Source organism: Streptomyces sp. NPDC005866, assembly GCF_040629895.1.
Classification (GTDB): Bacteria; Actinomycetota; Actinomycetes; order Streptomycetales; family Streptomycetaceae; genus Streptomyces.
The window spans coordinates 167,496-223,019 of record NZ_JBEXWP010000008.1 but is presented as its reverse complement, the minus strand read 5'-3'; the positions used below and the strand labels follow the sequence as shown (position 1 = coordinate 223,019).

Annotated in this window: 50 protein-coding genes and 5 pseudogenes (2 of these 55 running past the window's edge); 20 read left to right on the top strand and 35 right to left on the bottom strand. The window is 71.3% G+C overall.

Annotated features, from left to right (window positions below; translation table 11 throughout):
* From ABZ396_RS15000 to ABZ396_RS14990, 3 genes and pseudogenes are all read left to right on the top strand, one after another.
* Positions 1 to 248: the 3' end of a zinc-binding alcohol dehydrogenase family protein gene (locus ABZ396_RS15000; protein WP_358926622.1), read on the top strand. The gene continues 760 nt to the left of window position 1, outside the view; the window shows 248 of its 1,008 coding nt (coding positions 761-1,008); its start codon lies off the left edge, out of view; its stop codon occupies positions 246 to 248.
* A 64-nt stretch (positions 249 to 312) separates the two neighbouring features.
* Positions 313 to 672, top strand: a pseudogene (locus ABZ396_RS14995) (cyclase); the annotation flags it as partial.
* A gap of 48 nt (positions 673 to 720) precedes the next feature.
* Positions 721 to 1,606 (top strand): annotated as a pseudogene (locus tag ABZ396_RS14990) (geranyl diphosphate 2-C-methyltransferase).
* Positions 1,607 to 1,666: 60 nt separating this feature from the next.
* Here the strand turns inward: ABZ396_RS14990 and ABZ396_RS14985 are convergent.
* Positions 1,667 to 2,149: a VOC family protein gene (locus ABZ396_RS14985; RefSeq protein WP_358926603.1), complete on the bottom strand. Its 483-nt coding sequence runs from the start codon at positions 2,147 to 2,149 to the stop codon at positions 1,667 to 1,669.
* A 343-nt stretch (positions 2,150 to 2,492) separates the two neighbouring features.
* Here ABZ396_RS14985 and ABZ396_RS14980 point away from each other — a divergent pair, with 343 nt between their 5' ends.
* Positions 2,493 to 3,695 carry an epoxide hydrolase family protein gene (locus ABZ396_RS14980; RefSeq protein ID WP_358926604.1) on the top strand — a complete coding sequence of 401 codons (1,203 nt, stop codon included), beginning with the start codon at positions 2,493 to 2,495 and terminating at the stop codon, positions 3,693 to 3,695.
* A gap of 7 nt (positions 3,696 to 3,702) precedes the next feature.
* Here ABZ396_RS14980 and ABZ396_RS14975 read toward each other — a convergent pair whose 3' ends face one another.
* Positions 3,703 to 4,062: a helix-turn-helix transcriptional regulator gene (locus ABZ396_RS14975; RefSeq protein ID WP_358926605.1), complete on the bottom strand. Its 360-nt coding sequence runs from the start codon at positions 4,060 to 4,062 to the stop codon at positions 3,703 to 3,705.
* A gap of 44 nt (positions 4,063 to 4,106) precedes the next feature.
* On the opposite strand from ABZ396_RS14975, the gene ABZ396_RS14970 reads away from it, so the two are divergent.
* Together ABZ396_RS14970 and ABZ396_RS14965 are read left to right on the top strand one after the other, a co-directional pair.
* Positions 4,107 to 4,931 (top strand): class I SAM-dependent methyltransferase, encoded by an 825-nt coding sequence (locus tag ABZ396_RS14970; RefSeq protein WP_358926606.1) that lies wholly within the window; start codon positions 4,107 to 4,109, stop codon positions 4,929 to 4,931.
* Between the two features lie 200 nt (positions 4,932 to 5,131).
* A complete protein-coding gene (locus tag ABZ396_RS14965; protein ID WP_358926607.1) occupies positions 5,132 to 6,019 on the top strand; it encodes an RNA polymerase sigma factor SigF in 888 nt (295 codons plus the stop codon).
* 87 nt (positions 6,020 to 6,106) lie between these two features.
* Here the strand turns inward: ABZ396_RS14965 and ABZ396_RS14960 are convergent, their stop codons facing one another.
* Together ABZ396_RS14960 and ABZ396_RS14955 are read right to left on the bottom strand one after the other, a co-directional pair.
* Positions 6,107 to 6,559, bottom strand: coding sequence for an ATP-binding protein (locus ABZ396_RS14960; protein WP_358926608.1), 453 nt, complete (start codon positions 6,557 to 6,559; stop codon positions 6,107 to 6,109).
* 120 nt (positions 6,560 to 6,679) lie between these two features.
* A complete protein-coding gene (locus tag ABZ396_RS14955; protein WP_358926609.1) occupies positions 6,680 to 8,023 on the bottom strand; it encodes a DUF6777 domain-containing protein in 1,344 nt (447 codons plus the stop codon).
* A 169-nt stretch (positions 8,024 to 8,192) separates the two neighbouring features.
* Between ABZ396_RS14955 and ABZ396_RS14950 the strand changes: the two genes are divergently transcribed.
* Positions 8,193 to 9,527, top strand: coding sequence for a streptophobe family protein (locus ABZ396_RS14950; RefSeq protein ID WP_358926610.1), 1,335 nt, complete (start codon positions 8,193 to 8,195; stop codon positions 9,525 to 9,527).
* On the opposite strand, the gene ABZ396_RS14945 is transcribed toward ABZ396_RS14950, so the two are convergent.
* The 3 genes from ABZ396_RS14945 to ABZ396_RS14935 all read right to left on the bottom strand — a co-directional run bounded on the left by ABZ396_RS14945 (position 9,499) and on the right by ABZ396_RS14935 (position 13,225).
* Positions 9,499 to 10,128 (bottom strand): hypothetical protein, encoded by a 630-nt coding sequence (locus ABZ396_RS14945; protein ID WP_358926611.1) that lies wholly within the window; start codon positions 10,126 to 10,128, stop codon positions 9,499 to 9,501. The genes ABZ396_RS14950 and ABZ396_RS14945 overlap by 29 nt on opposite strands.
* A gap of 8 nt (positions 10,129 to 10,136) precedes the next feature.
* On the bottom strand, positions 10,137 to 12,476 hold the full coding sequence (locus tag ABZ396_RS14940) for an FHA domain-containing protein (protein ID WP_358926612.1): 2,340 nt from the start codon (positions 12,474 to 12,476) through the stop codon (positions 10,137 to 10,139).
* A gap of 338 nt (positions 12,477 to 12,814) precedes the next feature.
* Positions 12,815 to 13,225: a hypothetical protein gene (locus tag ABZ396_RS14935; RefSeq protein WP_358926613.1), complete on the bottom strand. Its 411-nt coding sequence runs from the start codon at positions 13,223 to 13,225 to the stop codon at positions 12,815 to 12,817.
* A gap of 164 nt (positions 13,226 to 13,389) precedes the next feature.
* Here ABZ396_RS14935 and ABZ396_RS14930 point away from each other — a divergent pair.
* The 3 genes and pseudogenes from ABZ396_RS14930 to ABZ396_RS14920 form a co-directional block, all read left to right on the top strand.
* Positions 13,390 to 13,509: pseudogene (locus tag ABZ396_RS14930) on the top strand (hypothetical protein); the annotation flags it as partial.
* A 25-nt stretch (positions 13,510 to 13,534) separates the two neighbouring features.
* Positions 13,535 to 13,936 (top strand): nuclear transport factor 2 family protein, encoded by a 402-nt coding sequence (locus ABZ396_RS14925; protein WP_358926614.1) that lies wholly within the window; start codon positions 13,535 to 13,537, stop codon positions 13,934 to 13,936.
* Positions 13,937 to 14,013: 77 nt separating this feature from the next.
* Positions 14,014 to 14,301, top strand: coding sequence for a DUF1905 domain-containing protein (locus ABZ396_RS14920; RefSeq protein ID WP_358926615.1), 288 nt, complete (start codon positions 14,014 to 14,016; stop codon positions 14,299 to 14,301).
* A gap of 12 nt (positions 14,302 to 14,313) precedes the next feature.
* On the opposite strand, the gene mgrA is transcribed toward ABZ396_RS14920, so the two are convergent.
* Positions 14,314 to 15,306 (bottom strand): L-glyceraldehyde 3-phosphate reductase, encoded by a 993-nt coding sequence (gene mgrA / locus ABZ396_RS14915; RefSeq protein WP_358926616.1) that lies wholly within the window; start codon positions 15,304 to 15,306, stop codon positions 14,314 to 14,316.
* A gap of 111 nt (positions 15,307 to 15,417) precedes the next feature.
* On the opposite strand from mgrA, the gene ABZ396_RS14910 reads away from it, so the two are divergent.
* The 4 genes and pseudogenes from ABZ396_RS14910 to ABZ396_RS14895 all read left to right on the top strand — a co-directional run bounded on the left by ABZ396_RS14910 (position 15,418) and on the right by ABZ396_RS14895 (position 17,683).
* Complete coding sequence (locus ABZ396_RS14910; RefSeq protein ID WP_358926617.1) at positions 15,418 to 16,332, top strand: LysR substrate-binding domain-containing protein; 915 nt, start codon at positions 15,418 to 15,420, stop codon at positions 16,330 to 16,332.
* Between the two features lie 135 nt (positions 16,333 to 16,467).
* Positions 16,468 to 16,857, top strand: a pseudogene (locus ABZ396_RS14905) (carotenoid oxygenase family protein); the annotation flags it as partial.
* Positions 16,858 to 16,939: 82 nt separating this feature from the next.
* Positions 16,940 to 17,140 carry a carotenoid oxygenase family protein gene (locus tag ABZ396_RS14900; protein WP_358926618.1) on the top strand — a complete coding sequence of 67 codons (201 nt, stop codon included), beginning with the start codon at positions 16,940 to 16,942 and terminating at the stop codon, positions 17,138 to 17,140.
* 27 nt (positions 17,141 to 17,167) lie between these two features.
* Positions 17,168 to 17,683, top strand: coding sequence for a DinB family protein (locus ABZ396_RS14895; RefSeq protein ID WP_358926619.1), 516 nt, complete (start codon positions 17,168 to 17,170; stop codon positions 17,681 to 17,683).
* Here the strand turns inward: ABZ396_RS14895 and ABZ396_RS14890 are convergent.
* The 8 genes from ABZ396_RS14890 to ABZ396_RS14855 all read right to left on the bottom strand — a co-directional run bounded on the left by ABZ396_RS14890 (position 17,665) and on the right by ABZ396_RS14855 (position 24,993).
* Entirely contained in the window at positions 17,665 to 18,735 is a 1,071-nt protein-coding gene (locus ABZ396_RS14890) for an adenosine deaminase (RefSeq protein WP_358926620.1), read from the bottom strand. The two genes, ABZ396_RS14895 and ABZ396_RS14890, sit on opposite strands and share 19 nt — an antisense overlap.
* 37 nt (positions 18,736 to 18,772) lie before the next feature.
* Positions 18,773 to 19,165 carry a VOC family protein gene (locus ABZ396_RS14885; protein WP_358926621.1) on the bottom strand — a complete coding sequence of 131 codons (393 nt, stop codon included), beginning with the start codon at positions 19,163 to 19,165 and terminating at the stop codon, positions 18,773 to 18,775.
* A gap of 177 nt (positions 19,166 to 19,342) precedes the next feature.
* Positions 19,343 to 20,272, bottom strand: coding sequence for a M48 family metalloprotease (locus tag ABZ396_RS14880; protein ID WP_359184736.1), 930 nt, complete (start codon positions 20,270 to 20,272; stop codon positions 19,343 to 19,345).
* The gene (locus tag ABZ396_RS14875) at positions 20,272 to 20,652 is read right to left on the bottom strand and encodes a BlaI/MecI/CopY family transcriptional regulator (RefSeq protein WP_358919294.1); all 381 of its coding nucleotides are present in this window, start codon (positions 20,650 to 20,652) and stop codon (positions 20,272 to 20,274) included. The genes ABZ396_RS14880 and ABZ396_RS14875 overlap by 1 nt, the downstream gene beginning before the upstream one ends.
* Positions 20,653 to 21,041: 389 nt before the next feature.
* Positions 21,042 to 21,947 carry an oxidoreductase gene (locus ABZ396_RS14870; RefSeq protein ID WP_358919295.1) on the bottom strand — a complete coding sequence of 302 codons (906 nt, stop codon included), beginning with the start codon at positions 21,945 to 21,947 and terminating at the stop codon, positions 21,042 to 21,044.
* A 223-nt stretch (positions 21,948 to 22,170) separates the two neighbouring features.
* Complete coding sequence (locus ABZ396_RS14865; protein ID WP_358919297.1) at positions 22,171 to 22,881, bottom strand: chitinase; 711 nt, start codon at positions 22,879 to 22,881, stop codon at positions 22,171 to 22,173.
* Between the two features lie 568 nt (positions 22,882 to 23,449).
* The gene (locus tag ABZ396_RS14860) at positions 23,450 to 24,643 is read right to left on the bottom strand and encodes a sigma-70 family RNA polymerase sigma factor (RefSeq protein WP_358919299.1); all 1,194 of its coding nucleotides are present in this window, start codon (positions 24,641 to 24,643) and stop codon (positions 23,450 to 23,452) included.
* Positions 24,643 to 24,993, bottom strand: a complete 351-nt coding sequence (locus ABZ396_RS14855) for a YciI family protein (RefSeq protein WP_358919301.1) — start codon at positions 24,991 to 24,993, stop codon at positions 24,643 to 24,645. The genes ABZ396_RS14860 and ABZ396_RS14855 overlap by 1 nt, the downstream gene beginning before the upstream one ends.
* Positions 24,994 to 25,092: 99 nt before the next feature.
* On the opposite strand from ABZ396_RS14855, the gene ABZ396_RS14850 reads away from it, so the two are divergent.
* Together ABZ396_RS14850 and purU are read left to right on the top strand one after the other, a co-directional pair.
* On the top strand, positions 25,093 to 26,133 hold the full coding sequence (locus ABZ396_RS14850; RefSeq protein ID WP_358919302.1) for an acyl-CoA dehydrogenase family protein: 1,041 nt from the start codon (positions 25,093 to 25,095) through the stop codon (positions 26,131 to 26,133).
* 145 nt (positions 26,134 to 26,278) lie between these two features.
* Positions 26,279 to 27,151 carry a formyltetrahydrofolate deformylase gene (gene purU / locus ABZ396_RS14845; RefSeq protein WP_358919304.1) on the top strand — a complete coding sequence of 291 codons (873 nt, stop codon included), beginning with the start codon at positions 26,279 to 26,281 and terminating at the stop codon, positions 27,149 to 27,151.
* 99 nt (positions 27,152 to 27,250) lie between these two features.
* Here purU and ABZ396_RS14840 read toward each other — a convergent pair whose 3' ends face one another.
* The 12 genes from ABZ396_RS14840 to betA all read right to left on the bottom strand — a co-directional run bounded on the left by ABZ396_RS14840 (position 27,251) and on the right by betA (position 44,660).
* Positions 27,251 to 27,853: a sarcosine oxidase subunit gamma family protein gene (locus tag ABZ396_RS14840; RefSeq protein ID WP_358919305.1), complete on the bottom strand. Its 603-nt coding sequence runs from the start codon at positions 27,851 to 27,853 to the stop codon at positions 27,251 to 27,253.
* The gene (locus tag ABZ396_RS14835; RefSeq protein ID WP_358919307.1) at positions 27,846 to 31,073 is read right to left on the bottom strand and encodes a sarcosine oxidase subunit delta family protein; all 3,228 of its coding nucleotides are present in this window, start codon (positions 31,071 to 31,073) and stop codon (positions 27,846 to 27,848) included. The genes ABZ396_RS14840 and ABZ396_RS14835 overlap by 8 nt, the downstream gene beginning before the upstream one ends.
* Positions 31,074 to 31,085: 12 nt before the next feature.
* A complete protein-coding gene (locus ABZ396_RS14830; protein ID WP_358919309.1) occupies positions 31,086 to 32,318 on the bottom strand; it encodes a sarcosine oxidase subunit beta family protein in 1,233 nt (410 codons plus the stop codon).
* A complete protein-coding gene (glyA, locus tag ABZ396_RS14825) occupies positions 32,315 to 33,598 on the bottom strand; it encodes a serine hydroxymethyltransferase (protein ID WP_358919311.1) in 1,284 nt (427 codons plus the stop codon). The genes ABZ396_RS14830 and glyA overlap by 4 nt, the downstream gene beginning before the upstream one ends.
* Positions 33,595 to 33,783, bottom strand: coding sequence for a hypothetical protein (locus ABZ396_RS14820; RefSeq protein WP_358919312.1), 189 nt, complete (start codon positions 33,781 to 33,783; stop codon positions 33,595 to 33,597). The genes glyA and ABZ396_RS14820 overlap by 4 nt, the downstream gene beginning before the upstream one ends.
* A 22-nt stretch (positions 33,784 to 33,805) precedes the next feature.
* On the bottom strand, positions 33,806 to 36,244 hold the full coding sequence (locus tag ABZ396_RS14815) for an FAD-dependent oxidoreductase (RefSeq protein ID WP_358919313.1): 2,439 nt from the start codon (positions 36,242 to 36,244) through the stop codon (positions 33,806 to 33,808).
* A 232-nt stretch (positions 36,245 to 36,476) separates the two neighbouring features.
* On the bottom strand, positions 36,477 to 37,442 hold the full coding sequence (locus ABZ396_RS14810) for an ABC transporter substrate-binding protein (protein ID WP_358919315.1): 966 nt from the start codon (positions 37,440 to 37,442) through the stop codon (positions 36,477 to 36,479).
* Positions 37,443 to 37,455: 13 nt separating this feature from the next.
* Positions 37,456 to 39,429, bottom strand: a complete 1,974-nt coding sequence (locus ABZ396_RS14805) for an ABC transporter permease subunit (RefSeq protein ID WP_358919317.1) — start codon at positions 39,427 to 39,429, stop codon at positions 37,456 to 37,458.
* A complete protein-coding gene (locus ABZ396_RS14800; protein WP_358919318.1) occupies positions 39,429 to 40,520 on the bottom strand; it encodes a glycine betaine/L-proline ABC transporter ATP-binding protein in 1,092 nt (363 codons plus the stop codon). The genes ABZ396_RS14805 and ABZ396_RS14800 overlap by 1 nt, the downstream gene beginning before the upstream one ends.
* 19 nt (positions 40,521 to 40,539) lie before the next feature.
* Complete coding sequence (locus tag ABZ396_RS14795) at positions 40,540 to 42,009, bottom strand: aldehyde dehydrogenase family protein (RefSeq protein ID WP_358919320.1); 1,470 nt, start codon at positions 42,007 to 42,009, stop codon at positions 40,540 to 40,542.
* A gap of 140 nt (positions 42,010 to 42,149) precedes the next feature.
* Positions 42,150 to 42,986 (bottom strand): 5,10-methylenetetrahydrofolate reductase, encoded by an 837-nt coding sequence (locus ABZ396_RS14790; protein WP_358919321.1) that lies wholly within the window; start codon positions 42,984 to 42,986, stop codon positions 42,150 to 42,152.
* A gap of 3 nt (positions 42,987 to 42,989) precedes the next feature.
* Positions 42,990 to 44,660, bottom strand: coding sequence for a choline dehydrogenase (gene betA, locus ABZ396_RS14785; RefSeq protein WP_358919323.1), 1,671 nt, complete (start codon positions 44,658 to 44,660; stop codon positions 42,990 to 42,992).
* Between the two features lie 150 nt (positions 44,661 to 44,810).
* Between betA and ABZ396_RS14780 the strand changes: the two genes are divergently transcribed.
* Entirely contained in the window at positions 44,811 to 45,608 is a 798-nt protein-coding gene (locus ABZ396_RS14780) for an IclR family transcriptional regulator (protein ID WP_358919324.1), read from the top strand.
* 71 nt (positions 45,609 to 45,679) lie between these two features.
* Here ABZ396_RS14780 and ABZ396_RS14775 read toward each other — a convergent pair whose 3' ends face one another.
* The 5 genes and pseudogenes from ABZ396_RS14775 to ABZ396_RS14755 form a co-directional block, all read right to left on the bottom strand.
* The gene (locus ABZ396_RS14775; RefSeq protein ID WP_358919326.1) at positions 45,680 to 46,813 is read right to left on the bottom strand and encodes an aromatic ring-hydroxylating dioxygenase subunit alpha; all 1,134 of its coding nucleotides are present in this window, start codon (positions 46,811 to 46,813) and stop codon (positions 45,680 to 45,682) included.
* 53 nt (positions 46,814 to 46,866) lie between these two features.
* Positions 46,867 to 48,030, bottom strand: a complete 1,164-nt coding sequence (locus ABZ396_RS14770; protein ID WP_358919328.1) for an FAD-dependent oxidoreductase — start codon at positions 48,028 to 48,030, stop codon at positions 46,867 to 46,869.
* Complete coding sequence (locus ABZ396_RS14765; protein ID WP_358919331.1) at positions 48,027 to 48,389, bottom strand: bifunctional 3-phenylpropionate/cinnamic acid dioxygenase ferredoxin subunit; 363 nt, start codon at positions 48,387 to 48,389, stop codon at positions 48,027 to 48,029. Before ABZ396_RS14765 ends, ABZ396_RS14770 begins: the two co-directional genes overlap by 4 nt.
* 361 nt (positions 48,390 to 48,750) lie before the next feature.
* Positions 48,751 to 49,835: pseudogene (locus ABZ396_RS14760) on the bottom strand (S-(hydroxymethyl)mycothiol dehydrogenase).
* A 270-nt stretch (positions 49,836 to 50,105) separates the two neighbouring features.
* Entirely contained in the window at positions 50,106 to 50,273 is a 168-nt protein-coding gene (locus tag ABZ396_RS14755) for a hypothetical protein (protein ID WP_358919332.1), read from the bottom strand.
* Between the two features lie 288 nt (positions 50,274 to 50,561).
* On the opposite strand from ABZ396_RS14755, the gene ABZ396_RS14750 reads away from it, so the two are divergent.
* The 3 genes from ABZ396_RS14750 to ABZ396_RS14740 all read left to right on the top strand — a co-directional run bounded on the left by ABZ396_RS14750 (position 50,562) and on the right by ABZ396_RS14740 (position 54,224).
* Entirely contained in the window at positions 50,562 to 52,091 is a 1,530-nt protein-coding gene (locus ABZ396_RS14750; RefSeq protein ID WP_358919334.1) for an SDR family oxidoreductase, read from the top strand.
* A gap of 75 nt (positions 52,092 to 52,166) precedes the next feature.
* On the top strand, positions 52,167 to 53,540 hold the full coding sequence (locus ABZ396_RS14745) for a deoxyribodipyrimidine photo-lyase (protein ID WP_358919336.1): 1,374 nt from the start codon (positions 52,167 to 52,169) through the stop codon (positions 53,538 to 53,540).
* 243 nt (positions 53,541 to 53,783) lie between these two features.
* The gene (locus ABZ396_RS14740) at positions 53,784 to 54,224 is read left to right on the top strand and encodes an SPW repeat protein (protein WP_358919338.1); all 441 of its coding nucleotides are present in this window, start codon (positions 53,784 to 53,786) and stop codon (positions 54,222 to 54,224) included.
* A 70-nt stretch (positions 54,225 to 54,294) separates the two neighbouring features.
* Here the strand turns inward: ABZ396_RS14740 and ABZ396_RS14735 are convergent, their stop codons facing one another.
* Both ABZ396_RS14735 and ABZ396_RS14730 read right to left on the bottom strand, forming a co-directional pair.
* On the bottom strand, positions 54,295 to 55,062 hold the full coding sequence (locus ABZ396_RS14735; protein ID WP_358919450.1) for a metalloregulator ArsR/SmtB family transcription factor: 768 nt from the start codon (positions 55,060 to 55,062) through the stop codon (positions 54,295 to 54,297).
* An 81-nt stretch (positions 55,063 to 55,143) separates the two neighbouring features.
* On the bottom strand, positions 55,144 to 55,524 hold the 3' portion of the coding sequence (locus ABZ396_RS14730; protein WP_358919452.1) for a GNAT family N-acetyltransferase. 51 nt of this gene lie beyond the right edge of the window; the window shows 381 of its 432 coding nt (coding positions 52-432); its start codon lies off the right edge, out of view; it ends in the stop codon at positions 55,144 to 55,146.

Genomic DNA, 55,524 nt, shown 5'->3' with positions numbered 1-55,524 from the left:
TCGCGGGTATCCACCTCAGTGACGTACCGACGCTGAACTACGAGCGGGAGCTGTTCTACGAGCGTGAGCTGCGCAGCGTCACCTCGAACACCCGTGGCGACGGGCGGGAGTTCCTGGCCCTGGCCGAGCGGCACCACGTCCACGCGACCACCCACACATACCCGCTGTCCAAGGCCCCCCAGGCCCTGCGGGACCTGAAGGCCGGGCACTTCGACGGGGCCGCGGTGCTGGTGAACGACCTTTCCTGAGCCCAACCCTCGCCGGACCCGGACACCGGAGCGGGCCGGCGGCGCGCGATCAGGGAACGCGACCTTGCCCGAGCAGCTCTACGCCAGGCCGGAGATCCAGCGGATCACGGCGCTGGCCTGCAACGCGACCACGATCGTCAACGACCTGTCCTCCTTCGCCAAGGAGCTGGCGAGCGACCCGGACCACCTCAACCTGCCCCGGGTGGTGGCTGCCAACGACCGGCGCGGACTCAAGGCGGCCTATCTGAAGTCCGTCGGCATCCACAACCGGATCATGGAGGCCTTCGAGGACGAGTCGGCAGCCCTGGCCGCCACCTCGCCGCTGGTCGCACGCTACGCGGAGGGCCTGGCCGCCTGGGTCTCGGGCAACCACGAGTGGCACTCCACCAACACCAACCGCTACCACCTGCCCGACTACTGGTAGCACCGAGCCAATCCGAAACGCCGTCAGAAACACTTCGAGGAGCAACTGTTGGCCACCACCCCTGTCGCCCGGAAGACGTCCACGTCAGCCCCGGTGCCGACCCAGTCCAGGTACCAGAACCGCGTCGCGGACTACTGGAACGCCGAGGAGAACCCGGTCAACCTCGAACTCGGAAAGATCGACGACCCGTACCACCACCACTACGGCATCGGCGAGTGCCGACTGGTCGGTGCTCGACGAGACCGACCCCGAGCTGCGCAAGGAACGCGTCACCAGCGAGCTGCACCGCCTGGAGCACGCCCAGGCCGAGCTGCTGGCCGGCCGCCTCGGCCCGCTCACGCCGGCCGACCGGGTCTTCGACGCCGGCTGCGGCCGGGGCGGCGGCAGCATCGTGGCGAACCTGCGCTACGGCTGCCACGCCGACGGGGTCACCATCTCCGCCAAGCAGGCCGACTTCGCCAACGACGTGGCCCGTAAGCGGGTGGTCGGCGACAAGGTCCGCTACCACCACCGGAACATGCTGGACACCGGCTTCGAGACGGGCGCGTACGCGGCCTCCTGGAACAACGAGTCCACGATGTACGTCGAGCTGGAACTGCTCTTCGCCGAGCACGCCCGGCTGCTGCGCCGCGGCGGACGCTATGTAACGATCAGCGGCTGCAACAACGACACCTACGGCCGGGCCTCGCGCGAGGTGTCCCTGATCAACGCGCACTACATCTGCGACATCCACCCGAGGTCGGAGTACTTCCGGGCGCTGGCCAAGAACCGCCTCGTGCCGGTCCGTGTCGAGGACCTCACCGAGGCGACGATCCCTTACTGGGAGCTGCGCAAGCAGGCCGAGCACCTGGTGACGGGGATCGAGGACGCGTTCCTCACCGCGTACAAGAACGGCAGCTTCCAGTACCTGCTGATCGTGGCCGACCGGGTCTGACCCGGCACGGCGCGTGCGCGGGGCGGTGTCGGGAGACACCGCCCCGCGTCGCCATGCGGGTCACTCGCCCGCGTACGCCTTCTTCAGGGCGGCGATGTCGAGCTTGCCCATCGCGTACATCGCCCGCGTGGTGCGTGCCGCCTTCTCCGGGTCGGCGTCGCCGATCATCTCGATCAGCCCGTCCGGGATGACCTGCCAGGACACGCCGTACTTGTCCTTGAGCCAGCCGCAGGGGCCGGGCTCGCCGCCGTTCTCGGTGAGCTTGCTCCAGTAGTAGTCGACCTCCTCCTGGCCGTCGCAGTAGATCTGGAAGGAGATCGCCTCGGTGAACTTGAACTGCGGGCCGCCGTTGAGGGCGACGAACTTGTGTCCGTTGGCCGTGAAGTCGACGGCGATCACCGAGCCGGCGGGGCCCGGTCCGGCCTCGGTGTAGCGGCCGATCCGGCCGACGCTGGAGTTCTTGAAGATCGACACGTAGTAGTGGGCGGCCTCCTCGGCCTGGCCGTCGAACCAGAGACACGTGGTGAATCCGTCGGTGGTCATGGGCACCTCCTGGGGCGTGGAACGGGGCATCTGTACCGACCCGCGCCCGACCGGAAACTAATCGGCATTGCGCCTAGGGGGTGTCGTCTGGATCAGGTCGGCAGTGAGGAACAGTTCCTCTTGACCGAGCCGAGCGGGGTCTGGTGCGTGCAGCTGCAAGGCGGAGGAGGCCTGGACAATCAGCCGCTGCCGCGGCGGGCTACGCGGTGGGGGCACCCCCGGCCGAAGGCTGGGGAACGTCGGCGAGTGACGACAACGCCGCCGGGGGCACCCCTCTGGGCGAGTGTGTGCCAGGGCCCGCGACGCCGGCATGATCCAGACGACACCCCCTAGCATCCCCACCATGACCTCATCCGCGGGTGTTGATCCCTTCCGCATCTCGATCTCCCAGAGCGACCTCGACGATCTGCACGATCGCCTCGACCGCACCCGCTGGCCGGCCGAGCTGCCCGGGGCCGGCTGGGCATACGGCGTCCCGGTGTCGTATCTGCGGGAGCTGGTCCGGTACTGGCGGCACGAGTACGACTGGCGGGCGGCCGAAGCGCAGCTCAACGCATGGCCGCAGTTCACGACCACGATCGACGGCGCCGACGTCCACTTCGCTCACATCCGCTCCCCCCAGCCGGAGGCAACCCCGCTGGTCATCACCCACGGCTGGCCGGGGTCGATCGTGGAGTTCCTGGACGTGGTCGGCCCGCTCACGGATCCGGCGGCGCACGGCGGGGATCCGGCCGACGCCTTCCATGTGGTGCTGCCGAGCATCCCTGGTTTCGGTTTCTCCGGTCCCACCACGGAACCCGGCTGGGAGGCCGGCCGGGTCGCGGACGCCTGGGCCGAGCTGATGGGGCGGCTGGGCTACGAGCGGTTCGGCGTGCAAGGCGGTGACTGGGGCGCGGTGATCTCCCGTGAGCTGGGCCGCGCCCACCCCGGGCGGGTGATCGGCGTGCACCTCAATCTGCTCCCCGGCGCCCAGCAGGCCACCGAGCCCACCGCCGAGGAGCTGGCCGCGCTCGACCCCGCGGAGCAGGCGAACACCCTTGACTCCTGGCGCCGTTGGGTCGCCTGGACCCGGGAGAGCACGGGCTACGCCATCCTGCAGAGCACCCGCCCGCACACGCCCGGCTACGCGCTCACGGACTCACCGGTGGGACAACTCGCCTGGATCGTCGAGAAGTTCCGGGAGTGGACGGACTCCGAGGAGCTGCCCGAGGAGGCGGTGGACCGCGACCGGCTGCTGACCAACGTGATGCTGTACTGGCTGACCGGTACGGCCGCCTCGTCCGCCCGTATCTACTACGAGCGGGCGCACGCCACCGGCCCCCGCGCCACCGCGCCCTTGGAACCGTCGACGGCACCGACCGCCCTCGCCCTGTTCCCGGCCGAACCGCAGCGTCCACTGCGGCACAAGGCGGACCGCACGGAGAACGTCGTGCGCTGGACGGAGTTCGACCGGGGCGGGCACTTCGCGGCCATGGAGGAGCCGGACCTGCTGGTGGGCGATGTCCGGGCGTTCTTCCGGCAGTTGCGGGAGCAGAACGAGCGCTGAACCGCCGTCAGGCGACCAGGCACAGGCCGTTGTAAGGCCCAGGCGCGGGCCGGCCCACAGCGGTCTTTCGGGCGAACTCGGACTGGACCAGGGACAGCAGGCCGCCGAGGTCGAGGCCGAGGGCGCGGGCGGCGGCCGCCAGGACCTCGGAGGATGCCTCCTTACGGCCGCGCTCGATCTCCGAGAGATACGGCATGGAGATCCGGGCCTCCTCGGCGACGTCCTTGAGGGTGCGCTCCTGGGCCAGCCGTTCCCGCCGCAGGACGTCTCCGACCAGGTCGCGCCAGAGGGGTTCCCTGGGCTCGGGAGCCGGCTCCCGCGGGCGCAGGGGAATGACAGGGGCGTGGTTCGGCGGTTGGCTGCTCACCCCCACAGCCTAAAAGCACTGGCACGTGGCGGAAGGGGATCGGCATGCTGCCCGGCATGGATGCGCTGGAGTTCATGGGAATGGGGCCGGAGCTGCGGGACACCTTCGACCAGGACGCGGAGCGTTACCAGCGCGCACGGCCCCGGTATCCCCCGACGCTGATCGAGGAGCTGGGCCGGGTCACGGGCGCCGCCCCGGGTGTCCGTGTGCTGGAGATCGCTCCGGGCACCGGCCAGCTCACCGTCGATCTCGCCGGGTCCGGCTGTGCGATCACGGCCGTGGAGCTCGGCCCGTCCCTGGCCGCCGTGGCCCGCCGGCAACTGGCCTCCTTTTCCGCGGTGGACGTCGTGACCGCGGACTTCGAGCGGTGGGAGCTGCCGCCGGAGCCGTTCGACGCGATGGTGTGCGCGACCGCGTTCCACTGGATCGACCCGGCGGTGCGGGTGCCCAAGGCGGCTCGGGCGCTGCGCGCCGGCGGACTGCTGGCCGTGGTCACGACCCACCATGTGGCGGGCGGCACGGAGGACTTCTTCGCCGAGGTCCAGGAGTGCTACGAGCGTTGGGACCCGGCCACACCGCCGGGGCTGCGGCTGACCCACGAGTCGGAGATCGCCACCGACACGGCCGAGTTCACCGGCTCCCCGCACTTCACGGACGTCGCCGTGCACGGCCACGCCCAGGAGATCAGGTACACGACCGACGCGTACCTGGACGCACTCCTCACCTACTCCAACCACCGCGCCCTGCCCGAACCCGCCCGGAACGGGTTGCTGGCCGGTGTCCGGGAGCTCATCGAGTCGCGGTACGGCGGTGTCGTCACCAAGCGGTACTGGCACGAGTTGATCACGGCCGTACGCGCCGGAGAGTGACCTCCATGAAGCTGCACCGTCTGTTTTCCGCCAGCCCGGTGGACGGTACGCATGCGTCGCGTCACCCCGGGTACCCGTCTGTCACGCACGCATGGGATGCCCGCCACCGGGTATGCGGGGCAGGGCGATCACTGGACAGGGCCGGAACGACACAGGCTGAAGAGGCAGGACGCGGAACCGTGACATTCGTGGGAGAGGTAATGAATACCGCCGGGATCCGGTCGGAAGCAGCGACCACCGCGCACTCTGTCGGGGAGCGCTCGGCAGAGGGAGCGCTTCCCGGAATCGAGGACCCGAAGACTGTCGCCCCGCGTGACGCGCGGGAACTGTCCCGCCAGTTCTTCCAGCGGCTCGGCGAGCTGGAGGAAGGCACACCTGAGTTCCAGTACGCCCGCAACACGCTCATCGAGATGAACATGTCGCTGGTGCGGTTCGCGGCCGGACGGTTCCGCAACCGGGGCGACGACATGGAGGACATCGTCCAGACCGGGATGATCGGCCTGATCAAGGCCATCGACCGGTTCGAGCTGTCGCGCGAGGTCGAGTTCACCTCCTTCGCGCTGCCGTACATCGTGGGCGAGATCAAGCGGTTCTTCCGTGACACCACCTGGGCCGTGCACGTCCCGCGCCGGCTCCAGGAGCTGCGGGTGGAGCTGGCCAAGGCGCGCGAGGAACTCTCCAGCCGCCTCGACCGGGATCCCACGGTGGCCGAGCTCGCCACGCTGATGAACCTGTCCGAGGACGAGGTGATCGAGGGCCAGCTGGCCTCCAACGGCTACAACTCCTCCTCCCTGGACGCCGCGCTCACCGGGGACGGCCCCGAGGGCGGCGAGGCCGTGCTCGCGGACTTCATCGGCGTCGAGGAGGAGGGCCTGCGGCTCGTCGAGGACTTCCAGTCGCTGGCCCCGCTCATGGCCGAGCTGAGCGAACGGGACCGGGAGATCATCCATCTGCGGTTCGTGGAGGAGGCCACCCAGGCGGAGATCGGCGAGCGGCTCGGCTGCTCCCAGATGCATGTCTCCCGCCTCATCAAGCGGATCATCACACGCCTGCGCCAGGGGATGCTGGGCGAACTCGGCTGCGCCTGACGACGGGGCTACTGGGCGCTGCCCCGCACCGGCGCGTGGGGCGGCGCCCGTGGTGAGTGCGCGTCCGTGTGTCTGTGTGATGTGTGATCAGTGTGAGAGGGGCACCAGCGCGCGCACCCGCTTGCCGACCGGCACCCGCTCGGCGGTGACCTCGGCGGCCAGGGCGTGGACGATCTCCAGGCCGTGCCGGCCGATCCGCTCGGGGTCCTTCGGGAAGCGCCGGGGCATGGCGGCGCTGCTGTCGTACACGGAGACCAGGACCGCGCTGTCCGTACCCTCCAGTTCGAGGATGTACGGGCCGTTGCTGTGCCGGTCCGCGTTGGTGATCAGCTCGCTCACCACCAGGAGCAGCTCGCCGTCGGCCCGGGGGTCGATCGTGGCGCACCACTCGGTCCTGAGCTGCTCCAGGAAGCCGGCCGCGAAGTCCCGTGCCTCGGCGATACAGCCCGGTTCTCCGGTGTAGTGCGCCGCCCGCCGCAGCGGATCCACGGTTACGTCGAAGCCAGTCGGTATCACTGCCCCGCCCACGTGTTCGATCATGCGTGTCTCTCCAGGAGGCCGGTTCCGGCCGGGTCTGCGTTGCAACCATGCTCGTACCCAGAGTGTGGTCCCACAGTCCCCGGCGTGTTCACCGACCGCGCACAAAAGTCGTCACGCTGGTCACATCGCCGGAGAACCGGGGCCCTCGGACCCCGGGGGCGCGGAGAGAGCCGAGCTGGGCGGGGCCGGCGGCGACACCGGGGCGGCTGAGGACACCGCGGACTGAGGGCCGGGCGACGCCGGGGAGGGCGGCTGCGCGGAGGGCGGGGCCTCGGACTTGGGGGATTCCGGCGCCGACGACTCCGGGGCCGGCGCTTCGGACCTCGGGGATTCGGTCTTCGGGGATTCGGTCTTCGGAGACTCCGACGAGGGCGGCTTCGAGGACGGCGAGTTCGACGACGGGGACTTCGAGCCGGTGCCGGGGCTGGACGGCCTCGACGGGCCGGTGGAGGCTGACGGGCACGGCGTGGCGCCTGGGCTGCCCGTCCTGCCGGGCGTGGGCGGGCAGCCGTGGTGGACCGGCGGGTTCATCGGGTTGGGATTGGCCGGGGGCTTCGCCGGGCGGTCCTCGTGCCCGCTGTGGTCGCCCCGGTGGCGGCCGAACCAGTCGCCGTGCTCGGGGTCGAAGAGGACGAAGACGTTGACGATCTGCGCGGCGGGTGCGACGACGACCACGTTGGAGGGCCGGTAAGCGGACCAGGCGGTGCCCGTGGTCCTCGGGGTGCTCTTCTGCGCGACCGGCGAGGTCAGCGGGTTGCCGCAGGCGCAGCGCACCCGGGGCATCCCGTGCCCGTCGACGAGGACCGCGGTGCCCGTCTGGAGGACGGCCTGATAGGTGGTCGAGTTGCCGTCGCGGTAGCCGTGGGCGCTGACCCGGGTGTCCGCGCGCAGCTGTACGGGGGTGAGGGAGCGCAGGTAGGCGGGGACGCCGGAGGGCCGGACGCCGACCTGTGCGGCGAAGGCCTTGTTGCGCGAGGGCGAGGCCTGGAAGTACCTGATCTGCTTGTCGACGTCGCAGCTGCCGCTGTTCTTCGTACCGCTGTAGAGGCCGGGCGCCCCGCCGTCCACCCCGCGTACCTCGTTGGCCGGCTCCGCCGACGCAGCCGGCGCGGCAGGTGCGGAGGTTGCCGGTGCGACGGAGCTCTTCGTGGCGGTGGACTCGGTGTACGGGTCCTGTCCGGCGCTGTCGGCGGCCTGGAGGAAGACCTCGCCGCCTTTCCCGGAGCCGCCGCCCGGACGGGTGAAGACCACGGCCAGGACCGCGGCGACCACAACGGCGGTGGCGAGTACGGCGATCCGGGGCGCGGACCTCCACCACGGCTGGTGGGGCTGTCCGTCCTGGCTGCCGCCGCCTCCGCCTGTGGGCGGCTGGGAGGGCGGGCCGGGGGGTGGTCCGGAGGGCCCGGACAGCGGGCCGGAGGGAGGTCCTGTGGGGCGGCCGGATGACGGCGGTTCGACGCTCACGCTCATCTCCCCGTTGCGATGGACGGCATTTGCAATAAACAGCTTTTGCAAAAAACGCCTCATTTGATACACAACGAGCCCAATGTGCGCCGGTCCCGTACCGTCCGCAAGCCGACGCGGACGGCCCACCCGGCAGGCGGGGTGTCGGGGTGCTGCTTAGCGTGACAGCGTGAGCCCCCGAATCGCCTCCGCGCATCCGGTGGCCGCGTCGGCCGGCCGGCCCGTCGCCCGGCACGGCTGGCCGCCGGCCCTGGCCGTGGTGCTGGCCGCGCTGGTCGCCATGGCGGTGGTGGCCGCGCTGGGGCTGTGGGCGGCGGGCGCGGCGGACCTGCCCAAAGGGGCCTTTCTCCCGGTGGTTCTCGTGACCGTGGTGACGGCCGTCGGCGGCACCGTCGAGCTGTCGGGCACCGCGGGCGACCTGGCCCGGACGAACGCCGGGCTGACCGTCGTACCGCTGTCGGTCACGCTGGTGGGGGCGCTGGTGGTCGCCAGGGGATTTCTGCGGCCGCTGCGGCACCGGGCGGTGGCCGGCGGCCGGGAGCTGGCCGGGTGGGCGGCCCGGATCGCGGTGCTGTGGCTGCTCGCGCTGGTCGGGCTCGCTCTCGGTGCCCGGCACACGTTCGCCGTGAACGTGGGCAGCGGCACGCTCAGTGACCTCACCGATCTGCTGGACGCCGCGCCGAAGGTGGGCTTCACGGCGGACGTGCCGCTGACTGTCGCGTTCGGCCTCCTGTGGCTGGCCGGGATCCTGCTGCTGGCGCTGCTGGTGGCGCGCGGGGCACCGCTGCCGGGGCGGCTGCTGCGCTTCCAGGCGTCGGTGCGCCCGGCGGCGTTCGCGATGGTCGTGTTCGTGCTGGCGTACGTCGGTCTGGCCCTGGTGATCGCGCTGGTCGCGATGGTGACGCGCGGACACGTCAAGGAGACCCTCGCGGTGATTCTGCTCGGGCTGCCCAACCTGGCGTGGCTGGCGCTCACGCTTGGTCTCGGCGCCACCTGGAAGGGCCGGGTCGACGGCCCGTTCGGGCTGCCGGTGCCGCATGTCCTCGCCGAGGTGCTGCGCACCCCGGACGTCTCGACCCTGAACCTCCGTACGATCGCCGCCCACGACGGCCGGTGGTGGTGGCTGGTGGGGGCGGCCGCGGTGCTGCTGCTGGCGGCCGCGTTCCTGATGGCGGTGCGCTCACCGGCCCGGATCCGCGCCTTGCAGCACGCCCTGCATCTGGCGATCGCGCTCGCGCTGACGATGCTGACGCTCTGCCTGACCGGCCGGATCTCCGCACACTACGGCCTCTCCCTGCTCGGCATCGGCGACCTGGGCGGCAACCTGTCGGGCGACCTGCTGCTGAGGCCACAGCTGTGGTCGGCGGTGGGCCTGGGCGCGCTCTGGGGCCTGATCGCCGGGTTCCTGGGCGCGCTGCTGGCCGGCCCGGTGCGCCGCCGGGGCGAGGTGGCGTACGGCCCGGAGGCCCTGCGGCCTACCGCTCGCGCTCACCGCCGGGGGTGACCACCCGGGTCGGCTCGCGACGGGGGCCGCCGCTGCCCGGCTCCGTCCGGTGGGCGAGGTCCCGGTCGGTGAGGCCCCGGTCCGTAAGGCCCCGGTCCGTGAGGTCCCGGTCCGTGAGGCCCCGGTCGGTGAGGTAGGTCGACAGCCGCCGCCCGTCGCCGTACAGCCAGTGCCCCTCGGCCGGGTCGTACAGCCACATGGACTCGCCGTCGACCACCACGCCGATGCGCAGCCCGTGCGTACGGCTCCGGAAGGACTCCCCGTCGAGGCCGCCGCCTGCCAGTTCCTCGACGGCCTCCCGGTAGTCGGCGAGGGCCTGTGTGGCGCGGGCCAGCAGCGGGCGCGGGTCGGTGGCCTCGGTGGACGGGCCGCCGGTCACGGGCGGGTCCCGGGGCACGGCGACGAGGTAGCGGCCGTCGACCCAGGCCGCCCAGCCGTTGGCGCAGCTGATGAAGGCCCAGTCGCCGCGCCGCTCCATCAGCTGCACCGGCAGCAGCGGGTCGAGGGGCACGGTCGGCCGGGCGGGGTCGGGGGCCTCCCAGGCGGACATGCCGTCGCCCGGGACGACGTGGGTGGGCCGGAATCCTGGGGTCGTGGTCATCGCGTCGCCTACTTCCGCATCACGGCGGGTTCGTGCCGGCGCAGCAGCCGGGAGAGGAGACAGCCGAAGGCGGCGGACAGCACCACCAGCATGGCCATGTTGCGCAGCCAGACACCCGCCGAGTGCCGGAAGAACGGGTCGGCGGTGAGGTTGCCCGGCACGATCCGGTGCAGTTCGACGGTGCCGGCCATGGCGCCGAGCGCCCATCGCGCGGGCACCAGCCAGGCGACCTGTTGCAGACCGGGCACGCCGTCCAGCTTCAGCAGGATGCCGCAGAAGACGACCTGGACAATGGCGAGCAGCACCAGCAGCGGCATCGTCACCTCCTCCTTGCGGACCAGTGCGGAGATCAGCAGGCCGAGCATCATCGCGGTGATGGAGAGCACGGCCACGGCGACGGTGATCTCCAGCAGGGGCGGCATCAACACCCCGTCGCCTCCGGGCGCGTTGAGGTCGACGCCGGCCAGGCCCGCCTGGGTGAGCACGACCGCCTGGAGCACGGTGATGGTGCCGAGGACGACGACCTTCGACATCACGTACGCCGATCTGGGCAGGCCGACGGCTCTCTCGCGCTGGTAGATGACACGTTCCTTGACCAGCTCGCGCACCGCGTTGGCCGCGCCGATCAGCACGCCGCCCACGCACAGGATGAGCAGCGCGTTGGTCGCGGTGTCGAAGGTGAGCTTGCTGCCGGCGACGGCCCGGACCATCGCGCCCATGACGAACGGCAGCCCGATCATGATGGCGAGGAAGGTCCGGTCGGCGAGGAGCGCGACGGTGTAGCGGCGCACCAGTGTCGAGAACTGGGCTCCCCAGCTGCGCGGCCGCGGTGGCGGGGCTGGGGCGACCGAGCCGGTCCGCGGCACGATCGGCTGCGCGCTGGAGTTCACGATGTACTTCCGGTGGCACGAGGAGCCGCGGAACTCCCCCGCCCAGTCCCGTCCGGTGTCCCGTTCGAACGCCTCGAACGCCTCGGGCCACTCATCGAAGTGGAAGAAGCCGAGGGCGTCGCCGGGCGGGCCGAAGTAGGCGGTCCGGCCGCCGGGCGCCAGCACCAGGAGGCGGTCGCAGGCGTCCAGGCTGAGCACGCTGTGGGTGACGACGATGACGGTACGGCCGTCGTCCGCGAGGCCGCGCAGCATGTTCATCACCGAGCGGTCCATGCCCGGGTCGAGTCCGGAGGTCGGCTCGTCGAGGAAGAGCAGGGACGGCTTGGTCAGCAGCTCCAGGGCGACGCTGACCCGCTTGCGCTGCCCGCCGGAGAGGCTGTGCACAGGCTGCTCGGCGCGCTGTTCGAGGCCGAGTTCCCGGATGACCTCCTCCACCCGCCGGCGCCGCTCGGCCTTCGCGGTGTCCTCGGGGAAGCGCAGTTCGGCGGCGTAGGTGAGGGCGCTGCGCACGGTCAGCTGGACGTGCAGGATGTCGTCCTGCGGGACCAGGCCGATGCGCTGGCGCAGTTCGGCGTAGTCGCGGTAGAGGTCGCGGCCGTCGTAGAGGACGGTGCCGTGCTCGGCGGGGCGCTGGCCGGTGAGGGCGCCGAGCAGGGTGGATTTGCCGGCGCCGCTCGGCCCGACCACGGCGAGCAGGCACTTCTCGCCGACCGGGAAGGAGACGTGGTCGAGCAGGATCTTGCGGCCGCGGTCGACGGCGACTGTGAGTTCCTGGACGTCGAGGGAGACCTCGCCGGTGTCGACGTACTCCTGCAACTGGCCGTCTACCAGGCAGAACGCCGAGTGGCCGATGCCGACGACGTCCCGGGGGCCGAGGGGAGCGCGGATGACGGTGTGGCCGTTGAGGTAGGTGCCGTTGTGGCTGTCGAGGTCGACGATCTCGTAGCTGCCGTCGGGGTGGGCGCGTAGTTCCGCGTGGTGGCGGGAGACCACCAGGTCGTCGACGACGACGTCGTTGTCAGTGGCGCGGCCGATGCGGATCGTGCGGGCCTGGAGCCGTCGTACCGAGGACGGCTGCCGGAAGGTGCCGGTACGGCTGGGCATGGAGACGGAGGAGGGGCGGTCCGGGGCGGCCGGCGGGCGGCCGACGAGGACCGCGCTCGGCCCGTCGGCGGGGCTGCCGAAGCGGAGGACCGTACCGGGTCCCACTTCCCATTCCCGGACGCGGCGGCCGTCGGCGTAGGTGCCGTTGGTGCTGTGCTCGTCCTCAAGCGTCCAGTGGCCGTCCGCGGGCCGCAGCACCGCGTGGTGCCAGGAGACCCGGGAATCGTCGATGACGATGTCGCTGTAGGGGTCACGCCCGACGTGGTAATCGCGGCCCGGGCTCATCACCGTGGATCCCGTGTCGGTCTCCATGACGAGTTCGGGCGCCGTCGAGGTGACCGGCCACTCCGCCATGGCCAAATTCTACCGATTTGTCCACTCACATGCCTGACCATGGCCGGGTGTGAAACTGGTAGGCCCGCATGTTCAGGAGTCGCGTTTTCGTCATGGCGCCGGTAGATCGTCACCCGGCGTCCACGGCGGTCATCATGCCGCAGAGAACCGACACGCCCGACGGCGCCGGGGCGGACAACCTGCGGCTGCCGTCCGGGCTGCGACTGCTGCCACTGACCCACGCACACAGGCCGGGCGACTCCCCGGCGTGTGCGCCGGCGACCATGATCAAACTTGGCGGCACTTCCTGTACCGCAACCACTCACGCCCGGTGGCCGCCCGGGGGCCGCTGTCACGTGTCAGGCCACGGGGACGACGAGGGCCGGGATGGTGCGCTGCATACGGAGGGCGTCGACGGACTCGGCGAGCAGTTCGTACTCGGTGGTGTCGTCGTGGACCGCGATCCGCACCAGCCGTCCGCCGGCCAGTTCGTCGGCGACGAGTTCCTGCCGGACCACGTCGGCACACCAGGCACGGAGCAGACCGGGTACGTCCGAGACGGTCGCCCCCACCGGGACGAGCGTCCCCTGCGGATATCTCGGGTTCTCGGGTAAGGGGTCCAGCCGCTCCGCGATCCAGGAGGCCCGGTCCCGTAACCACCACAGCGCCAGGGCCAGGGTCGGCGCGCGGTAGGTGCCGAGCGGAACGCCGATGCGCCGCCCGCCGCACATGCCGTATGCCGTGACATGGCACAGGAATTCGTCGTGCACGATCACTCCCCCGTAGCTCGCCGGTGTGCCGTCGCGGGCGGGTTTCCGTGCGGCTCCTGTGCGGTGAAGTGCTCCTGACATCCGAGTATGTTCACTTTCGAAACACTGTCACCACATCTTTCCGGCCAGTCTCTTGGCATATTCCCCAAGCGAAATGACCGGAATGCGCCAGCTGTACGACCCCCCTTCCTTACCCGAGGGGTAATCGACCCGTCGCACGGATCCGGGCACGGTGGTGTCAGTGGATCGCCACGAGCCGCGATCCGGCCCCTGACCAACAGTGACGACCTCGATGGAGGCTGATTCGCCATGTCCGTGAACACCGACCGTTACCAGACGGCCGCCGCCCGCTACTTCGAGGCCTGGAACGCCACCGAGCCCGAGGCGCTGAGCAAGGCGGTCGCCGAGGCCTGGGCCCCGGAGGGCACCTACACCGACCCGCTCGCGGACGTGGCCGGGCACGCACAGATCACGGCAGTGATCGCCGCGGCGCACGAGCGGTTCCCCGGCTTCGTCTTCCGTCCGCTCGGGGCCGTCGACGGCCACCACGACACCGCTCGCTTCGGCTGGGAGCTGGTGAACGAGGCCGCGGACACCCCCTCTGGGGGAGGCTCCGCACCGGTGGCCGGTTTCGACGTGGTCACGCTCAGTGAGGACGGCAGGATCCGGCAGGTGCTGGGCTTCCTGGACCGGGTGCCGACCGGGGCCTGAGGCCGGCGTCCACGATGAGTTTCCGCGCTCGCGGCGGTCTCCTCCGCAAGAGAGACCACCGCGATCGGAGGACCGTCATGAGTACGACCGCACGGCTGGACGTGGAGTTCACCGCCGTCCTGCGCAAGAGCCCGGACAAGGGAGGCTGGACCTATGTGGTGTGGCCCGGGTCCGCGGAGTTCTTCGGTACCCGCGGGCTCGTCAAGGTCCGCGGGACGGTGGACGGGCATCCGTTCCGGAGTTCGTTCATGGCCCTGGGCGACGGCACCCACAAGCTCCCCGTGAAGTCCGACGTGCGCGAGGCGATCGGCAAGGGTGAGGGGGACGCGGTGTGCGTCCACCTCACCGAGCGCGTCACCGGTTGACGGCGATGCCGGTCACTGGTTGACGATCGCGTCGATCCGGGCCAGTTCCTCCGCGTCGAAGTCCAGGTTGCCGATGGCGCCGACGCAGTCCTCGACCTGCTGCGGGCTGCTCGCGCCGATCAGCGCCGAGGTCACCCGGCCGCCGCGCAGCACCCAGGCCAGGGCGAGCTGGGCGAGGGTCTGGCCACGGCCCTTGGCGACCTCGTCGAGGGCGCGCAGCCTGCCGACCAGGTCCTCGGTGACCGCGTCCGAGTTCAGGAACGGGCTGTCGCTCGCGGCCCGGGAGCCCTCGGGGATGCCGTCGAGGTAGCGGCCGGTGAGCAGGCCCTGCTCCAGCGGGGAGAAGACGATGGAGCCGACCTGGAGCTCGTCGAGCGCGTCCAGGAGACCCTCGCTCTCCGGGCGGCGGTCGAGCATCGAGTAGCGCGGCTGGTGGATGAGGAGCGGAGTGCCCAGCTCGCCGAGGATGCGGGCGGCCTGGCGGGTCTGCTCCGCCGAGTAGTTGGAGATGCCGACGTAGAGCGCCTTACCCTGCTGGACCGCGGAGTGCAGGGCGCCCATCGTCTCCTCCATGGGAGTCTCCGGGTCCGGGCGGTGCGAGTAGAAGATGTCGACGTAGTCCAGGCCCATCCGGCTCAGGGACTGGTCCAGCGACGACAGCAGGTACTTGCGCGAACCCCACTCGCCGTACGGGCCGGGCCACATCAGATAGCCGGCCTTGGTGGAGATGACCAGCTCGTCTCGGTAGGACGCGAAGTCCGCCTTCAGCGCCTCTCCGAACGCCGACTCGGCGGCGCCGGGCGGCGGGCCGTAGTTGTTGGCCAGGTCGAAGTGGGTGACGCCGAGGTCGAAGGCGCGGCGCAGGATGGCGCGCTGGGTCGTCACGGGCCGGTCGGGCCCGAAGTTGTGCCACAGGCCGAGCGACAGCGCGGGGAGCTTCAGGCCGCTGCGGCCGCTGCGGCGGTACGGCATGTCGGCGTAGCGGTCGGGGTGTGCGGTGTACAACGCGACTCCAGAGGGGTTGGCACACGATCTACCGGTGCCACTCTTCCCCGAGCCGCGGGCAGTGGTCCAACAGAAGAATCCGATGGAATTGTGCGGCTAGGCTTCTCAGTCATGGAACTGCGCCATCTCCAGCATTTCGTCGCCGTCGCCGAGGACCAGCACTTCACCCGTGCTGCGGAACGGCTGATGGTGTCCCAGTCGGGCCTGTCCGCCTCGATCCGGGCACTGGAACGGGAACTGCGGGCGCCTCTGTTCGTACGGACGACCCGCCGGGTGACCCTCACCGAGGCCGGCCGCGCCCTGCTCGGTGAGGCGGAGCGGATCCTCGCGCAGGTGCGCTCGGCGCACGAGGCGGTGGCCGCCGTGCAGGGCGTGCTGCGCGGGACGCTGGCGCTGGGCACCGAGCAGTGCATCGCCGGGGTGCATGTGGCGGGACTGCTGGCCGCGTTCCGACGCCGGCACCCGGACGTGGAGATCCGGCTGCGGCAGGCCGGTTCTGGAGCGCTGGCCGAGGAAGTGGCGGCCGGCCGGCTGGACCTGGCCTTCGCCTACCGCACCCAGGACGACACCGACCAGCTGCGCTCGGTGGCCCTGACCAGCGAGCCGATGACCGTGCTCTGCCATCCCAGCCACCGGCTGGCCGGCGCCGGTGCGGCGGTGATGCCGGCGGACCTCGGCGGGGAGGTTTTCGTCGACTTCCACCCGGACTGGGGCCCGCGCCGCACCACCGACTCGGCCTTCACCTCGGCGGGCGTACGGCGCACGGTCGCGCTGGAGGTCAACGACGTGCACAGCCTCCTCGACCTGGTCGACGAGAACCTTGGCATCGCCGTCGTGCCCCAGCACTTCCGCCACAAGCGGCCCGCACTCACCGCACTCGCGCTCAAGGACACGGACGCCGCCGCGTACGAGACGGTCGCCCTGCTGCCGCCCGAGACGGCCACCAGCCCTGCGGCCCGGGCGCTGATCACCCTTCTCGAAACAGGGGGTCTGGCAACACCCCCGGAGGGGGTCCACACCTCCTGACCACTGCTTCCCGCCCGCGCAGACTCGTGCACGTCCACGAACGACGACGGGGAGCACAGGGATGACGGAACACACACGGCGTACGGTGCTGCGCGGCGCGGCGGCCTCGCGGCGGCGAGCGCTCTGTCAGGAGCGGTGACCCGGCCGGCGGCGGCAGCAGCAAACTCAGCAGATCGTCACTACCCCTTTCTGGAGGGCGCGTTCACCCCGGTCACCGAGGAACTCACGGCCTTCGACCTGCCGGTCACCGGCCGCGTCCCGCACGAGCTGAACGGCCGCTTCCTGCGCAACGGCCCGAACGTCCTGGGCCTCGAGGATCCGCGCGCGCACCACTGGATGCAGGGCGAGGGCATGGTGCACGGGGTGCGGCTCCGGGACGGCCGCGCAGAGTGGTACCGCAACCGCTGGGGGGTGCGCTCGGCGGCGGTGGCGCAGAAGCTCGGCGAGCCGTACCCGGGCGCGGCACCCGCCGACGACTTCGCCTGCAACACCCATGTGATCGGCCACCCGGGCCGGATCCTCGCCCTTCAGGAGAGCGGGCCCCTGCCGTACGCACTCGACCGCGATCTGGGGACGTTGGGTGCCTTGCCGAAGGACGCGGCCGCGGGTGAGGCGGTGTTCGTGCCGGGAACACGCGAGGCAGGAGGACGACGGCTACGCGATCGCCTACGTCCACAGTCCCGACCGCGGCGCCGCCGACCTGCTGATCCTCGCCGCGCAGGACTTCACCGGGGAGCCGCTGGCCCGGGTCCACCTGCCGGGGCGGGTGCCGCTGGGGTTCCACGGGAGCCGGGTTCCGGACGCATGACGAGCCGCGATGCGCGATCGTGGTGACATGCATGCAAGGGACATCCTCATCGACGGCTTCGGCCGCATCCAGGAAGAAGTCCACGCCGCCCTCGACGGCCTCGACCCCGACCTGCTCAACAAGGTCCCGGCGCCCGGCGCCAACTCCATCACCTGGCTGGTCTGGCACCTCACCCGGATCCAGGACGACCACATCGCCGACGCCTTCGACCTCGATCAGGTGTGGCTGTCCCAGGGCTGGGAGAAGCGTTTCGGCCTCGACCTGCCGCCCCGTGACCACGGGTACGGCCACACCCCCGCGCAGGTCGCGAAGGTCACGGTGGACTCCGGCGACCTGCTGACCGGCTACTACGACGCGGTCCACGAGCAGACCCTGGGGGTGCTGCGCGAGCTCCCCGCCAAGGATCTCGAACGGGTCGTGGACACGCGCTTCGATCCGCCGGTCACGCTGGGGGTACGGCTGGTGAGCGTCCTGTCCGACGACCTTCAGCACGTCGGACAGGCCGCCTATCTGCGGGGGCTGCTTCAGAGCACGGAGGCGTAACCCGGCAGGACGACGTCCTCGATGAGGGCCCTGCGCTCGTCGAACGGGATGAACGCGCTCTTCACGGCGTTCACCGTGACCGTGCGCAGGTCCTCGGCCGTCCAGCCGGCCTCCTCTGCCAGCAGGGACATCTCCCGGGTCATCGTCGTACCGGACACCAGACGGTTGTCGGTGTTGAGGGTGACCCGGAAGCCCAGCTCCTTCAGCGCGGTGATCGGGTGCTCGGCGACGGAGGTGGCGCAGCCGGTCTGGAGGTTGGAGGTGGGGCACATCTCCAGGGCGATCCGGTGGTCGCGCACCCAGCTCGCGAGGCGGCCGAGCTTGCCGCCGGCGATGTCCTCGGTGATCCGCACGCCGTGGCCGATGCGCTGGGCGCCGCACACCTGGATCGCCTGGTGGATGCTGGGCAGGCCGTGCGCCTCGCCGGCGTGGATGGTGAAGGGCACGCTCGCGCGCCGCAGGTGCTCGAAGGCGGCGAGGTGGTCGGCGGGCGGGAAGCCGTCCTCGGCGCCGGCGATGTCGAAGCCGACGACACCGGCGTCCCGGTAGGCGACGGCCAGCGCGGCGGCCTCGCCGACCCGGTCGAACATCCGCATCCCGCAGAGCAGGGTGCCGACGCGGACGGGCGTTCCGGCGGCAGCTGCCTTCGCCATACCGGCGGCGAGACCCTCCTGCACGCTCTCCACGACCTCGTTGAGGGTGAGCCCGCCCTTGACGTTCAGCTCCGGGGCGTAGCGCACCTCGCCGTACACGACACCGTCGGCGGCGAGGTCGAGGACGTACTCCTCGGCGACGCGCCGCAGCCCCTCCTTGGTCTGCAGCACGGCGAGGGTGTGCTCGAAGGTGGCTATGTACCGGACCAGATCCCCGGAGTTGGCGGCCTCGAAGTACCAGGCGGCCAGCTCGTCCGGGTCGGTGGTGGGCAGCGTGTGACCGACCTCGGCCGCGAGATCGACGAGGGTGGCGGGGCGCAGACCGCCGTCGAGGTGGTCGTGCAGGACGGCCTTGGGAAGACGGCGGATCACATCGATGTCTACGCGCGTAGCATTCATGGCGGAGTTTTCCTCGGCGGGTGTTCGGGTCGATCGGTCAGGCGGCGGGCTGGAGCAGGTCCCAGCGGTTGCCGTACAGGTCCTGGAAGACGGCGACGGTGCCGTACGGCTCGTGCCGCGGCTCCTCCAGGAAGGTCACGCCGACGGCGGTCATCCGGGCGTGGTCGCGGGCGAAGTCGTCGGTGTGCAGGAAGAACCCGACGCGCCGGCCGGTCTGGTCGCCGACCCGGGCGCGCTGCTCGTCGCCCTTGGCGCGGGCGAGCAGCAGTCCGGTGCCGTGGCCCGCCGTCCCGGGCTCCATGACGACCCAGCGGGAGCCGTCCGGGCGCGGCGCGTCCTCGACGACGCGGAACCCGAGGGCCTCGGTGTAGAAGCGGATCGCCTCGTCGTAGTCGCCGACGACGAGGGTGACCAGGGCGACGCGTCGCATGGGGGCCTTTCGGTGGGGCGGTTAGCGGGAGAGGTTATACGTAAAACTTGGCGGACGCCAGTCACCGTTTTCGAAGGCCCCGGAGCGCCCCGTACGCGATGGGGCTGTGTCGATATGCGGCTACCGCCGCGTGGGCGCGACCGGCCACGGACGGCCCGCTGCCCGGCGGCGCAACGGTTACCGCTCCGCTTCCCCCTGCGCGACCTCCACCTGATGATGAAAGTCGATCATCCCGGTCGCGGAGGCGACACACGACAGCGCAGCGCACGCCGCGAGCAGAGCCGCAACCCCGGAACCGGCCCGGCGCCGCCCACCCGGCGCGGCCAGCAACGCCTGCACCCGCCGCGGCACCGGCCCCGATGTCGCCCCCGCCACGAACGCCGGCCGCTCGACGCCCCCGCCCTGTCCCGCCAGCGCGGCGCGGGCGATCGCACGAGCCGTCAGCCGCCGGTCCCCCACCGCGCTCGCCGCGGCCTCATCGGCGGCCCGCTCGACGGCCAGCCGTACGACACCCCGGATCCGGCGCAGCGCCGGATGACAGTGCGCGGCGAGTTCCACGGCGGCGAGGAAGAAGTGGTGGCCGCCGGTGTTGTGCGCCCGCTCGTGTGCGAACAGCGCCTCCCGTTCGGCTCCGTCGAGGCTGCGCAGCATGCCCGTGGTGACGACGATCCGGTGCGGGCGTCCGGGCAGCGCGTAGGCGTCCGGACTCGGCGAGTCGACCACGCACAGATCACCCGCGGCGGGCCGTCGCCCGGCCTCCGTGCGGGCGGCGCGGAAGGCCCGCGTCTGCCGCAGCACCGATCGCGTGCCTGTCCAGACGCAGACGGCGAGACCACCGACCGAGAGGGCGGCGAGCGGCAGGACGTAGTGGTCGGAGGCCGTGTGCAGCGGCCGGGCCAGCTCACCGAGCGCCGCGAAGAACGGCAGCCTGAGCAGCCCGGTGAGGACGAACGCGCCGAGCGCGGTCAGCGAGCAGCCCGCGAGGGCGACGGCCGAGGCGGTGATCCCCCAGAGCGCCACGTTGGGTGCCATCCTGTCGAGGGCCCGCCCGGCGAGCGCCGGCAGCAGGAACGGCACCAGCAGGGGCAGGATCAGCAGGGCGGTCATCATGGGCCGGTGTCCTCGCCGGCTTCGAGCAGACCCCGCAGGATGCGCTCGTCGTCGGCGCTGAGCTGGGCGACGAAGCGGGCGAGCACGGTTTCCCGGTCGCTGTCGCGGTCCAGTTCGCTGTGCATCCGCTTCGCGGTCAGGCCCTGTGCGTCCTGGACCGGGAAGTAGGCGAAACCGCGGCCCTGACGGTACCGGTCCACCACACCCTTGTCGTGCAGCCGGGTCAGGATCGTCGTCACGGTGGTGCGGGCCAGGTCGGCGCCGAGGCTGCGCTGCACCTGTCCGGCGGTCTGGGGCGCACCGGCGGCCCAGAGGGCCGCCATGACGCTCGCCTCGAGTTCACCGGCGGGCCGGCGTTCGTCCTTCGCGTCGGCCATGGAAGTTTCCTCACCCCTACGTCGTCCACGGTCCGGCAGACCGTCTACGCCAGTGTAGTCAGGCGGGTGTCCGGCACCACCTGTGCGCCCATTATGTGCAGGGCCGCGGTGTCGACGGAACGCTCCCGGGCGACCGGTACCGGAGTCCAGGACGCGCGCCCGGGAGTGTGCGACGGACCCGGCCGGTGGTTTCGCGGCCATGACGATCACGAACCCCGCCCGTTCCCCCGAGCAGCGTAAGCGCGACGTACTGTCGCACCGGGAGTGGGAGACGGACATCCGGGTGGCCACCGGAGCTGCCGAGGCACTGCGGCGAAGACGGGCTGGGAGCCGCGCGGGGACAGCCCGTCGTACGCCTGGTTCCGGATCTTCCGGATCCGGCCGTGCCGTCAGGAAACCCCAATGTGCAGGGCGTTCAGCCGGGTCAGCTCCGCCTCGGTGAACCGGATGGCGCCGGCCGCCACGTTCTCGGCCAGGTGGTCCGGGTTGCCGGTGCCGGGGATGGCGAGGACGTGCGGACCCTGGTGCAGGGTCCAGGCGAGGCGGATCTGCGCGGGGCCGGCGCCGTGCGCGCGGGCGATGTCGAGGAGGGCGTCGTCGTGGTTCTCGGTGGCGCCGTGAGCCCCGGCCTCACCGGCGACGGCGAAGAACGGTACGAAGGCGATGCCGCGTTCGCCGCAGAGGCGGACCAGTTCGTCGGTGGCCGCCTCCCGTTTGTCGACTCCCCAGCGGTTCTGCACGCACACCACGGGGGCGATGGCCAGGGCCTCGTCGAGATGGCGCGGTTCGACGTCGGAGACGCCGAGGTGCCGGATCAGACCTGCCTCGCGGAGTTCGGCCAGGGCTCCGAAGTGCTCGGCGATGGAGTCCTGGCGCATCCGGCGCAGATTGACGACGTCGAGGTGGTCGCGGCCGAGCTGGCGCAGGTTCTCCTCGACCTGCCCGCGCAGCTGGTCGGGCCGGGCGGCAGCGGCCCACTCGCCGGAGTAGTCGCGGTGCGGGCCGACCTTGGTGACGATGACCAGGTCGTCGGCGTAGGGGGAGAGCGCGGTGTTGATGAGTTCGTTGGCGGAGCGCAGCGCGGAGAAGTAGAAGGCCGCCGTGTCGATGTGGTTGACGCCGAGCTCAACGGCCCTGCGCAGTACGGCGATCGAGCGTGCGCGGTCGCTCGGGGTGCCGAGGCCGAAGGGGGCGCTGCCCGTCAGCCGCATCGCGCCGAAGCCGACGCGGTGGACGGGCAGGTCGCCGAGTTTCCAGGTGCCGGAGGCGTCCGCGGTGATCGTTTCGGAGGTCATCGACGGAGTCTGGCACACGGTGCCTGACCAGTGCCGCGGCAGGCGACGTTCGCCCGTCAAGGAGCGGCGTCCGGTGCGTGCTCTGGGAGTCCCCCCGGCCGGAGGCCGGGGGTGCCGGCCGCAAGCCCTCGTACTGGGCGTACTTGGGCTTTCGGCCGGTGCGGCGAGAGTACGCGCCAGGCGTCGCGACGGGGCGAACGCCGCCTGTTACGGCACCAGGGTGTCAGCAATAGAGGTTGTTGCCGGCCGGGACGCCGAGGATCTGCGTGAACTTCTGGTAGGCGCTGACCCGGCTCTGCACCTGCGCCGGGTTCTTGCCGTCGCACTCCAGGGAGCCGTTGATGCTGCGGATGGACTGGCCGAATCCGGCCTGGTTGACCATGGCGTTGTGGCCGGTCATGGTGCCGGGGCCGGTCTGGGTGTTCCAGTACCACAGGCCGGTCTTCCAGGCGACGGAGGAGTTGTTCTCGACCTGCCAGGGGTTGTTGAGGAGGTCGATGCCGAGTGCGTCGCCGGCCGCCTTGTAGTTGAAGTTCCAGCTGAGCTGGATGGGGCCGCGCCCGTAGTAGGCGGACTGTCCGGCGGGGCAGCCGTACCACTGGCTCCGGTCGCAGTACGTCGGGTAGTTGGCGGTGTTCTGCTCGACGATGTAGACCAGCCCGCCGGTCTCGTGGCTGACGTTGGCGAGGAAGGCGGCGGCCTCCTGCTTCTTGACGGTGTCGCTGCCGGTGTTGGCGAAGGCCGGGTAGGCGCTGAGCGCGGCGGTGAGGCCGCTGTAGCTGTAGAAGGAGTTCCGGTTCGGGAACATCTGGTTGAACTGCGCCTCGCTGACGACGAACCCGGCGGCGGAGGCCGAGGGGGCAGCCTGGAGCACCAGGGCGGAGCTGCCTATGGCGAGCGAGGTCAGGAGTGCGGCGATACGGCGCCTCAACACAAATCAACTCCTTTGCGGAGCACGGCCGCGCCCCACTGAGGGGAGCGGCCGCGGTGGGGGGTGTGAGGCACACTCAACTGCTTTGGTCTGTACCAGTCAAGGGTGTAGACCAGTCATTCGGAAGCCGATCTTCGACCAGTGGTTTTCGCAATTGCGCCCGGAAACCGGCAAGTCGGGCTCCCGGTGGCCGCCCGGCGGCGCAGCGGTCGGGCCCGGCAGCGTCACCGCGCTGCCGGACCCGTGAAGTTGAGGGTCAGCTGAGCGGATTCGCGAGGACCGCCTTGCGGTGGCTTGTGGCTGAACGTCTCGATGGATTGACATGCTCCTCGCCCTGAAGGGCGAGGATTCTGACCTTCCTTGACTGGTTGCTGTGACGCTACGTGGCACAGGGTTCGGTCGGGAATCCGTGGCTTCCTGTTTCTTCACGCTGTGCCGGGATTGCTCCTGGTCTTACCGGCGCTCCGCAGGCCGATACCGCCAGTCCGGCGGACGGTGACGAGGGGCAGGATCGGGCGCCGCGGGACCGCTTTCCGCCGGGCCCGGATCACCCCGCCGTGGACACGCCCCCTCAGGCCGAGAGTTCGGCGCGCCGCCGCAGAAGGTGGGCCCGTTCGGGCAGGCCGGCGGCGAGCTCGATGGCGGTGTCGTACTCCTCTACCGCCTCGCCGTCACGGCCGAGGCGGCGCAGCAGGTCGGCGCGGACGGCGTGCAGGACGTGATAGCGGTCGAGGTCGAGCGCGTCGACCAGGTCGAGGGCCTTGCCCGGCCCCTCGACCTCCGCCACCGCGACCGCCCGGTTCAGCGCCACGACCGGAGACCGGTCGACGGCCATCAGCTGGTCGTACAGCCGCAGGATCTGCCCCCAGTCGGTGGCCTCGGCGGTCGGTGCGTCGCTGTGCACGGCGTTGATCGCGGCCTGGATCTGATACGGCCCCGGCCGGTTGCGGCGCAGACACCGCCGTACCACTTCCTGCCCCTCGCCGATCAGCTCCCGGTCCCACAGCCCGCGGTCCTGCTCGGGCAGCGCCACCAGCTCACCGCCCGCCGGCCTCCGCGCGGGCCGCCGGGCCTCGACCAGCAGCATCAGTGCCAGCAGCCCGGCCGCCTCGGGCTCGTCCGGCATCAGCCCGTACAGCAGCCGCCCCAGGCGTACGGCCTCCACGCACAGCTCGGGATCACCGCCGTACCCCTCGTTGAAGATCAGGTAGACGACGGCCAGCACACCGCTGAGCCGGTCGGGCAGGTCGGCGTCCTTCGGCACCCGGTAGGGGATGCCCGCGTCACGGATCTTGGCCTTGGCCCGCACCAGGCGCTGGGCCAGGGTGGGCTCGGGCACCAGGAAGGCGCGGGCGATCTGGGCGGTGCTGAGCCCGCCGAGCAGGCGCAGGGTGAGGGCGACCCTGGCCTGCGGGGCGAGCGCGGGGTGGCAGCAGGTGAAGATCAGCCGGAGCCGTTCGTCGCGCACGGGGCCCTCCTCGGCCGGTGGGTCGGGCGCGTACAGCCGGGCGGCCTCGGCGTGCCGTGCGTCCCGGGAGGACTCGCGGCGCAGCCGGTCGAGGGCGCGGTTGCGGGCGGTGGTGATGATCCAGCCGGCCGGGCTCGCCGGCACCCCGCTCTCCGGCCATCTGTGCACCGCGGTGGCGAAGGCGTCCTGGACCGCTTCCTCGGCGAGGTCGATGTCGCCGAGGAAGCGGACGAGAACGGAGACCGCGCGCCCGTACTCGGCGCGGAAGACGGCCTCCACGTCGGCGGCATCCGCCATCAGAACTGGTCCATGAAGGGCCGCACCTCGATCGGCAGCTGAGTGGCCAGGGCGGCCTTGCGTCCCCACTCCAGGGCGGCGTCCAGGTCCTCCGCGCGGATCAGGCTGAGCCCGCCGAGGTACTCCTTGCCCTCGGCGTAGGGCCCGTCGGTGACCAGCACGTCGCCGTCCTTCGGGCGCAGCATCGTGGCCGTCTCCGGGCCGTGCAGTCCACCGGAGAAGACCCAGGCGCCGGCCGCGCGCAGTTCGTCGTTGAACGCCTCGACGTCGCGCATGATCGCGGCGAGCTCGTCGGGCGGGGGCGGGGTGCCGTCGGCGGGCTGGACCACGCTGAGCAGGTAGTGCTTCATCACGTTCTCCTCGGTCGTCGTGGGGTGTGCTCGCCTTCTACACGAACGGCGGGCCCCCGGATCGACACCTCACCCTGGGCAGCCGAAAGAATCCTGTCCATGACCGTCTCCTCACATCCGCTCGTCACCCGCGCCCGGGAGCTCGCCGAGGGCCTCCTCTCGCCCGCTGCGGAGCGCGTCGACCAGGAGGGGGTGCCGGCGAGTCACATTGCGGCGATCAGGCGCTCGGGCCTGCTCGGCCTGAACGCGCCGGTGGCGTACGGCGGCTCGGCGGCGCCCGCGGCCGTCGTACGCGAGACGGCGGAGATCCTGGCCGGGGCGTGCTGCTCGACGTGGTTCGTGCAGACGCAGCACCACACACCGGTACTGACCCTGGCGAAGGCCGAACTGCCGTTGCGAGAGCGCCTGTTGGGCCCGCTGGCGCGGGGTGAGCTGCTGTCCGGGGTGGCGTACGCGCATCTGCGGTCGTACCCACTTGTGCCCGTGCGCGTCCGGCGGGAGGGAGCCGGCTGGCGCTTCCACGGCACCGTCCCCTGGTATACCGGCTGGGGCCTGAACGACGTACTGCTGCTGGCCGGGGTGACCGAGGACGACGAGGCCCTCTTCGCCTTCGTCGAGGCACGGGAGCAGCCGGGCCTGCGCCCGTCGGAGCCGATGCGGCTGGCCGCGCTCACCGCATCCCGGACGGTGTCCCTGGACCTGGACGGCCTGCTGGTACCGCAGGGCGCGGTCGCGCTCCGGACGCCGTACGAGGACTGGGCGGCGGCGGACCGCCCGAAGACCCTCAACGCCAACCCGGCGGTCTTCGGGATCACGGAGGCGGCACTGGCCCTGGTGGCGGAGGAGTACGCCGCTCCGCTGCGGGCCCGTGCCGACGAGGTCCGCCGCCGGGCCTACGCGCTCGCCGATCATCCGGCACCGCTGGAGCACGCGGAGGAGCGGCTGGCGCTGCGGGCCGAGGCGTTCACGCTGATGCGTACGGCGACCACGGCGGCCGTGGTGACGGGAGGCGGCCGGGCGATGTCCGTCACCGCCCGCGCCCAACGCCTGGCCCGGGAGGCCCTGTTCCTCCTGGTCCAGGGCCAGACCGGCGTATCACGCACGGCACATCTGGAGTGGCTCGCGCAGCAACCCCGCTGAGGCGCCAGGATCACCGACCCCCTGTTGCGTATCGCACGCTCGATTGCACCAAGCAGAACACTGCCTCTTGACCGGCCGGCCACCCCGGCCGGACCATGTTGCGCATCACTCATATCGTTGCGCAGCGCGCATCCTGGAGGATGGCATGTCTCCTCGACCGCAGCCCGGCCACGAGTTCGTCCTCACCCTGTCGTGCCCCGACCGGGCCGGTCTGGTCCACGCCGTCACCGGCTACCTGGTCCGCCACTCCGGCAACATCCTGGAGAGCCAGCAGTTCGACGACCGGCTGCAGAACCGCTTCTTCATGCGGGTGCACTTCGAAGTCCCGGACGGCGCCGTCTCGTTGCGGGATCTGCGCACCGGTTTCGCCCCGGTCGCCGAGGCGCACCACATCAGCTGGCGGCTGCACGACGCGTCCACCCCGACCCGCACCCTGGTCATGGTGTCGAAGTTCGGCCACTGCCTCAACGACCTGCTCTTCCGCAGGTCCACGGGCTCCCTGAACATCGAGATCCCCGCGATCGTCTCCAACCACCGCGACTTCGAGCCACTGGCACGGAACTACGGCATCCCCTTCCATCACATCCCGGTGACACCCGACACCAAGGCCGAGGCGGAGGCCCGGCTGCTCCGCCTCGTCGACGAGCTCGGCATCGGCCTGGTGGTGCTCGCCCGGTACATGCAGATCCTCTCCGACGACCTGTGCAAGCAGCTCGACGGACGGGCCATCAACATCCACCACTCGTTCCTGCCGAGCTTCAAGGGGGCCCGGCCGTACGTACAGGCGCACCGGCGCGGTGTGAAGCTCGTCGGCGCCACGGCTCACTATGTGACGCCCGATCTCGACGAGGGTCCGATCATCGAGCAGGACGTCGTACGCGTGACCCACTCGCACGCCCCGGACGAACTGGTCGCCCTGGGCCGGGACGTGGAGGCCCAGGTCCTCGCCCGCGCCGTGCGGTGGCACAGCGAGAGCCGTGTGCTGGTCAACGGCCACTGCACAGTCGTCTTCCGCTGAGGCACTGGACAAGGCACCCGCGCTCCGATCGGCGGACACCGCCGTACCGCGGGCCGCCGGCCGGTCCGAAGCACCTGCTCCGGCCGGCTCCCGCGCCGCTCAGGCGTATTCCACGGCCGCGTCCAGCAGCCAGTCCACCAGGTAGCCGGCGAAGGAGGAGCGCACCAGCACCCAGAACCCGGCCCGGCTCTCGTCGCGGGCGACCAGCACGACCTGGGTGCGGGCCAGCGTGGTCTGGGCGCAGCGGCCGGGGCCGAAGGCGCGCGGGTGCAGGTCCAGCGCGCAGCCGTGGGACAGCAGATCGCGGGCGTGGCGGCCGCCGACCAGGAGGGTGGTGCGCTGGGCGGAGACATCGGTGACGGCGACCGGTTCCGCCCCGGCCGCCGAGCGGATCCGGCTCTCCAGCTCCCGCTCGGTGCCGGGGCGGCCCACCACCAGCCATTCGTCCGGGCCGAGCCATACCGCGGCGACCTCCCCCGCGTGCACGACGGTGTTCGGTTCCAGGGGCAGTTGGAGTCCCAAAGCCGGTCCCACGGCGTCCGCCGCCGGGCTCTTGGCGCCGAGGCGGACGTTGACCTGGGCCAGGAAAGGGAGTTCGGCCAGCCGGATCGCGCCCCGGGAGGAGCGCGTCACGGCGGCCAGGCGGTGCGCGGCGTCGGCCAGGGGGCTGCGCTGCCATGCGGTCGGGGCGGTGTCAGCCATCACGGCGGGCTCCCTCGGGGTCGTAGAGGACGGGACTGGCGACGGTCACCGGCAGCAGCCGTTCGCCGACGGGTGCGAAGAGGCGCTCGCCGACACGGTTCCGGCCGGCCTTGACCAGGGCCAGGGCGAAGGTCCGGCCGAGCGCCGCGCTGCGGTAGCTGGAGGTGACATGGCCGAGCATGGGGACCGGCGGGGCGGGCAGTTCGCTCTCGGCGACCAGGTGGGTGCCCTCCGGGAGGATGACATCGGGGTCGTCCGTGAGCAGGGCGACCAGCTGCTTGCGGTCGGGGCGGGCTGTGTCGGCGCGGGCGTGAGAGCGTTTGCCGATGAAGTCGGGCTTCTTCCTGGACACCGCCCAGCCCATGCCGAGGTCCTGCGGGGTGACCGTGCCGTCGGTGTCCTGGCCGACGATCGGGTAGCCCTTCTCCGCGCGCAGCACATGCATGGTCTCGGTGCCGTACGGAGTGATGCCGTACGGCGCCCCCGCCTCATACAGGGCATCCCAGAGCGCGCGAGCCCGCCACGGCGACACGTTGATCTCGTAGGCGAGTTCGCCGGAGAAGCTGATCCGGCACACCCGGGCTTCGACGTCGGCGACGGTGGTCTCCCGCCACGCCATGAACGGGAAGTCGTCGTTGGACAGGGCCAGTCGGGGCGCGAGCGAGCCGAGGACCTGGCGGGACTTCGGGCCGACCAGCGCCACGGTGGCCCAGTGCTCGGTGACCGAGGTGCAGTGCACCCGCAGGTCGGGCCACTCGGTCTGCAGCCACTCCTCCATCCAGTCCAGGACGGCCGCCGCGTTGCCGGTCGTGGTGGTGACCAGGAACCGGTCCGGGGCGAGCCGGATGACCGTGCCGTCGTCGAACACCATTCCGTCCAGGCGGCACATCACACCGTAGCGGATCATGCCGACCTTCAGGGTGCTGATCATGTTCGTGTAGAGCCGGTCCAGGAAGAGCGCGGCGTCCGGGCCCTGTACATCGATCTTGCCGAGCGTGGAGGCGTCCATGAAGGCCACGCCCTCGCGGGCGGCGCGGCACTCGCGCAGCACGGCCGTCTCCATGTCCTCGCCGTCCCGCGGGTAGTACCAGGGCCGCTTCCACTGGCCGACGTTCTCGAACAGCGCGCCGTGCTCGACGTGCCTGCCGTGCAGGGCGGTGGTGCGGACGGGGTCGTGCAGCGCGCCACGGTCGCGGCCCGCCAGGGTGGCGAAGGAGACGGGGGTGTACGGCGGCCGGAAGGTGGGCAGACCGAGCGCCGAGATGTCCACGCCGAGGAGTTCGGCGACCACCCCGCTCGCCAGCACCCCGCCGGTCTTGCCCTGGTCGTTGGCGGTTCCGGCCGTGGTGTAGCGCTTGGTGTGCTCGACCGAGCGCAGGCCCGCGCCGGTCGCACGGGTCAAGTCGTCCACGGTGACGTCGCGTTGGAGGTCGACGAAGCGTGGGGCGCCGGTGCGGGTGGGGATCGTGAAGACCTGCATGGGCGGGGTGTACGGCTGGGCGGGTGCCGTCGGAAGACCGGGGGCCTCGGCGGTGTAGCCCTCGGCCTCGGCCGCCCGGGCGCCGGCCGCCGCGCCCTGGGCGAGGGCCGTGGCGAGGTCGAACGCCCCGTTCGCTGCGCCCGCGACCGCCACCGCCTGACGGCAGCCGTCGGGGACGAACGTGCCCGGTGTCTCGTCGTGGCGGAGCTTGCCGCCCGCCTGGCTGAACAGATGCGCGACCGGGTTCCAGCCCCCGGAGACGAGAAGCAGGTCGGCGGCGAACTCCCGTTGCGCGCCGGTACCTTCGTACGGGGCGACGGTCACGGCGGTGAGACGGGCGCCGCCCGCCGTGCCGGTGACCGCGTGTCCGGCCAGTACCTCGATCCCGGCGGACCGGGCGCGTTCGGCCCACTCCCCCGGCTCGGGCCGGGTGTCGACGATCGCCGCGATGTCCGCTCCGGCCGCCGCCAGGTCGAGTGCGGCGGCGTAGGCGCTGTCGTTGGTGGTGAACACGACCGCGCGCCGGCCGGGCAGGACGGCGTACCGGTGGAGGTACGTCCGCGCCGAGGCGGCCAGCATCACACCGGGGCGGTCGTTGTCGCCGAACGCGAGCGACCGCTCGTGGGCGCCGGTGGCCAGGACGACGTGCCGGGCCCGGATCCGCCAGACGCGTTCGCGCGAGACGTGCTCCGGGGCGTCCGCGCCGAGGTGGGTGGTGCGGCGTTCGACGGCGAGGAGGTGGTTGTCGTCGTAGTGGCCGAAGACGGTGGTGCGACGCAGGACGCGGACCTCGGGGGCGGTTTCGAGGCGTGCGTGAGTCGTGGCCACCCAGTCGGTGTGCTCGCCGGTGCCCAGCAGGCTGCCGCCGGGCTCCGACTGGTCGTCGGCGAGGATGACGCGGGCGCCGCTGGTGGCCGCCGCCGCTGCCGCCGCGAGACCCGCGGGGCCGGCGCCCACGACCAGCAGGTCGCAGTGGGCGTGCACGGCGTCGTAGCGGGCGGGGTCGGGTTCGGTGGCGAGGCGTCCCTGGCCCGGGAGGCTGCGGGCGACCAGGCCGTCGTAGAGCTCGACGGTGGTGGCGGGAAGCATGGGTTCGGGGAAGGGAGCCTCGATCTGGACGACCGCGTTGGGTTCTTCGGCGCCGGCGGAGAAGATGCCCCGGGGGCGGCCGAGTCTGATGCTGGTGGCGGCCTGGATGACGCCGTTGGCGAGGAGCGCGGAGGCGAGGGTGTCGCCGCGGTAGCCCTGGTATTCGGTGCCGTCGAAGGTGAAGGTGAGGGGGGTGGTGCGGTCGACTCGGCCGCCGGTGGGGGTGCGGAACGGGTGGCCGGCGGCAGAGCCGCCGACGCCCCCGGACCCTCGCTTCGCCCCAGAAGGGGCCTCGCCCTCAAACGCCGGCCGGGCTGATCGGGGCGGAGCCGGGCTGGAAGCCGCCGGACGGGCTGGGTGCGGTGGACGCGGCTGCAGGGCCTCCGGGCGCGGCTCCCCCGTCCGATACACCGTCAGGATCTCGTTCGTCGACGTGTCCCGTACCGCGTTGAACCAGCTGCGGCAGCCCGCCGTGTGGTTCCAGCGCTCGGCGAAGGGGCCCTTCGGGTTGGCGCGGAAGAAGAGGTAGCGTGCCCACTCCTCGTCGGTGAGGGACGCGGGGTCCTCGGGGTAGGGGACGTGGGCCTGGCCGCCGTAGTGGAACTCGGCCTCGTCGCGGGGCCCGCACCACGGGCAGGGGATGAGCAGCATGGTTCGGGCTCCCTAGTGGGCCACCGCGGCCGCGCCGTGCTCGTCGACGAGCGCGCCGGTGGTGAAACGGTCGAGCGAGAAGGGGGCGTTCAGCGCGTGCGGGGAGTCGTACGCGATGGTGTGGGCGTAGACCCAGCCGACCCCCGGCGTGGCCTTGAAACCGCCCGTTCCCCAGCCGCAGTTGAGGTAGAGGTTGTCCACCGGGGTGCGGCCGACGATGGGTGAGGCGTCCGGGCTGACGTCGACGATGCCGCCCCAGGTGCGCAGGACGTGGGCGCGGGCGAAGACCGGGAACAGCTCCAGGGCGGCGGACATCTGTTCCTCGATGATGTGGAACGCGCCGCGCTGGGTGTAGGAGTTGTACGCGTCGATGCCCGCGCCCATCACCAGCTCGCCCTTGTGTGCCTGGCTGACGTACACATGGACCGCGTTGGACATGACCACCGTCGGGTGGACCGGCTCCAGGAGTTCGGAGACCAGGGCCTGCAAGGGGTGGCTCTGGAGGGGGAGTTCGATGCCCGCCATGGCGGCCAGGACCGAGGTGTGGCCCGCCGAGCAGAGGGCCACCTTGCCGGCGGCGATCGGGCCGGCGGTGGTCTGGACGCCGACCACCCGGCCGCCCGCCACATCGACTCCGGTGACCTCGCAGTTCTGGATGATGTCGATGCCGGCCGCGTCCGCGGACCGGGCGAAGCCCCAGGCCACGTAGTCGTGCTTGGCGATGCCGGCGCGCGGCTGGTAGGTGCCGCCGAGGACCGGGTAGCGCACGTCGGGTGAGACGTTGACGATCGGGCAGACCTCTTTGACCTGCTCGGCGTCGAGCCATTCGGCGTCCACGCCGTTGAGGCGGTTGGCCTGGACCCGGCGGACGCTGTCGCGGACGTCCTGGAGGCTGTGGGCGAGGTTCAGCACGCCGCGCTGGGAGAAGAGGATCGGGTAGTCGAGCTCCTCCTCCAGCCCCTCCCACAGCTTGAGCGCGTGCTCGTAGATGCCCGCGCTCTCGTCCCAGAGGTAGTTGGAGCGGATGATCGTGGTGTTGCGGGCCATGTTGCCGCCCGCGAGCCAGCCCTTCTCCAGGACCGCGACATCGGTGATGCCATGGTTCTTCGCCAGGTAGTGGGCGGTGGCGAGGCCGTGGCCGCCGCCGCCGACGATCACCACGTCGTAGGACCGCTTCGGCTCGGGTGTGCGCCAGAGGAAGTCCGGGTGGTCGGGCAGGTCGGCGCCGGGGGTGCGGGGGCTCATCGGACGTCTCCGTCGTGTGAGAGGTGCGGGTAGAGCGGGTGCTTGGCGGCCAGCGCCTCGGTGCGGGCACGCAGGGCGGGGACGTCCGGCTCGGGCTGGAGGGCGAGGGCGATCACGTCGGCCACCGTGGCGAAGTCCTCCTCGGTGAAGCCCCGGGTGGCCAGCGCGGGGGTGCCGATGCGCAGGCCGGAGGTGACCATGGGCGGGCGCGGGTCGAAGGGGACGGCGTTGCGGTTGACGGTGATGCCGATCGTGTGGAGGAGGTCCTCGGCCTGCCGGCCGTCCAGGGGTGAGTCCCGGAGGTCGACGAGGACGAGGTGGACGTCCGTGCCGCCGGTCAGCACCCGCACACCGGCGGCGGCCGCGTCGGGCCGTGTCAGGCGCTCGGTGAGGATACGGGCGCCGGCCAGGGTGCGGGCCTGGCGTTCGGCGAACTCGGGTGCTGCCGCGACCTTGAAGGAGACGGCCTTCGCGGCGATGACGTGCTCCAGCGGGCCGCCCTGCATCCCGGGGAACACCGCCGAGTTGATCTTCTTGGCGAGGTCGGCGTCGTTGGTGAGGACGACCCCGCCGCGCGGTCCGCCGAGGGTTTTGTGCGTCGTGGTGGTGACGACGTGGGCGTGCGGGACGGGGCTCGGGTGCAGTCCGGCGGCGACCAGGCCCGCGAAGTGCGCCATGTCGACCATGAGCAGGGCACCGACCTGGTCGGCGATCCGGCGGAAGGCCGCGAAGTCCAGCTGCCTCGGGTACGCCGACCAGCCCGCGATGATCATCTTCGGGCGGTGTTCCTTGGCGAGCCGCTCCACCTCGTCCATGTCCACCAGGTGGTCCGTCTCGGAGACGTGGTACGGCACGGCGTGGAGCATCTTGCCGCTGTAGTTGATGCGCATGCCGTGGGTGAGATGGCCGCCGTGCGCGAGGTCGAGGCCGAGGACGGTGTCGCCGGGCTGGAGCAGGGCGAAGAAGACGGCGGTGTTGGCCTGGGCGCCCGAGTGTGGCTGGACGTTGGCGAAGCCGGCGCCGAAGAGCGACTTGACGCGTTCGATCGCCAACCGCTCGGTGACGTCCACGTGTTCGCAGCCGCCGTAGTAGCGGCGGCCGGGGTACCCCTCGGCGTACTTGTTGGTGGCGACCGAGCCCTGCGCCTCCATCACGGCGGTGGGCGCGAAGTTCTCGGAGGCGATCATCTCCAGGGTGGACTGCTGGCGGTTCAGCTCGGCACGGAGAGCGGCATGGACCTCGGGGTCCAGCTCGGCCAGGGGCGTGTTCAGCGCGTTCATGCGGGGTTCGTGTTCCTCTCGGCGGCCGCGCCGGGGCGCAGCGTCTCCGGGGTGATCGGTGCGGGCGGGCCGGCCACCTCGGCGGCGGTGTCCCTCTCGCGGGTGTGCCCGGCCGGCCCCTTGGTTCCGGTGTGCCTCGCGTCGGCGGGCGGCTCGCGGCGGAGCGAGGCCGTACGACGGCACATCGCGGCGCCTCCTTCGATCCGCTCAGCCACGGAGACGGGACATCGCCGGGTCGAACAACGGCTCCTCGGCGACAACCGCATCAACCCGCTGGTCGAAATAGCCGATGTGCACGGACGTACCGGGCACGGCCAGCTCCGCCGGCAGCCACGCGTACGCGATTCCCTTGCCGACCGTGTAGCCGTAGGCGGCGCTGGTCACATAGCCGACCGCGCGCTCGCCGTCGTACACCGGCTCCTTGCCCATGACGACGGCCAGTGGGTCGTCGATGGTGAGGCAGCTCAGCCGGCGCCGCACATCCGCCTTGCGCCGCTCCAGCGCGGCCCTGCCGACGAAGTCACCCTTGTCGGGCTTGACGGCGAAGCCGAGGCCGGCCTCGTAGGGGTCGTGCTCGTAGGTCATGTCGGTGCCGAAGGAGCGGTAACCCTTCTCCAGGCGCAGGCTGTTGAAGGCGCCCCGCCCGGCGATGATGCCGCCGAGCGGCTCGGCCGCCTGCCAGAGGGTGTCCCAGAGTTTCGCACCCTGGTCGGCGGTGGTGTACAGCTCCCAGCCGAGTTCGCCGACGTACGACAGCCGCATCGCGGTGACCGGCACCGAGCCGATGTAGGCGCGTCTGGCGCGGAAGTACTTGAGCCCCTCGTTGGTGAAGTCCTCGTCGGTGAGCGGTTGCAGGACCTCGCGGGCGAGCGGACCCCACAGGCCGATACAGCAGGTGCCGGGGGTGATGTCGCGGACCTGGACGCGTCCGTCGGCGGGGAGGTGACGGGTGAACCAGTCGAGGTCGAGGTTGCCGTTGGCGCCGACCTGGAAGAGGTCGCGGGCGAGGCGGGCGACCGTGATGTCGCTGCGGATGCGGCCGTCGTGGTCGAGGAGCAGGGTGTACGTGACCGAGCCGACGGACTTGGCGACCTTGCCGGTGACCAGGCCCTCCAGGAAGTCGGCGGCACCGGGGCCGGTGACCTCCAGGCGCTTGAGGGCGGTCATGTCGTACATCGCGACCGTCTCGCGGGTGACCTGGGCCTCGGCGCCGACGATGGGCGACCAGTACTGCGCGGCCCAGTCGTTGGGGGTGGGGATGGCGCGGCCCTCGACCAGGCCTGCGTTGGCCTCGTACCACTGGGGGCGCTCCCAGCCGTTGGCCTCCAGGAAGAACGCGCCGTGTTGCCGCTGGCGGGTGTGGAAGGGGCTGGTGCGGATCGGGCGGGGCTTCCCGCTCGGCTGGAGGGGGTGGAGGATGTCGTAGACCTCGACGAAGTTCTGGCAGTCGCGGGCCAGGACGTACTCAGGGGCGAGCTGGTGCGGTTCGAAGCGGTTGATGTCGCACTCGTGCAGGTCGAAGGACGAGCAGTGGCCGTCCACCAGCCATTCGGCGACGGCCCGGCCGACGCCCGCGGAGTGGGTGACCCAGACGGCCTCGGCGACCCAGAAGCCCTTGACGTCCGGGGACTCGCCGAGCAGCGGGTAGCCGTCGGTGGTGAAGGAGAAGAGGCCGTTGATGCCCTCCTCGACCTTGGCCTCGCGGGTCGCGGGGAGCAGTGACCGGGTCTCGGTCCAGGCGTCCTCGAAGTCCTCCTCGGTGAACTTCATCACCGAGGGCATCTGTTCGGCCTCGTCCACGGAGAGGATGTCGTCGGCGGAGACCGGCATGGGGCGGTGGCCGTAGGAGCCGATGCCGAGGCCGTCGAAGCGGTCGCGGTAGTAGAGGTCGGCGTCCTGGTGGCGCAGGATGGGGCGGACCGCCTCCTCGGTCTGGCCGGCGAGGGCGGGGACGGGGCCGGTCCAGGCGAGCTGGTGGGCGAGCGGCGTGAGCGGCAGGTTCATGCCGACCATGCGCGCGATCCTGGGGCCCCAGATGCCGGCGCAGCACACGACGATGTCGGCGGGGATCTCCCCCTGGTCGGTCAGCACGCCGGTGACGCGGCCCTCGCTCCGGCGTACGTCGAGGACCTCGTGGCGGGCGAGGAAGCGGACGCCGCGCTCGGTGGCCCGGCGGATCTGGGCCTCGACGGCGAGGACGGCATTGGCGAGGCCGTCGGTGGGGACGAATAGGCCGCCGAGGACCCGGTCCCGGTTCACCAGCGGGTGCCGTTCGACGCACTCCCCGGGGGTGAGGATCCGTGCCTCGATGCCCCAGGCGGTGATCCAGCCGTGGCGGCGGTGGAGTTCGGCGAGGCGCTCGGGGGTGGTGGCCACTTCGAGGCCGCCGACCTGGAGGAAGCAGGGCTTGCCGTCGACGTCGAGGGAGCAGAGCTTCTCGACGGTGTAGCGGGCCAGCTCCGTCATGGTCTTCGAGGGGTTCGTCTGGAAGACCAGGCCGGGGGCGTGCGAGGAGGAGCCCCCGGTGGCCGGGAGAGGGCCCTGGTCGACGACGGTCACCTCGGTCCAGCCGCGTGCGGAGATCTCGTCCGCGAGGGCGGCTCCCACGACGCCCGCTCCGATGATGACCACTCGGGGTCCCGCCATCGACCAACCTCCGAACTTGAGACCGGTGCAGTTGCTTCGTGCGCAACGTGATTCAGGCTGCGCAACTCAATGTGCCCGTCGTCGAGGAAGGGTGTCAAGGGGTCGGGTGACGTCGGAAAACGGGCCGGGAAACGGCCGGGAGGCAGCCGGGCAGACGGCAACGCCCGGCGGGCGGTGCGCAGCTGTGCGCACCACCCGCCGGGCGTACTGGACCGGCCTGTTCACGCCCCCGCTACTTCAGCCAGGCGTCGGCCTTGTCGCGGTTGGCGTCGACCCACTTCTTCGCCGCGGCCTCGTCGGACATCTTGTCCACGGCGATGTACTTGGCCACGGTGTTCTGGTCCTCGTTGGTCCAGTTGAACTTCTTCACCAGGTCGTACGCCGGGCTGCCCGACTTGGCGAAGCCGGCGCTGACGATCTTGTCCAGGTCGTAGACGGGGTAGTCACAGGCGACCTTCGCCGCGTCGGCGTCGCAGCCCGTCGTGTACTTGGGCAGGTCCACCTTCACCAGGGGCACCTCGGACAGGAACCACTGCGGTTCGTAGAAGTAGCCGATCAGCCACTGCTTGTTCTTCTCGGCCGTGCGGAAGGCCTGGATGAGCGCCGTCTCGCTGCCCGCGTACACCACCTTGAAGTTCAGCTTCAGGTTCTTGACCAGGGCGGCGTCGTTGGTGACGTACGACGGGTCGCCGTCGAGCAGCTGGCCCTTGCCGCCCGACTCGGACGTCTTGAAGTCGGCGGCGTACTTGTCGAGGTTCTCCCAGTTCGTGATGTCGGGGTGCGCCTTGGCCAGCCACGGCGGGACGAACCAGCCGATGATTCCCTTGTTGCCGGTCGACCCGGCCGCCACGGCCGTCTTCTGCCCGGTGATGTACTTCTTCTTCAGATCGTCGTGACCCCAGTTCTCCAGGACGGCGTCGACCTCGCCGGTGCCGAAGCCCTGCCAGGCGATCTCCTCCTTGAGGTCCTTCTTGTTGACCGTGCAGCCGAGGTCGTGCTCCGCGACGTACGCGACGACCGCCGCGTCCGCCTCGTAGCCCACCCACGGGTTGACGGCCAGGTTGAAGGTGCCGCACTTGCCGCCCGAGGACGTCGAGCCGGCGGAACCGCTCTCGCCGACCTTCGCTCCGCCGCAGGCCGTGAGGGTGAGGCCGAGGACGGCCAGGCCGGCCGCGCCGGCTCGCCAGTGTTGTGCCATGGTGTCGCGCTCCTTATGCCCGGGTGCGTCGCGCCGCAGCCTGAGTGATCCGGTCGAACATGACTCCGAGCAGTACGATGGCGAGCCCTGCCGCCAGCCCCTTGCCGTACAGCTCCCCCTGCGAGAAACCGGCCACGACGTCGTAGCCGAGGGCGCCCGCCCCTACCAGGCCGCCCACCACAACCATCGACAGCACGTAGATCAGGCCCTGGTTGGTCGCGAGGGTCAGGGCGCCGCGTGCCATCGGCAGTTGGACCTTGGTGATGATCTGCCAGGTGTTGCACCCGGCCGAGGTGGCCGCCTCCACGGTGGACTCGGGCACGTTCCGCACCCCGTCGGCGATGATCTTGATCGCGACGGGTGCCGCGTAGACGACCGCCGCGACGATCGCGGTGAAGCGGGTCGCGCCGAAGAGCGCCAGGAACGGCACGAGATAGACGAATGGCGGCATGACCTGAGCGGCGTCCAGGGTGGGCCGGATCAGCCGGTCCACCAGCGCGCTGCGGCCCATCCACACGCCGACCACGGCGCCGAAAAGCATCACCAGGACGGTGGCCACGGCGGTCGAGGCGAGGGTGGTCATGCTGTCCGACCACAGGCCCGTGCCGACCAGCAGCCCGACGCACACGGCGGCCGTCGCCCCGGCCCGCCAGCCGCCGAGCACCGCGCCGAGCGCGGCCAGGGTGGCGCCGACGAGCCACCACGGGGAGTCGGTGAGCAGCGTCTGGAACGGGTTGAGCAGGCCGTTGGTGAGGACGTCTCGCAGGGCGTTGGTCAGGCCGGAGAGATGGTCCTGCAGCCAGGTGGTCGTGGTGTCGGCGGCGCTCGCGACATGGGTGCCGACGGCGCCGTCGCCGGGGAACTCGGCCGCCCAGACGTAGGTGTGGGAGAGGTAGACCAGGACGGCGGCCGCGATGCCACCGGCCGCCAGCAGCGGTCGGCGCCACGTGAGGAACGGGCCGCCGGTGCGGCGGGCCTCGGTTCGGGCGGCGGCCGCGGTGGTGACCCGGTCGAGCACGATGGCCATGACGACGATGGCGAGACCGGCGTTGAACGCGGTGCCGACGTCGAGCGACTGCAGGGCCTGGACGACGGTCTTGCCGAGGCCGGGCGCGTCGATCAGGGCGGCGATGGTGACCATGGCCAGCGCGGCCATGATGGTCTGGTTGACGCCCATGACCACCGTGCGCCTGGACATCGGCAGCAGCACCTTCAGCAGCAGCTGCGTCCGTGTCGTGCCGAGCGACTCGGCCGCCTCCACGGTGGTCTCGGGCACGGAGCGGATGGCGTGCGCGGTGATGCGGATGGCGGGCGGTGCCGCGTAGATCACCGTGGTGATCACGGCGGAGGCCCCGCCGATGAGGAAGATCAGGGTCAGCGGGGCAAGGTAGACGAAGGTCGGCATCGTCTGCATGAAGTCCAGGAAGGGCGTCATGATCCGGTTGAACCGGTCGGACAGCCCCGCCCACACCCCGAGCGGGATGCCGATGAGCAGCGCCACCAGGACCGCCGACAGGGTCAGCGCCAGGGTGTCCATGCTCTCCTGCCACAGGCCCTGCAGCCCGAAGAAGGTCACGCCGGCCGCGGCCAGCAGCGCCACCCGCCAGTTGCCCACGGCCCAGGAGACGTAACCGGCGAGTCCGACGACGCCGAGCCAGCCGATCTGCGGGACCGGGCGGGAGCCGGTGGGCTGGGAGATCAGTGACTGGACGAAGGTCACCAGGTTGTCGATGGCCAGCCGGATCTCGTTGAAGAAGTACAGGAAGACCGGGTTGGAGTTGCGGTTGGCGCCGATGCTGTCGTTGACGTCGTTCAGCCAGTGGTGCAGGCCCGTGAGGTCGGCGGCGGCCAGGGTCAGCGTCTGCCGGCCGCGCAGCACGGCGAAGAGCACCAGCCACACGACCAGGATCGCCGCCACCACCATCGGGCGGCTGACCTTGTGGCGCAGGGTGGCGACCGGCGCGGTCGCGTCGGCGACGGCGGCCATCACGCGCCGCCCTCCTGTCCGGCGACGACGGCGAGGATCTCCTCGTCGCCGACGATGCCGAGCAGCTTGCCGTTCTCGACGACCTTGACCGGCTTCTCGGCCGCGAGCACCGCCCGGGTGGCCTCGCGGACCACGACGTCCGGGCCCAACTCGGGTCCGTCCAGGGCATCTTCCGGCGCGGCGGGCCGCATGATCCAGCGCAGGGTGAGGACATCGCCGCGCGGCACGTCCTTGACGAAGTCCCGTACATAGTCGTCCGCCGGGGCGCCGACGAGTTCGTCGCCGGTGCCGCACTGGACCATCCTGCCGTCCCGCATGATCAGGATGCGGTCGCCGAGCTTCAGTGCCTCGGAGAGGTCGTGGGTGATGAACACCATGGTCTTGCCGACCTCGTGGTGCAGGCGGATGACCTCGCTCTGCATGTCGCGGCGGATCAGCGGGTCGAGGGCGGAGAACGGCTCGTCGAAGAAGAGGACGTCGGGGTCGCCGGCCAGGGCGCGGGCGAGGCCGACGCGCTGCTGCATACCGCCGGAGAGCTGGTCGGGGTAGGAGTTCTCGTATCCGGCGAGCCCCACCAGTTCGACCACCTCCATGGCCTTCCTGGTCCGCTCGGCCCTGCCCATGCCCCGGATCTCCAGGCCGAACGCCACGTTGTCGACGACCTTGCGGTGCGGCAGCAGGCCGAAGTGCTGGAAGACCATGGAGAACTTGCTGCGCCGCAGCTCCCGCAGCCGCCGGGTGTCGGCGCCCCGGATGTCCTCGCCCTCGAAGACGACCTCTCCGGCGGTGGGTTCGATCAGCCGGGTCAGACATCGCACCAGGGTGGACTTGCCGGACCCGGACAGGCCCATGACGACGAAGACCTCGCCGGGCGACACCTCGAAGTTCACGTCCCGGACGGCGGCGGTGCAACCGGTGCGGTCCATCAGCTCGCGGCGGGTGAGCCCGCACAGCTCCTCCGAGCCCGGCACCTCGTCGGCCTTCGGCCCGAACACCTTCCACAGCCGGCGCACGGAGATGACCGGGGTGCGCTCCCGGGGGTCCTGGGACGTGCCGCGCCGCTGCGACACCTCGGTCTGGGCTGGGGTCATGATCGGCCTCTCTTCGGCGTCAGCCGCGGAACCAGTGCTGCGGCCGGGGTCGGATGTTCTGCCAGACGTGCTTGGGCTCTCGGTACTCGTCCAGGCCGGCCGGTCCCAGCTCGCGGCCCACACCCGAATGCCCGAAGCCACCCCATTCCGCTTGCGGCACATAGGGGTGGTAGTCGTTGATCCACACGGTGCCGTGGCGCAGCCTGCGGGCGACACGCTGGGCCCTGCCCGCGTCCTGCGTCCAGACGGCGCCGGCGAGGCCGTACTCCGTGTCGTTGGCGATGCGGACGGCGTCGTCCTCGTCCTGGAAGCGCTCCACGGTGAGCACGGGTCCGAAGGACTCCTCGTGCACCACCCGCATGTCCTGCCGGCACTCGTCGAGGACGGTGGGCGGGTAGTAGAAGCCGTCCGCCAGCGCGGGGTCGTCGGGGCGCGCGCCGCCGCAGCGCAGTACGGCGCCCTCCGCGAGGCCGGCGGCGACGTACGCCTCGACCTTCTCGCGGTGCTGTGCGGAGATCAGCGCCCCGGTGTCGGCCTCGGGGTCGAAGGGGCCGCCGAGGCGGATGAGTCGGGCCCGGCGGACGACCTCGTCGACGAAGGCGTCGTGGATCGAGTCCTCGACGATCAGCCGGGCGCCGGCCGAGCAGACCTGCCCGGAGTGCAGGAAGACGGCGGTGAGCGCGAAGTCGACGGCGGTGGCGAAGTCGGCGTCCGCGAAGACGACGTTGGGGTTCTTGCCGCCGAGTTCCAGGGCGACCTTCTTCACCGTGGCGGCGGCGGTGGCCATGATGTGCCGGCCGGTGTGCAGTCCGCCGGTGAAGGACACCATGTCGACGGCCGGGTGCTCGGCGAGCGGCGCGCCCGCCTCGGCTCCGGCGCCCAGCACCAGGTTTGCGGCGCCGGCGGGGAGGCCCGCTTCCGCAAGGGCCTTCATCAGCAGGATCGAGGTGGAGGGCGTGAGCTCACTGGGCTTGAGGACGAAGGTGTTGCCCGCGAGCAGGGCCGGGGCGACCTTCCAAGAGGCCTGCAGCAGCGGGTAGTTCCACGGGGTGATCAGTCCGCAGACGCCGACGGGTTCATAGGTGACGCGGCTGAGCGCGTCGTCGCGGCCGGTGTCGACCACCCGTCCGGCACTGGTGCCGGCGATACCGCCGTAGTAGCGGAAGCAGGAGACGACGTCGGCGATGTCGTACTCGCTCTCCACCAGGCGCTTCCCGGTGTCGAGGGACTCGGCGCGGGCGAAGTCCTTGGCGTCGCGCTCGATGATGTCCGCGGCGCGCAGCAGCAGTGCGCCGCGGTCCCGCTCGGGGGTGTGCGGCCAGGGGCCGTCGTCGAAGGCGCGCCGGGCCGCGGCGATCGCGGCCTCGGTGTCGGGACGGGTCGCCTCCGAGACCGTGGCGACGAGGGTACCGTCCGCCGGACAGCGGATCTCACGGTGGCCGCCTGCCGCCGCCGCGCGCCATTCACCATCCACATACAGATCTGCCACGGCCGCGCCCTTCGAGCCCGAATTCGTTGCGCATTGTGCATTGGATTGCTTTTGGTGGAACACCCTGACCGAATGGACTGACAGCCGTCAAGGGGTCCGGTATCCCGATTCGGCCGCGAAAGCGGCCCTTGCGGTGCGGGTCAGCCGCCCAGCCGGTCCAGCAGCGCACGGCGCCACCGCTCGGTCTCGGCCACCTGGTTGAAGGTGAAGAGATGGAGCCCGGCCACGCCTGCCGACGGCCCGGTGAAGGCCCCCGCGCCACGGGTCAGCAGCCGCTCAGGCTCGTAGCCGCCGGGTGCCGCGAGACGCCGGAACCAGGAGGCGTGCCTCGTGAGGAACCGGGTCGACTCCCCCACTCCGATCTTCGTCGCCATCGACAGCAGCTTCGCCCGCTGGACGGGTCCGGCGACGCCCAGGTACACGGGCAGGGTCACGTCCCGGCGCCGGATCCGGGCGAGCCAGCCGCCGAGCACGCGCGGGTCGAGGCAGAGGTTGCTGACGATGTACGTGGCGTGCGCCCGCTTGTCCCACATCGCCTGGATGGTGAGGTCGTCGTGGATGAGCGGATGGCTCTCCGGATAGCCGGTGATCCCCGTCTCCGCGAAGGGCCTGCCCAGTTCGGCCAGCCGGCGCAGCACCGGCAGGGCTCCGTCGTACGGGCCGGCGGGCCGGTCGGCGTCGCCCGCCGGTACGAAGAGGTCGCCGACACCCGCGGTGCGCAGCCGTTCGGCGACGTCCTTGAGGTGTGTGTCGTCCCGCAACAGGCGTGCCGGCACATGCGGGACCACACGGTACCCGTGCGCCGCGAGCCGCTCGGTGAGGGCAAGCTTCGGCTCCAGGCCCGTGACCGGCGACGCCGTGACCGTGACCACGACATCGCGGGGCACCTGGGCGAGGACCTTCTCCTCGGTCGCCTTCGCCGGCAGCACCTCGTAGCGGACGCGGGCGAGCAGCGCCCGCAGGGCCTCGGCGCCCATGCGCTACCCGGCCTGTTTCTGGGCGTCACGGTGCCGGTAGTAGGCGGCCTTCGACGGCGGCAGCGACTCCTTGCCGAGGATGAGGTCGGCCGCCTTCTCGGCGATCATCATCACCGGAGCGTAGATATTGCCGTTGGTGACGTACGGCATCACCGAGGCGTCCACCACGCGCAGCCCGTCCAGTCCGTGCACCCGCATGGTCAGCGGGTCGACGACGGACATCTGGTCGGTGCCCATCTTGCAGGTACAGGACGGGTGCAGGGCGGTCTCGCCGTCCTTGGCGACCCAGGCGAGGATCTCCTCGTCCGTCGCCACGGACGGGCCAGGCGACATCTCCCCGCCGTTGTAGGGGGCGAGCGCAGGCTGGTCGAGGAGGTTCCGGGCCACCCGGATCGCCTCGACCCACTCGCGACGGTCCTGCTCGGTGGAGAGGTAGTTGAAGCGCAGCGCCGGGTGTTCGCGCGGGTCCCTGCTCCTGATCTTCACCGAGCCGAGGGCGTCGGAGTACATGGGCCCGACGTGGACCTGGTAGCCGTGGCCGCCGGCCGGCACGGAGCCGTCGTAGCGGACCGCGACGGGCAGGAAGTGGAACATCAGGTTGGGGTAGTCCACGTCCTCGTTGCTGCGGCAGAAGCCGCCGGCCTCGAAGTGGTTCGTCGCGGCCGGTCCGGTGCGGAACAGCCATTGCAGGCCGATGAAGGGGGCCCGCCACTTCGCCAGGTACGGCTGTACGGAGACGGGCTGCTTGCAGGCGTACTGGATGTACACCTCCAGGTGGTCCTGGAGGTTCTCGCCGACGCCCGGCAGATCGTGGACGACGTCGACGCCGAGGGCGCGCAGCTCCTGGGCGTTGCCGACGCCGGAGAGCTGCAGCAGTTGCGGGGAGTTGATCGCGCCGCCGCACAGGATGACCTCCTCGGCCCGGACCTGCTGGAGGGCGCCCCTGCCGCGCTGGAACTCGACACCGACGGCCTTCTTCCCCTCGAAGACGATCCGGGTGACGAACGCGCGTGTCCTGACGGTGAGGTTGGGCCGCTTCCTGGCGGGCTTGAGGTAGGCCTTGGACGCGGACAGGCGCCGGCCGCGGTGCACGTTGCGGTCGAACTTGGCGAAGCCCTCCTGCCGGTAGCCGTTGACGTCGTCGGTGGGCTCGTGGCCCGCCTCCTGGGTGGCCTTGAGGAAGGCGGAGAAGAGCGGGTTGGCGGCCGGGCCGCGTTCCAGCACGAGGGGTCCGTCGTGGCCACGGAACTCGTCGTCCGGGTCGGCGGCGAGGCAGTTCTCCATCCGGCGGAAGTACGGCAGGCAGTGGGCGTAGTCCCAGCTCTCCATGCCCGGGTCGGCGGCCCAGCGTTCGTAGTCCATGGGGTTGCCGCGCTGGAAGATCATGCCGTTGATGCTGCTGGAGCCGCCCAGCACCTTGCCGCGGGCGTGGTAGACACGGCGGCCGCCCATGTGGGGCTCCGGCTCGGACTGGTACTTCCAGTCGTAGAAACGGCTTCCGATGGGGTACGTCAGCGCCGCGGGCATGTGGATGAACACGTCCCACGGGTAGTCGGGGCGGCCCGCCTCCAGCACGAGCACGCGGTTGCCGGGGTCGGCCGAGAGCCGGTTCGCCAGTGCGCTGCCGGCCGATCCGCCGCCGACGATGACGAAGTCGTACTGCAAGGGAGCCATGGTGCCTCGTCTCACTCGCGCCGTCGATGTGCGCGGCATGCTAGTACGAGTATCGCTATACGCACCAGGTTGCGAACAACGCAACTTGTAAGATCTTTGTTCACACCGCGTTTCTAGGGCGCTGTTGTTTACTCCGCGTATAGTTCCGTTATGAGCAACTACAGTCCGGATACCGAAACGAACAGCTCATCTTCCGGCGGCGTACAGTCCGTCGACCGCGCCATCAGCGTCCTGGAGATCCTCGCCCAGCGCGGCGAGGCGGGCGTGAGCGAGGTGGCCGCCGAGATCGACGTACACAAGTCGACCGCGTTCCGTCTGCTCGGCGCCCTGGAGGCGCGCGGTCTGGTGGAGCAGGCGGGCGAACGGGGCAAGTACGCGCTCGGCTTCGGCATCGTACGGCTGGCGGGCGCCGTCACCGGGCGTATCGACGTCACCCAGCAGGGCCGGCAGGTGTGTGAGCGGCTGGCCGAGGAGATCGGCGAGACGGTCAACATCGCCGTGATGCAGGAGCACTTCGCGATCAACCTCTACCAGGTGCGCGGTACGGCCGCCGTCACCGCGCACAACTGGGTCGGCCAGCTGACCCCGCTGCACGCCACTTCCAGCGGCAAGATCATGCTGGCCCATCTGGCCGCAGCGGACCGGGCCGCGCTGGTCTCGGACGCCGGTCTGAAGAAGCTGACCCCGCACACGATCTCCTCGAAGGCGAAGCTGGAGAAGAACCTCGCCGAGGCCCGGGAGCGCGGCTACGCCTGGACGCTGGAGGAGCTGGAGATCGGGCTGCATGCCATGGCCGCGCCGATCCGGGACCGGGAGGGCAGGGTCATCGCGTCGATCAGCGCCTCCGGGCCGTCCTACCGGTTCACCGAGGATCGCATGCACGAACTGGCTACGGTGCTGGTCAAGGGCGCGGACGAGATCAGCCACCGCATGGGGTACCTGGGCTGAGCGCCCCGAGGACGACCGCCGTTCGGCCCGCGTCCGCATTCCGCGCGGGCCACGGGCGCCCCTCCTGCGCGTCACTCCGGCTGCCGGGTACCGAGCCGTTCGTGGACCCAGTCGTGGAAGCCACCGATGTGGTGCTCGCTGGGCACCAGCACACCGCCCTTGGCGTACAGCCGTGAGCTCATCCCCGGCTGCGTCCGCTCGCAGGCCTCGAAGTCCTGGCGGTTGACCCGGTCGAACAGCTCCACGGACCGGCTGACGTCCTTGCCGCTCTCCACGACGTGCGGAAGGTAGAGCCAGTCGCACTCGAGGACCGTCCGGTCGACGGCGACCGGGTACATCCGGTGGAAGATCACGTGGTCGGGCACCAGGTTGATGAACACCTGCGGTTTCACGGTGATCGCGTAGTACCGCCGGTCCTGGTCCGCGGAGACTCCGGGGATGCGGTCGAGCCCCTGGGAGCCGTCGACGGTGAAGCCCTGGATGTCCGCGCCGAACTCGGCGCCGTGGCCCACGTAGTACTGCGCCGCGTAACCGTCCGCGAACTCGGGCAGCACCTCGGTGAGTTCGGGGTGGATAGTGGCGCAGTGGTAGCACTCCATGAAGTTCTCGATGATGAGCTTCCAGTTCGCCTTGACGTCGTAGACGATCCGCCGGCCCACCGAGAGGTGGTCGATGTCGTAGCGCTCGATCGACGCGGTGTCGCCCAGCCGCTCGACGACGGCCCCGATCACGTCCTCCTCGAAGGAGGGCGGGTCCTCCGCGAGGCACACCCACACATAACCGAGCCATTCGCGGACGGCCACGCCCACCAGGCCGTACTCGGTGCGGCCGACGTCGGGCATCTTGGTGAGGTTGGGTGCCGCGACCAGCTTGCCGTCGAGGTCGTAGGTCCAGGCGTGGTACGGGCACTGGAAGGCGCGCCTCACCTCGCCCTCCTCCTCGGTGCGGAGCTTGGCCCCGCGGTGCCGGCAGACATTGAAGTAGGCGCGGACCGACCCGTCCCGAGTCCGGGTGACGAGGACGCTCTCGCGGCCCACGTCGACCGTGCGGAACGCGCCGGGCTTCGGCAGGTCCGCCGCGCGGGCGGCACAGAACCACATCGTCTCGAAGATGCGTTCCTGCTCCTGGGCGAAGATCCCGGGATCCGTGTAGGCGGAACCGGGGAGGGTGGCGATCAGGCTGTCCGGCAGGCTGGTCGAGGTCACGGTGCACTCCTCGGAGAACGTCGTGGGTCGGTGGGGTGGCGCGGGCGCCGGGGTCAGGACGCGGCGGTGCCGAACTGCTTGCGCCAGCGGGTGAACAGCCGCGGTTGGTTCATCCCCAGCACGGCGACCGGCCGGCCCGCGCGCCGGTAGACGGCGAGGAAGCTGCGGTCGTCGGTCGAGCCCTCCTCGACCGTCACCTCGTCGGCCCCGGCGGCGTGTCCGACGAACTGGATCCGCACGCCGTACTGGTCGGACCAGAAGTACGGGGGCCTGGGGACGCCCGGTTCCGTCGGCCCGTGCGCGAGGAGCGTGGCGACGGCGGCGGCCGGCCGTTCCAATGCGCCGGTCCAGTGCTCGACCCTGCGGTGGCCGCCGGTGTGCGGGTCGTACCAGTTGGCGCAGTCACCCACGGCGACCACCCCGGCCACGCTGGTACGCCCGTCGGCGCCGCACTTCACGCCGTTGTCGAGCGCGACGCCGGAGCCCTCCAGCCACTCGACGCAGGGGCGCGCCCCCACGCCGACGACGACGGTGTCCGCGGGCACGCTCCGGCCGTCCTCCAGCAGTACGGCGTCCACCTGGCGCTCTCCGCTCAGCCCCTTGACCCCCACCCCGCACAACAGCCGTACCCCGTGGTCGGCGTGGAGGGCGGCGACGACGGCGCCCATGGTCCGGCCGAGCGGTCCGGAAAGCGGGGTCGGCGCCGCCTCGATCACGGTCACGTCGAGCCCGAGGGCGTACGCCGTGGAGGCGACCTCGGCGCCGACGAACCCGCCGCCGATCACCACAAGCCGGCCACTCCGGGTGAGGTCGTCCCGCAGGGCGCGGGCGTCGTCGAGGGTGCGCAGCACATGGACCCCGGCGAGGCCCTCGGTGCCGGGCAGGGTACGGGCGGCGGCCCCGGTCGCGACGACCACGCCGTCGGCGCGGACCTCCCGGTCGTCGGCGAGGCGGATCGCCCGCCCGGTGCGGTCGAGCCCGGTGGCGCGCGCCCCGAGCAGCCACTCGGCACGGAGGTCCTCGTCGTCCCGCTCCAGCGCCAGGTCCGCCTCGCCGACAGTGCCGGCCAGGAACTCCTTGGACAACGGCGGTCTGTCGTAAGGGCGGTGAGGCTCGTCGCCGATGACGACCAGCCGGCCGTCGTACCCCCGCTGCCGCAGCGAGCGCGCGGCCGACAGCCCGGCCAGCGACGCGCCCACCACGGCCACCGACCTCACGCCGCGCCTCCGGCCAGGCGGGCGGCGACGCACGCCGGCAGACGGGGTGCCTCGGCGGACAGCCGTACATAGACCGTGCCGTCCTCGACGACGACCTCGTGGGTGCGGACCGGGAGCTTGGCCGGGGGTGCGTCCACGGCGCCGGTCCGCAGGTCGAACTTGGAGGCGTGCAGGGGACATTCGACCTCGCGGCCCTCCAGCCAGCCGTCGGCGAGCGAGGCGTCCTGGTGGGTGCACGTGTCGTCGATGGCGAAGAGCTCGCCGTCATCGGTGTGGAACACCGAGACGGGCGGATCGATATCGAGCCGGTGGGCCTCGCCTCGCGGCAGATCCGCGAGACGGCACGCGGGAATCATCATGACACCTCGGTGCGTATAGCGAAACGGATTGCGATGAGCGCAACGTCAGTCTGCGGGCGGTTCCGAAGCGTTGTCAAGGCGTTCACACACCGCTTTACACGGGCCGCGACGACCGATCCCCGGGCATGCCGAAGCACCCTCGAAAGCACGGGTGAACAGGGGAAACAGGCACCCCTTCGCATGCGCCGACGGCCCTGCCCCGGTGCGGTCGAAGGGTCCGTCACCGGGGCAGGGCCGCGTCGCAGCCGAAGCGGTCAGAAACCGCGGTCGATCCACTCCTGGAAGGGCGGCGCCCCGGCGTCGATGCGGTCGTGGTGCGCGTGGGTGCGCACCAGCGCGCGCCGGGTGCGGGCGCCGCTCGTCACAGGACCACCACCGAGCGCAGGACGTCACCGTGGCGCATCCGCTCGAAGGCCTGCTCGACCTCGTCCAGGGTGATGGTCTCGCTGACGAAGGCGTCCAGGTCGAGTCGGCCCTGCAGATGGAGATCGATGAGCATCGGGAAGTCACGGGAGGGCAGACAGTCCCCGTACCAGGACGACTTCAGCGCCCCACCCCGGCCGAAGACGTCCAGCAGCGGCAATTCCAGCTTCATCTCCGGATTGGGTACGCCGACCAGCACCACGGTCCCGGCGAGGTCACGGGCATAGAAGGCCTGCCGGTAGGTCTCCGGCCGCCCCACCGCCTCGATCACCACGTCGGCGCCGAAGCCGCCGGTCAGCTCCCGCACCGCCTCGACGGCGTCGGTCTCCCGGGAGTTGATCGTGTGGGTGGCGCCCAGCTTTCGCGCCGTGTCCAGCTTGCGGTCGTCGATGTCCACCGCGATGATCCTCGCCGCCCCGGCCAGGTTCGAGCCGAGGACCGCCGCGGCGCCCACGCCGCCGCAGCCGATCACGGCGACGCTGTCACTCGTCCGACGTCGCCGGTGTTGAGGGCGGCGCCGATACCCGCCATCACCCCGCAGCCGAGCAGCCCGGCGGCCGCCGCGGAGGCGGCCCGGTCGACCTTGGTGCACTGCCCGGCCGCCACCAGCGTCTTCTCGGCGAAGGCGCCGATCCCGAGGGCCGGCGAGAGTTCCGTGCCGTCGGTGAGGGTCACCTTCTGCCTGGCGTTGTGCGTGTTGAAGCAGTACCACGGCCGTCCGCGCAGACAGGCCCGGCACTGCCCGCACACGGCACGCCAGTTGAGGATCACGAAGTCACCGGGTACCACGTCGGTGACCCCGTCCCCGACCGCCTCTACGACCCCCGCCGCCTCATGCCCCAGCAGGAACGGGAAGTCGTCACTGATCCCGCCCTCGCGGTAGTGCAGATCGGTGTGGCAGACCCCGCAGGCCTCGACCTTGACCAGCGCCTCGCCCGGGCCGGGGTCGGGCACCACGATCGCTTCCAGGCTGACAGGGGCGCCCTTGCTCCGCGCGACGACGGCACGGACCTGCTGGGACATGGCCACTCCTCGGCTGCCAGAGGGGGCGAGACGTTGCCCATTACGACACGCATCTCGTGTATCGCAACACAGCATCCCGGAGGCCGAAGCGGCGGTCAAGGACAACGCCGCCTTCATGCACTCCCGCAGGCACCGCTATTTGCCAGGCCGGTCAGCCGATCATGCAGCGCCTCATCCAGCACCAGAGCCTGATCTGCGGGGGGCCTGGGCCGGACACCCTCCGGGCCGAAACAGCCGCCTCCCGGTCCGACCGCTCCCGGCTGAGGGGGGTCAGTCGTCGTCCGGGCCGGGGACCACGACCAGGAAGGCGTCCGTCCGCAGATCCATCACGACCGTCGCAGACTCGCCCTCGGCGCGGCGCTCCGCCGCGTACTCCTCCGCCGGCCACGACCCCCGCGGAGATCCGGCGGGGAAACGCTCCAACACCTTCGCGCTCATAGCGGCAGACCACCTCCGGCGTCCTTCGTTCGCCTGGACACGGCTCCTGTCCTGTCGCCTGCCCGCGATGGGCGCGGACATGCCCAGGGCCCGGGCGCGGGGCCGCTGCCGCCGACGCGCGGAAGCGGCCCCGCGTGCTCCAGGCCCTGGGCATGTCCGGCGCCGCCGTCCGCCGCTCCCGGTCGACCGTTGCCGCCGGCGGCCCGACCATGGAACTCACCGCATCCGACACGGCGGCACGCGGGGAAGTGATCTCCAGGGGGGTCCGACGCGGAGGACGCAGAGCTGATGAACGCTGACGACCACGCCCCCGGCCTGCGTTGCCTGGTGACCGGGGCGACCGGATACATCGGCGGCAGGCTGGTGCCGGATCTGCTCGCCGAAGGCCACCGGGTGCGCTGTCTGGCGCGCTCCCCGGGCAAGCTGCGCGACCACTCGTGGGCCGGGCGGGCGGAGGTGGTGCGGGGCGATGTCACGGACGCCGCCCGTGTCGCAGAGGCCATGCGGGACGTCGACGTCGCCTACTACCTGGTGCACGCGCTGGGTTCCGGCGACGATTTCGAGGCGACCGACCGCAGGGCGGCGCGGATCTTCGGCGAGTCGGCCCGTGCCGCGGGGGTGCGGCGCGTCGTCTACCTCGGTGGCCTGACGCCGTCGGGCGTGCCGGAGTCCGAGTTGTCGCCGCATCTGCGGTCGCGGGCCGAGGTGGGCCGGATCCTGCTGGACTCCGGTGTACCCACGACCGTCCTGCGCGCCGCGGTCGTCATCGGGTCGGGCTCCGCCTCCTTCGAGATGCTGCGCTATCTCACCGAGCGTCTGCCGGTCATGGTCACCCCCAGCTGGGTGCGCACCCGCATCCAGCCCGTGGCGGTCCGCGACGTGCTGCGGTATCTCGTCGGCAGTGCCCGGATGCCGGCCGGCGTCAGCCGCGCCTTCGACATCGGCGGACCGGACGTTCTGACCTACCGCGACATGATGCTGCGGTACGCGGCGATCGCCGGACTGCCCCGCCGGGTCATTTTCCCCGTGCCCGTGCTGACCCCCGGTCTGTCCAGTCTCTGGGTCGGGCTGGTCACCCCGGTCCCCGCGTCGATCGCCCGGCCGCTGACCGAGTCGCTGCGCCACGAGGTCGTCTGCCACGAGCACGACATCGCGCGGTATGTGCCGGACCGGCCCGGTCATCCGTTCGGCTTCGACGAGGCGGTACGGCTGGCCCTGCAGCGCGTCCGTGACGCGCGGGTCGCCACCCGCTGGTCGTCGGCGGCGGTGCCCGGCGCGCCCAGCGACCCGCTGCCCACCGACCCCGACTGGGCGGGCGGCAGCCTGTACACGGACCGGCGGGAGCTGATCGTGGACGCCTCGCGGGAGGCCCTGTGGCAAGTGATCGAGGGGATCGGCGGCGACAACGGCTGGTACTCCTTCCCGCTGGCCTGGGCGGCACGTGGCCGCCTGGACCGGCTGGTGGGCGGTGTGGGGCTGCGCCGGGGGCGACGGGATGCGGCCCGGCTGCGGGCCGGCGACTCGCTGGACTTCTGGCGGGTGGAGGAGATCGAGCCCGGCCGTCTGCTGCGGCTGCGGGCCGAGATGCGGCTGCCCGGTCTCGCCTGGCTGGAGATGTACGCCGGCACGGACCCCGCGGGCCGTACCCGCTACCGCCAGCGGGCCCTGTTCCATCCGCACGGGCTGCTAGGCCACGCCTACTGGTGGAGTGTCTCCCCCTTCCACGCGGTCGTCTTCGGCGGCATGGCCCGCAACATCGCGCTCGCCGCGGCCCGCGCCCCGGCCACCCCCGCGAGGGAGCGCACGCCCGGCGGCTGACGGCCGCATCCGCGGTGCCCGCCGGGCCGGAAACACCTCGCCGGCCCGCCCGCCGTTCGACCCCGGAGGAGCACCATGAACGTCTCGGTCGTTCTGTTCACCGCCGACCTGCGCCTGCACGACCATCCGCCGCTGCGGGCCGCGAGCGAGGCGCGCGAGGTGGTCCCGCTGTTCGTACGCGACAAGGGCGTCACGGACGCCGGGTTCGCCGTGCCCAACCGCCTGGCGTTCCTCGCCGACTGCCTGCGGGACCTCGACGGCGGTCTGCGGGAGCGGGGCGGGCGGCTGGTGGTGCGCTCCGGCGACGTCGTCGAGGAGGTGTGCAAGGTGGCCGCCGAGACGGACGCCGGTGAAGTGCATCTGGCCGGCGACGTCAGCGCCTACGCCCAGCTGCGTGAACAGCGGCTGCGCCGGGCGCTGGAGTCGGAGGGGCGGCGGCTGCACGTGCACGACACCGTGACCACCGCCGTGACGCCCGGCGACCTCACCCCGGCCTCCTCGAACCACTTCGCCGTCTTCACCCCGTACCTGCGCCAGTGGTCCGGCGTGCGGCTGCGCGACGCGCTCGCCGCGCCGCGCGCCGTGCGGGTCCCGGACGAAGTCGGCTCCGAAGGTCTGCCCTCCCGCACCGGCCTCTCCGGAGTGTCCGAGGGCCTGGCGGCCGGCGGGGAGACGGAGGGCCGCAAGCGGCTGTCCGCCTGGCTGCGCGGCGGGATCGGCACGTACGAGGACCGCCACGACGACCTGGCGGGCGACGCCACCTCCCGTCTCTCGCCCCATCTGCACTTCGGGACGCTCTCCCCCGCCGAACTGGTCCACCGGGCACGCAAGGCGGGCGGGCCCGGCGCCGAGGCCTTCGTACGGCAGATCGCCTGGCGTGACTTCCACCGCCAGGTGCTCGCCGCCCGGCCCTCGGCCGCCACCGCCGACTACCGGACCAGACACGACCGCTGGCGCTCCGAGTACACCGCCCGCGAGGACATCGAGGCATGGAAGGAGGGCCGCACCGGATACCCGGTGATCGACGCGGCGATGCGCCAGCTGCGTCACGAGGGCTGGATGCCCAACCGGGGCCGGCTGCTGGCCGCGAGTTTTCTCGCCAAGACCCTGTACGTCGACTGGCGCGTGGGCGCCCGCCACTTCCTGGACCTCCTGGTCGACGGTGATGTCGCCAACAACCAGCTCAACTGGCAGTGGATGGCGGGCACCGGCACCGACACCCGCCCCAACCGCGTCCTCAACCCCGTCACCCAGGCCAAGCGCTACGACCCCGAGGGGGCGTACGTCCGCCGCTGGGTTCCCGAACTCGCCGCGCTCGACGGCCGGGCGGTGCACGAGCCCTGGAAGCTGCGGGGTCCGGACCAGGCCGGACCGGACGACTACCCGGACCCGGTCGTCGAGCTCTCCGAGGCCCTCGCCCGCTTCAAGCGGGCCCGCGCCCACGACTGAGGAACCCGCGCATGGGCCACCCCCCACTGGCTCTTCGCGACCAGCTCGGCCCGCACCCGGCCCTCGTCGTCGCACCGAGGACGGAGGTGGCGAGGCTTCCCACGCCACCACCCCCGCCGGCTCCGGTAGCCGTGTCCCCGCTCTACACATAAGGAAGAAATAAGGGCAGAATGTCTGATAGCGGGGTACCCCGCATGTATCAGACACGGTCAGCCCTGCACAGTCAGTCAAAGGAGACGAGTCATGGCCAACGTCTCGCACGGCAGAAGCGACATAACGAGCCACCCCGACGTCGGCGAGATGCGGCAGCGCTATGCCCGCATGCTCGGCGGTCGTGATGTGGCCCTCGTGGACGGACCGGTGTTCCTGCTCGGTCTGTACTGCGCGGCGTCCCCGTGGATCCTCCACTACTCGACGAGCCAGCCGGCTCTGATGACCCACAACCTGATCATCGGCATAGCGATAAGCCTGCTGGCACTGGGATTCACCCGGGCTCCGGAGCGCATGTACGGCCTCAGCTGGGCCATGTGCGCGATGGGCATCTGGATGATCATCGCGCCCTGGGTGGTCGGCAGCAGCCCTGACACGGGCGTCATCATCAACAACGTCATCATCGGCGCGCTGGCACTCTGCCTCGGGCTGGTGTGCGCCGCTTCGACGGCCAGGCGGACGCCCATGCCGTAGCCGACCGAGCTCCCCCCTGGAAGGGAGGACGCGGGGCCGGTCCGATGACGGCGGACCGGCCCCGCCGCGTTCACCGACCGGGCACCAGCCAGGGCTCCTGCGGGAGCGGGCTGCCGGTCTCGAGGAGGGACTTCAGGTTGGACAGCACGGCCGGCCAGCCGGACGAGATGGCCCGCAGCTGGTCCTCGTCGTCCAGATCCTCGTGGGTGACGGTGAGCCGGACGATGTCGGCGTGCGGCTGGACGTCGAAGGTCACCCGGGAGTGCCGGTCCGGCTCCCCCTCGTGCTCCGGCGCGGCCCAACTGGCCACCAGCCGGGTCGGGCGCTCGCTCTCGACGACGGTGCCGACCACGTCGGCGATGCCGGAGCCGTCGGTGCGCACGTGCTCCCAGCGAGAGCCGGGCCGCCAGTCGGAGACATTGGAGTGCCCCCAGTAGACGGCGGTCAGATCGGCGTCCGTGAGAGCGTCCCAGACCTTCTCAGGGGTGCTGGCGATGTAGGTGACGTAGACATAGCTGGGCTTGTCGCTCATGGCTTCCTCGGCTCGTCGCTTCAGGTCGCCGAGCGCGCGCAGGCGCGGGCGCTCGAACTTGTCGATCCACCGCTCCTGGATCTCGTGGAGCGGCACGGGGTTGAGGTAGTGCAGCTTCTCCCGCCCCCGCCGCACGGTGCTGATCAGATTCGCGGCCTCCAGGACGGCCAGGTGCTGGGTCACCGACTGCCGGGTCATCGTGATGCGCTCGCACAGCTCGCCCAGCGTCTGCCCGTTCTGCTCGTGCAGCCGGTCGAGCAACCGCCTGCGCGTGTCGTCTGCCAGCGCCTTGAAGACCTGGTCCATCCCGCTGTCGTCCTCTGATCGCACACTCAACGTTATGCAGGCAATTACCTGCATGTCACGTCGGCGGCGGGCGGGGCGCGATCAGACCCCCAGGTCGAACGAGATCCACACGTCCGGCGACAACTCCGGCCGGCCCGGCACCGGGCGGGGTTCCTCCCTCCAGGCGTCGCCCGCGAGCTCGGCCGCGACCCGCCGCCAGAAGGCGACGGCGCCGGGGTTCTCGTACTGGAACGCGATCTCCCAGCTGCCCGGATGCCGGGTGAGGACCTCGCGCACGCTACGCAGCCCGACGCCCGTCCGGCGTGCGCCACGGGCCACGAAGAAGCTGTTGAGCACCCGCACGGGTCCGCTCAGCCCCCGGACGAAGGCGAAGCCGACCGGATGCCCGCCCTGCACGAACAGATAGGGCACCCAGTCGGGCGAGGAGAAGGCGTCCTCGACGCGCTCGCCGCGGAACGTGCC

Bases quoted from the DNA above. Each gene is read 5' to 3' on its own strand.
- ABZ396_RS14830 (WP_358919309.1), bottom strand. From the start codon at position 32,318: ATGAGCCCCCGCACCCCCGGCGCCGACCTGCCCGACCACCCGGACTTC.
- ABZ396_RS14850 (WP_358919302.1), top strand. From the start codon at position 25,093: ATGACCGTCTCCTCACATCCGCTCGTCACCCGCGCCCGGGAGCTCGCC.
- ABZ396_RS14740 (WP_358919338.1), top strand. From the start codon at position 53,784: ATGGCCAACGTCTCGCACGGCAGAAGCGACATAACGAGCCACCCCGAC.
- ABZ396_RS14945 (WP_358926611.1), bottom strand. From the start codon at position 10,128: ATGACCACGACCCCAGGATTCCGGCCCACCCACGTCGTCCCGGGCGAC.
- betA (WP_358919323.1), bottom strand. From the start codon at position 44,660: ATGGCTCCCTTGCAGTACGACTTCGTCATCGTCGGCGGCGGATCGGCC.
- ABZ396_RS14920 (WP_358926615.1), top strand. From the start codon at position 14,014: ATGAGTACGACCGCACGGCTGGACGTGGAGTTCACCGCCGTCCTGCGC.
- ABZ396_RS14895 (WP_358926619.1), top strand. From the start codon at position 17,168: ATGCATGCAAGGGACATCCTCATCGACGGCTTCGGCCGCATCCAGGAA.
- ABZ396_RS14765 (WP_358919331.1), bottom strand. From the start codon at position 48,389: ATGATGATTCCCGCGTGCCGTCTCGCGGATCTGCCGCGAGGCGAGGCC.
- ABZ396_RS14780 (WP_358919324.1), top strand. From the start codon at position 44,811: ATGAGCAACTACAGTCCGGATACCGAAACGAACAGCTCATCTTCCGGC.
- ABZ396_RS14940 (WP_358926612.1), bottom strand. From the start codon at position 12,476: ATGGCGGAGTGGCCGGTCACCTCGACGGCGCCCGAACTCGTCATGGAG.
- ABZ396_RS14820 (WP_358919312.1), bottom strand. From the start codon at position 33,783: ATGTGCCGTCGTACGGCCTCGCTCCGCCGCGAGCCGCCCGCCGACGCG.
- ABZ396_RS14835 (WP_358919307.1), bottom strand. From the start codon at position 31,073: ATGCTGCTCATCCCCTGCCCGTGGTGCGGGCCCCGCGACGAGGCCGAG.
- ABZ396_RS14970 (WP_358926606.1), top strand. From the start codon at position 4,107: ATGCTGCCCGGCATGGATGCGCTGGAGTTCATGGGAATGGGGCCGGAG.
- ABZ396_RS14870 (WP_358919295.1), bottom strand. From the start codon at position 21,947: ATGACCTCCGAAACGATCACCGCGGACGCCTCCGGCACCTGGAAACTC.
- ABZ396_RS14885 (WP_358926621.1), bottom strand. From the start codon at position 19,165: ATGCGACGCGTCGCCCTGGTCACCCTCGTCGTCGGCGACTACGACGAG.
- ABZ396_RS14855 (WP_358919301.1), bottom strand. From the start codon at position 24,993: ATGAAGCACTACCTGCTCAGCGTGGTCCAGCCCGCCGACGGCACCCCG.
- ABZ396_RS14750 (WP_358919334.1), top strand. From the start codon at position 50,562: ATGAACGCTGACGACCACGCCCCCGGCCTGCGTTGCCTGGTGACCGGG.
- ABZ396_RS14735 (WP_358919450.1), bottom strand. From the start codon at position 55,062: ATGGACCAGGTCTTCAAGGCGCTGGCAGACGACACGCGCAGGCGGTTG.
- ABZ396_RS14965 (WP_358926607.1), top strand. From the start codon at position 5,132: ATGAATACCGCCGGGATCCGGTCGGAAGCAGCGACCACCGCGCACTCT.
- ABZ396_RS14890 (WP_358926620.1), bottom strand. From the start codon at position 18,735: ATGAATGCTACGCGCGTAGACATCGATGTGATCCGCCGTCTTCCCAAG.
- ABZ396_RS14910 (WP_358926617.1), top strand. From the start codon at position 15,418: ATGGAACTGCGCCATCTCCAGCATTTCGTCGCCGTCGCCGAGGACCAG.
- ABZ396_RS14790 (WP_358919321.1), bottom strand. From the start codon at position 42,986: ATGGGCGCCGAGGCCCTGCGGGCGCTGCTCGCCCGCGTCCGCTACGAG.
- ABZ396_RS14880 (WP_359184736.1), bottom strand. From the start codon at position 20,272: ATGACCGCCCTGCTGATCCTGCCCCTGCTGGTGCCGTTCCTGCTGCCG.
- ABZ396_RS14840 (WP_358919305.1), bottom strand. From the start codon at position 27,853: ATGGCTGACACCGCCCCGACCGCATGGCAGCGCAGCCCCCTGGCCGAC.
- glyA (WP_358919311.1), bottom strand. From the start codon at position 33,598: ATGAACGCGCTGAACACGCCCCTGGCCGAGCTGGACCCCGAGGTCCAT.
- ABZ396_RS14815 (WP_358919313.1), bottom strand. From the start codon at position 36,244: ATGGCGGGACCCCGAGTGGTCATCATCGGAGCGGGCGTCGTGGGAGCC.
- ABZ396_RS14985 (WP_358926603.1), bottom strand. From the start codon at position 2,149: ATGACCACCGACGGATTCACCACGTGTCTCTGGTTCGACGGCCAGGCC.
- ABZ396_RS14875 (WP_358919294.1), bottom strand. From the start codon at position 20,652: ATGGCCGACGCGAAGGACGAACGCCGGCCCGCCGGTGAACTCGAGGCG.
- ABZ396_RS14800 (WP_358919318.1), bottom strand. From the start codon at position 40,520: ATGACCCCAGCCCAGACCGAGGTGTCGCAGCGGCGCGGCACGTCCCAG.
- ABZ396_RS14805 (WP_358919317.1), bottom strand. From the start codon at position 39,429: ATGGCCGCCGTCGCCGACGCGACCGCGCCGGTCGCCACCCTGCGCCAC.
- purU (WP_358919304.1), top strand. From the start codon at position 26,279: ATGTCTCCTCGACCGCAGCCCGGCCACGAGTTCGTCCTCACCCTGTCG.
- ABZ396_RS14980 (WP_358926604.1), top strand. From the start codon at position 2,493: ATGACCTCATCCGCGGGTGTTGATCCCTTCCGCATCTCGATCTCCCAG.
- ABZ396_RS14745 (WP_358919336.1), top strand. From the start codon at position 52,167: ATGAACGTCTCGGTCGTTCTGTTCACCGCCGACCTGCGCCTGCACGAC.
- ABZ396_RS14960 (WP_358926608.1), bottom strand. From the start codon at position 6,559: ATGATCGAACACGTGGGCGGGGCAGTGATACCGACTGGCTTCGACGTA.
- ABZ396_RS14755 (WP_358919332.1), bottom strand. From the start codon at position 50,273: ATGAGCGCGAAGGTGTTGGAGCGTTTCCCCGCCGGATCTCCGCGGGGG.
- ABZ396_RS14925 (WP_358926614.1), top strand. From the start codon at position 13,535: ATGTCCGTGAACACCGACCGTTACCAGACGGCCGCCGCCCGCTACTTC.
- ABZ396_RS14860 (WP_358919299.1), bottom strand. From the start codon at position 24,643: ATGGCGGATGCCGCCGACGTGGAGGCCGTCTTCCGCGCCGAGTACGGG.
- ABZ396_RS14810 (WP_358919315.1), bottom strand. From the start codon at position 37,442: ATGGCACAACACTGGCGAGCCGGCGCGGCCGGCCTGGCCGTCCTCGGC.